This is a genomic window from Phenylobacterium sp., from assembly GCF_036563285.1.
Classification (GTDB): Bacteria; Pseudomonadota; Alphaproteobacteria; order Caulobacterales; family Caulobacteraceae; genus Phenylobacterium.
The window spans coordinates 1-54,846 of record NZ_DATCMR010000001.1; the positions used below are offsets into that span (position 1 = coordinate 1).

Here is a 54,846-nt window from a genome sequence, read left to right on the forward strand (position 1 = left end):
GTGCTTCTTCATCAGGAAGGCCACGCCGGAGGAGAGCTGGGCGGCCACCTTGCGCGAGCGTTGGACGACGGCGGCGAAGTCGAAGCCGCGCTTCTCCACCATCAGGCCGTAGTCCTTCAGGTGGTCGAGCTGTTCGTAGACGTCCCCGGACTTCAGCAGGGCCTTGGTGGGGATGCAGCCCCAGTTCAGGCAGATGCCGCCCAGGGCGTCGCGCTCGACGATGGCGGTCTTCATGCCGAGCTGGGAGGCGCGGATGGCGGTCACATAGCCGCCGGGGCCGGCGCCGATCACCACCACATCGAAATCCGTGGCCATTCCTTACTTCCGCTCCTTCCCGCGAAGGCGGGAATCCATGCCGAGGCTCCGCTTGGGTCCCCGCCTTCGCGGGGATGAGCGGGGGGTCAGACGATCATCGTGATCGGGTCTTCGATCAGGGCCTTGAAGGCCGCCAGCCAGCGCGACCCGACGGCGCCGTCCACTACGCGGTGATCGCAGGTGAGCGTCACCGACATGACCGTGGCGATGGCGAGCTGGTCGCCGCGGACCACGGGCCGCTTCTCGCCCGTCCCGACCGAGAGGATGCAGCCCTGCGGCTCGTTGATGATCGAGGCGAAGGTCCTGATGCCGAACATACCGAGGTTGGACACCGAGAAGGTGCCGCCCTGGAATTCCTCGGGCTTCAGCTTCTTGTTGCGGGCCCGTTCCGCCAGGTCCTTGGCCTCGCGGGCGATCTCGGCCAGGCCCTTGGTCTCGGCCTGGCGGATGATCGGCGTGATCAGGCCGCCGGGCACCGCCACGGCCATCGCAATGTCGGCGTGGTGGTGCATGGCGATGCCTTCGGGCGCGTAGGAGGCGTTGGCCTCGGGCACGCGCTTCAGGGCGATGGCGGCGGCCTTCAGGACGAAATCGTTGACGCTGACCTTGAGCCCTTCCTTCTCCAGCAGCGCGTTGACCTTGGTCCGGGCGGCCAGCAGGCCGTCGATCTCCAGGTCGATGGTCAGCGGGAAGTGGGGCACGTCGCGGAAGCTGTCCGTCATCCGCCGCGCCACGGTCTTGCGCATGCCGTCCAGCGGGATGAGGTCGTAGCTGCCGGCGGGGATGCCCATCTGCTCCAGGCTCTGGACCTGGCGCGGCTCGGCGGCCGGACGCGCGGCGGGCGCCGGCGCGCCGGGCTGAGCCGCGGCCGGGGCGCTGGCCTGGCCGGGCTGGGCGGCTTCCACGTCGGCCTTGACGATGCGGCCGTGCGGGCCGGAGCCCTTCACCGCGGAAAGGTCCAGGCCCTTCTGCTCGGCGATGCGCCGGGCGAGCGGCGATGCGAAGATCCGCGGGCCGGGCGAGGCCTGGAAGGCGGCGGCCTTGACCGGCTCCGGCTGAGGCGGCGCGGCAGCGGGCTTCGGGGCCTCGGCTTTCGGGGCCCCCGCCTTCGCGGGCTCGGACTTGGCGGGCTCGGCCTTGGGCGCCTCCGCATTCGGGCCGGAGGCCTCGCCCTCGCCGGAGAGGCGGGCGATGACCGTGTTGACCTTCACGCCTTCCGTGCCCTCGGCGACGAGGATCTCCTCGACGGCGCCCTCGTCGACCGCCTCGACCTCCATGGTCGCCTTGTCGGTCTCGATCTCGGCGATCACGTCGCCGGAGCGGACGGAGTCGCCCTTCTTCACGTGCCACTTGGCGAGCGTGCCCTCCTCCATGGTGGGCGACAGCGCTGGCATGAGGATGTCGATGGGCATGGTCAGATGCTCGGCTGGGCTTCGACGAGGGCCACGGGCATCCAGCGGTCCTGGCGTCGCGCCAGGCGCTGGTCGGGCGTCTCCTCGTCATAGATCATGGGATCGGGATCGCGGCCTTCGAACCCGGCCAGGTCGACGCCGCGGACGTTGAGCACGCCCATCAGCGCGCCCTCGATCTCCGAGACGGCGGCGACGTAGGCGCCGCATTCGGCGCACAGCAGGAAGTCGGTGACCCGCAGGCCGAAGCGGTAGCGGTTCACGCTGCCGGGGGCAGCCTCGATGTGCAGATGGCCCTCCGGGTCGCTGGTGGTGAGCGCGCCGCGCGTGCGGCAGAACGAGCACTGGCAGGCGCGCAGCGGGAGGTCGGCGGCTGCCCGCGGCGTGTCCAGGATCGCTCGGACGGCGCCGCAATGGCAGTGGCCGGCGAGCTGATGGCTCATGCCGGCTCCTTCGACAGGTGCGAGAGGCCGTGCGCGTTGGCCTCCCAGTTCTGTCCGTCGAAGAGCTCGATCTTCAGGTCGAGGCCGTCGGTGGTGTCCAGGCAGCGGGCGTTGACGCTCCAGCCGTCGGGGTTGGAGCGCGGCCGGTAGAAGCCCTTGATGCCGCATTCGGAGCAGAACAGGTGCTTCGCCACGCGGGTGTTGAAGGTGTACTCGCTGAGCCGTTCCGCACCCTTGGTGATCCGGAAGCGGCTCTCCGGCACGATGATGTGGATGAAGCCCGTCTTAGCGCACATGGAGCAGTTGCAGGCCTGGGCCTCCACCTCCGCCGGAAGGCAGACCTCGAAGCGCACGCCGCCGCAGTGGCAGCCGCCGCCGCGCCAGCTGAAGCCGTCGTCCGTCACTTGTAGCTCACCTGCTTGGCGGCCTTGACGATGTCCTCCACCGAGGGGAGCGACAGGGCCTCCAGGTTGGCGGCGTAGGGCAGCGGGACGTCCTTCTGGCAGACCCGCGCGGGCGGGGCGTCCAGGAAGTCGAACGCCTCCTCCACCACGCGCGCGGCGACATAGGCGCCGACGCCCATCGGGCCCCAGCCCTCCTCGACGGTGACGAGGCGGTTGGTCTTCTTCACGCTCTCCACGACGGTTGGGATGTCCATCGGACGGATGGTGCGCAGGTCGATGACCTCGGCGTCGATGCCGTCGGCGGCCAGCTCTTCGGCGGCCTTGAGCGACAGGCCGACCATACGGGAGTAGGCGACGATGGTGACGCCGGAGCCTTCGCGTCGGACCTTGGCCTTGCCGATCGGCACCACCCAGTCGATGCCCTCGGGGACGTCGAACTCCTGGCCGTAGAGCATCTCGTGCTCCAGGAAGACGACGGGGTTCGGGTCGCGGATGGCCGCCTTGAGCAGGCCCTTGGCGTCGGCCGCGTCGTAGGGAGCGATGACCTTCAGGCCAGGCACGTGGCCGTACCAGGCGGCGTAGTCCTGGCTGTGCTGGGCGGCCACCCGCGCGGCGGCGCCGTTGGGGCCGCGGAAGACACAGGCGGTGCGCAGCTGGCCGCCGGACATGTAGAGGGTCTTCGCGGCGGAATTGATAATGTGGTCAATGGCCTGCATCGCGAAGTTGAAGGTCATGAATTCGACGATCGGCTTCAGGCCCGCCATGGCCGCGCCGACCCCCAGGCCGGTGAAGCCGTACTCGGTGATCGGGGTGTCGATCACCCGGCGCTCGCCGAACTCGTCCAGAAGGCCGCGGGAGACCTTGTAGGCGCCCTGGTACTGGGCGACTTCCTCGCCCATCAGGAAGACCGTTTCGTCGCGGCGCATCTCCTCGGCCATGGCGTCGCGCAGCGCGTCGCGGACGGTGACCTTTACCAGGTTCACGCCAGCGGGCAGCTCGGGGTCCTTCAGCGGCTCGGCGGGGACGACGGCGGCCGGCCCCTCGCCTTCCGGCTGGCCCTTGGCCTGTTCGGGCGGCTTCTTCTCCGGGTCGCCGGCGGAGGCCTCGGCCTCGCCACGCCCGCCACCGGTGTCATCGGACTTCGGCGCAGCGGCCTGCGACGGCTGCGCCGGAGCGCCCTCCCCGACGAGCCGGGCGATCGGGGTGTTGACCTTCACCTCCTCGGTCCCTTCGGGCACCAGTATGGCTTCGACCACGCCCTCGTCGACCGCCTCGACCTCCATAGTGGCCTTGTCGGTCTCGATCTCGGCGATCACGTCGCCGGAGCGGACGGAGTCGCCCTCCTTCACGTGCCATTTGGCGAGCGTGCCCTCCTCCATGGTGGGCGACAGCGCCGGCATCAGGATCTCGGTCATGCGCGGGCCCCTTCCACGGAGGCCTCGGTGTAGACGTCGGTCCAGAGCTCCGACGGCTCGGGCTCGGGGCTCGTGCGGGCGAACTCCGCGGCGTCGGCGACAATGCGCTTCACCTCGGCGTCGATGGACTTGAGCGTCGCCTCGTCGGCCCAGCCCTGCTTCTCGAGGATCTCCTCCACATGGTCGATGGGGTCGCGGGTCTTGCGGATCTCGTCGACCTCCTCGCGGGTCCGGTACTTGGCCGGGTCGCTCATGGAATGGCCGCGGTAGCGGTAGGTCTTCATCTCCAGGATGTAGGGGCCGTTGCCGGAGCGGGCGTGCTCGGCCGCCTTCTCGGCGGCGGCCTTGACGGCCAGCACGTCCATGCCGTCGACCTCCTCGCCGGGGATCTGGAAGGAGACGCCGCGCTTGTGCAGGCGGGTCTCGGAGGACGACCGCTCGATGGAGGTGCCCATGGCGTACTGGTTGTTCTCGATGATGTAGACGACCGGCAGCTTCCAGACCTGAGCCATGTTGAAGCTCTCGTAGACCTGGCCCTGGTTGGCGGCCCCGTCGCCGAAGTAGGTGAAGCTGACCTTGCCGTTGTCGCGGTACTTGTTGGCGAGCGCCAGGCCGGTGCCCAGCGCCACCTGCGCGCCCACGATCCCGTGGCCGCCGTAGAAGTCCGCCTCGGTCGAGAACATGTGCATCGACCCGCCCTTGCCCTTGGACGAGCCGCCGGCCCGGCCGGTGAGCTCGGCCATGACCTCGCGCGGGTCCATGCCGCAGGCCAGCATGTGGCCGTGGTCGCGGTAGCCGGTGATCACCTGGTCGCCGGGCTGCTTGATCGCCTGCACGCCCACCGCCACGGCCTCCTGGCCGATGTAGAGGTGGCAGAAGCCGCCGATCAGGCCCATGCCGTAGAGCTGGCCCGCGCGCTCCTCGAAGCGGCGGATCAGCAGCATGTCCCGGTAGTAGCCTAGAAGCTCGTCCTTGCCGGCGTCCGCCTTGTGGTCAGAGCCGTTGGCTTTCCGCCGACCGGGCTCGCCGGTCTGCCCACGCGCCATGCGTCACTCCGTGATCCAGAACTGGATGTCCCTTGGGATAACCGCCAAGGCGGCTCAAGGGGTCAGGCGGATCACATAGTCCCTTGGATCGGCGAAGCCTAGCAGGGAGCGCGCCCTTTCCTCGAGCAGGTCGGCGGAAAGGCTGGTGTCGCGCAGGAGCTGGGCGCGGAGCTCCAGGTCCTGCCTCTGGGCGCGCAGGCGCTGCAATTCCTTGGTCTTGGCGATCAGGGTGGCGTCGCGCTGGCCCGACCGCAGCAGGCCGCCCTCGCCGGTGAAGGCGTGCACCGAGAAGTAGAAGATCAGGAACGCAAGCGCGACGGTGGGCAGGTAGGTACGAAGGCGGTCGAACACGGCGAATCCTTCTGGATCACCGCGAAGGATTTGGGCCGGTGTGGTTAAGGGTGCGCTAACCCCGCAGCCGTTCGAGCACGACCGACACCTCGGCCTGGCGAGCCGGGATGCGCCAGTAGCGCTTCAGGAGCTGCTGGGCGCGTTCGCCGGGCGCGAGAGCGAAGCCGTGCGCTTCGTAGAAGCCGATTGCCCAGGTGGCGGCGGCCCAGGTGCCGATCAGGAGCTTCGGCTTCGACAGCGCCTTGAAGTGCTCCAGCAGGCGCCCGCCTAACCCCTGCCCCTGCGCGGACGGCCGCACATAGGCGTGGCGGATGAGGTCGGCGTCGTCTACCGCCTGCAGGCCCATGACGCCCACCACCTCGCCGTCGCGTTCGACGACGGAGAAGACCACGCCCCGCGCCATCTGCTCGCCCAGGTCCCCGGCGGACATGTAGGGCTCGTGCCAGCAGTCGTCCGGGATCGCGCCCTTGTACCGCTGGGCGGCGGCGTTGATGATCTCGAGGATCGTGTCGGCTTCGTCCGGGCGCGCGGGGCGGATTGTCTCGTCCATGTGGACGATCATGGCGGAGCTTTCGCTGCCCCGCCATGGCGCTGGGCTACAGTCAGCTGGCCCGGCGTATCAGGCCCGCTGCTTCAGGGCCGAGCGGCCGAGGTAGAGGGCCTGGTCGCCCAGCTCCTCCTCGATGCGCAGGAGCTGGTTGTACTTGGCGGTGCGGTCCGAGCGCGAGAGCGAGCCCGTTTTGATCTGACCGCAGTTGGTGGCGACCGCCAGGTCGGCGATGGTGGAGTCCTCGGTCTCGCCCGAGCGGTGGCTCATCACGGCCGTGTAGGCGGCGCGGTGGGCCATGTCGACGGCGTCGAGCGTCTCGGACAGGGTGCCGATCTGGTTGACCTTCACCAGGATGGAGTTGGCGAGGCCCTTGTCGATGCCCTGGCTGAGGCGCGCCGGGTTGGTGACAAAGAGGTCGTCGCCCACCAGCTGGACCTTGCCGCCCAGGCGGTCGGTGAGCTGCTTCCAGCCGTCGAAGTCGTCCTCCGCGCAGCCGTCCTCGATGGTGACGATCGGGAACTTGCCGACCAGGTTCTCGAGGTAGTCGACCATTCCGCCCGGATCGAGGGTCTTGCCCTCGCCTTCCATGACGTACTTGCCCTTCTTGAAGAACTCGGTGGAGGCCACGTCGAGGCCGAGCACGAAGTCGTCGCCGGCCTTGTAGCCCGCGGCCTGGCCCGCCTTCATGATGAAGGCCAGCGCCTCTTCGGAGCTCGAGAGGTTGGGGGCGAAGCCGCCTTCGTCGCCGACGTTGGTGTTGTGGCTGGCGTCATGCAGCGCCTTCTTCAGCGCCTGGAAGATCTCCGCGCCCATCCGCAGGCCTTCGGCGAAGGTGTCGGCGCCGGTGGGCAAGATCATGAACTCCTGCACGTCGATCGGATTGTCGGCATGCGCGCCGCCGTTGATGATGTTCATCATCGGCACCGGCAGGACGCGGGCCGAGACCCCGCCCACGTACTTGTAGAGCGGCAGGGCGGCGGAACTCGCCGCCGCCTTCGCGGTCGCGAGGCTGACGCCCAGGATGGCGTTGGCGCCGAGCCGGTTCTTGTTCGGCGTGCCGTCGAGCTCGATGAGCATCCGGTCGATGCGCCGCTGGTCCTCGGCGTCGGAGCCGGCCAGGGCGTCGTAGATCTCGCCGTTGACCGCATCCACGGCCTGGGAGACGCCCTTGCCGCCGTAGCGCTTCTTGTTGCCGTCGCGCTTCTCGACGGCCTCGTGGGCGCCGGTGGAGGCGCCGGAGGGGACGGCGGCGCGGCCCATGGAGCCGTCCTCCAGGATCACGTCGACCTCGACCGTGGGATTGCCGCGGCTGTCCAGGATCTCGCGGGCGGTGATGTCGACGATCTCGGTCATGGGGTCCTTCCGGCTGTTCGGGAGCGGCCGGAGGCTTAGCCCATGGGTCGTGGCCGGGGCAACGCCCGGCGATCACACCTGGAACTTCGGGGGCGGCAGGGCGAGCCCCGTGTCGGGGACCCGCTCGCCGCGGAAGAAGCGGACCAGCATCGCCTGCACCTCCGGATGGGCCTCGAACACGTTGTGGCCGGCGTTCTCGACCAGGACCTGGGACTTGTTGCGGAACTGCGCGGCGACCTCAGCCTGCTCCGCCAGGACGGTGCGTCCGTCGAGGGAGCCGGCCACCAGCAGCGCCGGATGGGCGATGTGGATCGGACGGCGGAAGTCCTCCCCCAGGTCTGCGCCCGGGATCGCCCCCAGGAGGTGCGGCATCGGGAAGTTGAGCGCGTCGCCGATCACGGACGTCCTGGCCTCGCGCTCCACCATGGCCAGCTTGCGGGGCGAGATGCCGGAGGCGAGGTCCATGGCCTCTGGCATGCCCTCGATCCCGAGGACGCCGCCCATCTGGCCGGCGAAGGCCGAGAACATCTCCGTCTTGCCTGCGTCGAGCATGCTGTAGAGCCGCGGCAGCATGGCGAGCGTGTCCGGATTGGCTGCCAACGATCCCGCCGCCATCTGCACGGGGAAGCCGCCGACCCGGACATCGACCGGAGCCGGTCCGCCGAACCGCAGCGACATCGGGACGGGGTCGGCCTCCATCCGGGTGTGCACGCGGCGCATCAGGTCTGGCAGGCCAGGCGCGCCGGCGAGGGCCGCGACCTGTTCGATGTAGCCGTCCCAGCGGGCGGGCCGCTTCACCGTCTGGTCCTGGCCCTCCAGGCTGGCCAGCGCCACTCGGTCCACGTGCCTGCCGTGCCGCTTGAGCACCGCGAGGCCGAGGTGGGAGCCGTAGCTGATGCCCCACAGGCTGATCTTATCCGCGGCGAGATGCTGGCGCAGATCCTCGATGTCATCGGCGCTCTCGTTGGTGTTGTAGCCCCGCATGGCGACGCCCTTCGCCGTCCAGTCGGCCCATGCGCGCTGCAGTTCGGTGCGCATGTGGGCCGTCAGCCCGGCGCGCGTAAACAGTGGCACAGGCCCGGAGGGACGCGGGCGTCGCGGGATGTGGTTGGACAGGCCCGTGCCGCGCTGGTCGAAGGCGATGACGTCGCAGACCTCGCGCAGCGCCAGCAGGATCGGGAAGCGCGGGCCGGTGAACGTCCCCGTCGCGGTGCCGCCCGGCCCTCCGGCTAGGTAGACAATGGGCGGGCCAGGCCGCGGATTGGTGGAGGCAAAGCGCACGTAGTGCAGCCGGATGCGGCGGGACCTGGGATCGCGGCGATCCTCGGGCGCCTCGAAGAAGCCGCGCTCGGCGTCGGTCTCCTGGCCCTTCCAGCCCTTGAAGCGGAACGGCCCTGCTTGGGCTTGTGGCTGGGCAATGGCCGCGGCCGGCAGGGCGAGACCTGCGGCGGCGAGGACGGCTCGGCGATGGATCTGAAGGCTCATGGCGCCAGCAGACCGCACGTCGCGAGCTCCGGGCGCGCGCATCGGCCAACGGCGCCGGCGGATCGGCGAACAGCCGCGCGCCTCCGCGAACGGCGCCATAGACTGGCGGAATGTGGCGCAGCCTCCTGATCGCGGGCTTCCTCGCCCTGCTCGCCGGTGCGGCGCGGGCGGACGTGGGGCCGTGGGAGGTATGCCGCGGCGCGGCGAGCGCCGACGGTCGTGGGCCGGTGCTCACAGACTGCCGCCCGCTCGTCGGCCGCATCGACCCGCAGGGGCGCGAGATCTGGCTGCGCGCGCCGGTGACGCCGCGCCGGGGCGAGGGCCCGAAGGCGGTCTTCGTCTACGCCGCCGCCTCCACCGAAGCCTGGTTCAACGGCGTCAGACTCGGCGCGAACGGCCAGCCCGGCCCCACGGCCTCAGCCGAGCGGCCCGGCCGTTACGAGACCGCCCTCCCCATCCCGGACGCGCTCTGGCGAGCCGAGGGCAACGAGCTGGTGGTCCGCATGTCCGCCTTCCACGTGGGCATGCGCTTCGCGGCGCCGGTGGGCGGCGTCGGCATCGGCCGCTATCCGCAGCCCTCGCGCCTGCCGTTGCTGGCGGTGACCTTCGTGGCCGCAGGCGCCTTGGCGGCGGCGGCCTTCGGCTTCGGCGCGATCCACGCGATGCGCAGGACGGGCTCGAGCCTGCTGCTGGCGGCGCTGGCCGGCGTGGCCGCCACCCAGGCCCTGGTGGAGAACCTGCGGCACCTATGGCGGTACGACTATCCCGTCCACGCCTGGCGGATGGTGGCCATCTGGCTGCTGGCGGTGGCGTTCTCGCTGCTGCTCGTCGCCTGGTCGGGCTCCCGCTTCATGCCGAGGCGGCGGAAGCTCCTGCTCGCCATCGCCGCCTTAGCGGTGCCGGCGAGCTACGCGGTCCAGGGATTCGACGTGAAGTCCAGCCTGGCTCTCACCGTCGGTGCAGGCTTGGCGGCGATCGCCGCCCTGGTCGGCGTCCGCAACCGCGTCCCCGGCGCGCGGCCGACCTGCGGGTGGTTCGCGCTGTTCCTGGCCGCCGCGGTGCTGGCGCCCTTCTCCCTGCTGGACATCTCGTACTTCGTGCTGGCCGCCGCCCTGACCCTGCCCCTGCTGGTCGCCGAGGTGCTGCGGCTTGGCCGCGACGACCGAGACCGGGAAGCCGCCCTCACCCGCGCCGCCAGCCGGCCCGACCGGCTCACGGTGGCGAGCGCCCGCGGGGTCGAGCTTGTCCCGATGAAGGATATCGTCGCTGTGCTAGGAGCCGACGACTATGCCGAGCTGCGTGTCGCAGGCGGCCGCAGCCTGCTGCACGCCGTGCGGCTGGAGCGCCTGGAAGCCCAGCTGCCGGCCTCCTTCCTCCGGGTGCACCGCTCCGCCATCGCGAACCTGGCGCATGTGCAGCGGCTGGACCGGGACGGCCACCGCTGGCGGCTGGTCATGGACGACGGCGTGGTCCTGCCCGTCAGCCGATCGAGGCTGCCGGCGGTACGCGAGGCCCTGGACCCGCCGCCGCTGGCCGCCGCCAGCTAGGGCCGGGCACAAAAGCAAACGCCGGCCCACGGGACCGGCGTTCGGAAATACGGCGAAGACGCGCGTCAGGAGGCGCTTAGTCTTCCTTCGGCGTCAGGACCTGGCGGCCCTTGTACATGCCGGTCTTCAGATCGACGTGGTGCGGACGCTTCAGCTCGCCCGTCTCCTTGTCCTCGACGAAGGAGTTGCGGCCCAGGGCGTGGTGCGAACGCCGCATGTTGCGCCGCGAGGGCGAGGTTTTGCGCTTGGGAACGGCCATCGGAATCTCGAAATGACTGCGGCGGCCCGAACGAGGCCGCCGACGTGAGCGCGGGTGTATGCCTCAAAGCCCGCGCGCGATCAAGGGACCAGCCCGGCTAGGTGATCCAGGCCGGATCGAAGGTGGAAAGCGCCACCCCGTCGAGGGTCACCGACCCCGCCGTGAAGAGGATCACCGTGTCGCCCGCCGCCTCGGTGAGCGCCCAGCCCGTCCCCGGCTCCAGAAGGATGCGGTCGCCGGCCGCGCCGTCGAAATCCGCCACCACGTCGTTGTCGGCGGCCCAGAAGAAGTAGAAGCGGTCCGCCCCCTCTCCGCCCGAAAGCGTGTCGGTCCCGCGGTCCCCGGCGATGAAGTCGTTCCCCTTGCCGCCGCCGATCAGGTCGGCGCCCTGCCCGCCGTAGAGCGAATCCGCACCCCAGCCGCCGGCCAGGGTGTCGGCGCCCAGGTTGCCCTGGCCGAAGTCGTCGCCGTCGTCCAGGCTGATGCGGTCGTCCTGCTGGCCGCCGTAGACCACGTCGGCCCCGGAGCCGGCGTAGAGGGTGTCCGCCCCGGTGTTGCCGTGGAACCAGTCCGCGCCGGCGCCGCCGTAGAGCAGGTCGTCGCCGCCTTGCGCGGCCACGCTGTCGGCCCCCGTGGATCCGATGTAGCGGTCATTCCCAGCCGTGCCGAAGGCCACCTGCAGCGGGGTGTCGTCGTAGAGCGAATAGAAGCTGAAGCCAGAGTCGATCTGGGCCTGGCCGGTCAGGTGGAGGTTGTCGCCCTGCTTGAGGAACTCGTCGGTGTTGAAGCCCGGGCCCTGGGCCTGCTGCACCGTGGCGTTGGCTCCGTAGTCCGTGTCGATGCGACCCATCAGGAAGCGGCTGGCGCCCCATTCCTGGGCGGCCGCGGCCTGCAGCTCGGCGAGGTTGGCGGCGTAGGCGTCGGCCCAGGCAGGGCTCGAGGCGTCCTGCTCACCCTGGAACCAGAGCACCGTGGTGGATACCGCCCCCCCCAGCGCCGCACGGGCGGCGGCGACCTTGGCCGTCGTGGCGTCGAACAGCGAGCCGTCGCTGCGCGGCGACCAGTCCTCGCCGGGAGCGTCGGCCAGAGGGGTCGAGCCCTTGACGCTCTTGACGATGTAGAGGGTCTCGCCGGGATGCTCCTGCACCCAGGCGTGGGCGAAGGCGACCTCCGGGCCCCAGGCATTGGGGTTAGCCGGCGTGCCGGTGTTGACGCCGGGCGTGAGGGTGCGCCAACCGGCGTCGGTCCAGATCTGCACCTGTGCTGTGGGCTGGTACCAGGCCGGCAACTCGGACGGCGAGACCTGGTAGCCGAGCGCGTTGGATTGGCCGGCGACGACGACGAGTTCGGTCAAATTGCCCCCTTCAAGGCCCCCGACGGGCCCTGGCAGACGCCAGATCGACGACGCTGAGACTGACGTGGCGCGGTTAATCCGCGGCTCATTCGGATGTTAGGTGGCCGAGACGCGTCGCAATCGGTAGTGGGGCACGCCGTCGCAGGCCACAAGCTGTAGCTTGGCGGCGGGGTGAGGACGCAGACCCCCTCTGCAGGATTGGGCGATTGCGCGCGGCTGACGGCGTTCTAGCTTACACTGTCAATCAGCTGGAGGCGCACATGCCGCAGGACCTGATCTTCGCGCCGATGGGGGCGCTGGCGCTGCTCACTTTCACCGTCCTGGGACTGATCCCGGCGCGCCGCTTCCGGGCCGCGTTCGCCGGCCAGGTGGCGGCCGACGACTTCAAGTTCGGCGAGTCCGGCCGGGTGCCCGGCGCGGTGTCGATCCCGAACCGTAACTACATGAACCTGCTGGAGATCCCGCTGCTCTTCTACGTGGCTGGGGTCATGTACTACGTCGCTGGCAAGGTGGACGGGATGGTCGTGGCCGTCGCCTGGACCTACGTGGCCCTACGGGCGCTCCACTCGCTGATCCACCTGACCTACAACAACGTCTTCCACCGGCTGACGGTGTTCGCACTATCGAACTTTGTGCTGATGGCCTTCTGGCTGCTGTTCTTCGTTCGCTAGGCGGTCTCGGTCCCGGTGACCGTCTCGCGGATGTAGCGAGCCAGGAAGTCGGTGAAGGCGCGCACGTGCGGGCGGCCCTTCAGTTCCTCGCGCACGATCAGCCACATCTCCGAGTCCAGCTCAGCCGGCGGCGGGAAGCAGCGGACCAGCTCGGGCTCGGAGTCGCCGACAATGGTGGGCAGCGCGCCCAGGCCAAGGCCCGCCTTCAGGTTGGACGCCAGATTGATCAGGCTGTTGCTGCGGAAGCGGATCACCGCCTCTGGGGCCGATGCGGCCAGCCAGGCGATGCCGGGGAGCTGCGCCATGCGCCCGTCCATTCCGACGATCTCGTGGCCGGGGATCTCCTCACGGCTCCTCGGCGCGCCGTGCTCGGCTGCGTAGGCGCGGCTGCAGTAGACCGTCCACTGCGCGTCCGGCAGGCGGCGCGCCACGATCCCCGCGCCTTCCGGCCGGGAGCCTGCGCGAAGCGCCACGTCGGCCTCGCCGCGCGCCACGTCCAGGCGCGCATCGTCGGTGATCAGCTCGATGGTGATGTCGGGATGCAGGCTGCGGAACGCCCGCAGGCAAGGCGTCACAAGCCGGTTGGCCAGGGTGTCGCTGGTGGTGACCCGCACCGAGCCTGAGAGGGTGCGGTCGCGCGCCGCGAGCGCCGCCTTCAGCGCCTCGGCCTCCCGCTCCATCCGCTCGGCGGTATCGGCGACCAGCTGGCCGGTCTCGGTCAGGGCCTGCCCGCCCCGGCTGCGCTCGAACAACGCCGAGCCCAGGTCGCACTCCAGGGCGTCCAGCCGGCGCAGAACGGTGGTCTGGTTGACGCCCAGCAGGCGTCCTGCCCGGAGCGCCGAGCCTTCCCGCGCGACGGCGAGCACGTAGCGGAGGTCGTCCCAATCCACGCCCGTCATACTGCGCGGGCGCAGCACAGCTGTGCAAGATCGCAGATTGGCGAACACGGTTCGGCGGTGATATCCGCCCCGCCACCTCGCTCTACAGCAGAGCTCTCACCCAGCCCCCGCCGGAAGCGCCCGCTTCCGGCGGCGCCGTCTTGCACCTGACTCCTTGGGGGAATTTCCGATGAGAACCGCCACCACGATCCTGCTCGCCCTGACCGCCGCCGCGTGCAGCGCCGCGACCGCGGCGCCGCCGAAGCCCGCGGCCGGTGAGCCCACCCTGGCCGAGGTCCGCAAGGCGACGGAGCGCTTCCAGGACGTCAACGTGGCGCTGGCGGAAGGCTATATCCGCGACCCGTTCGACCTGTGCGACACCGCCGAGATGATGGGCAAGCCGGCGCACCTTGGCGCCATGGGCGTGCACTACTTCCGGCCCGACCTGATCGGTGTCTCGGCGCCGCCGAACCCGCGGGTGGACGGCGAGGGCCTGCACACCGACTTCCGAAAGCCGTCGATCCTGATCTACGAGCCGCAGGCCGACGGCTCGATGGAGCTGGTGGCGGTGGAGAACCTGGTCTTCATCAAGGCCTGGGAAGCCGCCGGCCACAAGACGCCGCCGAGCTTCCACGGCGTGACCTGGGACAGGATGGCCGACGACCCCAAGACCGCCATCGACGAGGCGCACATGTTCCAGCCGCACTACGACCGCCACGTCTGGATCTATCGGGACAACCCGAACGGGGTTTTCACCCCCTTCAACCCGAACGTCTCGTGCAAGCACCACAAGGGCGCCAAGTCCCACCCGGGCCACACGACCCAGGCCGACCACTAGGCCTTCAGGAGCCTCTTCGGCGCGACGTTGGCCCACGCCAGCCGCATGAGCCCGGGCAGCCGTCCGGGCTCTAGCTTCCCGTACCAGACGAAGGTCGCCCCGCCCCTCCCCCAGTACCCCGGGACCGGCTCGATGACCTCGCCGTCGGAGAGGTTGTGCTGATCCTCCGGGTCGAGCTTCAGCATGATCCGCGGCTCCTTCAGGTGGATCGTGCAGAAGATCTTCTTCGCGACCCGGAAGGACGGGATGTCGAAGTGCAGCTCCTCGTAGGCCTCGGGGAGCGCCAGGGCGGCCCGCCGGATGTCGTCGGGCGTCAGGGCCATCAGACCAGGCGGCTCCGCTCCTTGGCCGCGCCGATGAAGCTGGCGAACAGGGGGTGCGGGTCGAAGGGCCGGCTCTTCAGCTCCGGGTGGTACTGCACCCCGATGAACCAGGGGTGGTCGATGCGCTCGCAGATCTCCGGCAGCACTCCGTCGGGGGACAGGCCGGTGAACTTCAGCCCTGTGGCCTCGATCCGCTCGCGGTAGCTGATGTTGACCTCGTAGCGGTGCCGGTGTCGCTCGGCGATGGTGGGCGAGCCGTAGATCTCGGCCACCTTCGAGCCGGGCACAAGGATCGCATCGTAGGCCCCGCAGCGCATGGTGCCGCCGAGCTCGCCGCCCTCGGAGCGGACCTCCTTCTCGTTGCCGCGCACCCACTCGGTCATCAGGCCGACGATCGGCTCGGAGGTGGGGCCGAACTCGGTGGACGACGCCTGCTTGATGCCGGCCAGGTTCCGGGCCGCCTCGATCATGGCCATCTGCATGCCGAAACAGATGCCGAAATAGGGGATGTCGTGTTCGCGGGCGAATTGCACGGCGCGGATCATGCCCTCCGAGCCGCGCTCCCCGAAGGCGCCCGGCACTAGCACGCCGTGCACGCCGGTGAGGCGCTCGCGGATCTGGCTTTCGTCGCGCTCGAAGGCCTCGCCCTCGATCCAGTCGAAGCGCACGCGCACGGTATTGGCCACGCCGCCGTGGATCAGCGCCTCGATCAGCGATTTGTAGGCGTCCGTGAGCGCCGTGTACTTGCCGACGATGGCGATGTTCACCTCGCCGTCGGGGTGGGTGAGGGTGTGGACGATCTGCTGCCAGCGCGACAGGTCCGGCGCCGGGGCGGTGTCGCGCATGCCGAATACGTCCAGCACTTCGCGGTCGAGGCCCTGCACATGGTAGTCCAGCGGCACGGCATAGATGTTGGCGCTGTCCATGGCCTGGATGACCGCGCTGGGGCGCACGTTGCAGAACTGCGCGATCTTCTTGCGCTCGCCCTCCGGGATCGGCTGCTCGCAGCGGCAGAGCAGGATGTCCGGCTGGATGCCGATCGACCGCAGCTCCTTGACCGAGTGCTGGGTGGGCTTGGTCTTCATCTCGCCCGCGGTCTTGATGAACGGCAGCAGGGTCAGGTGGATGTAGCAGGCGTGGCCGCGCGGCAGCTCCTGGCCGAGCTGCCGGATCGCCTCGAAGAACGGCAGGCCCTCGATGTCGCCCACCGTGCCGCCCACCTCGACCAGCACGAAGTCGACGCCCTCGCCGGGATCGGCGAGCACGAAGTCCTGGATCTCGCCGGTGACGTGCGGGATCACCTGGACGGTGGCGCCGAGGTAGTCCCCGCGCCGCTCCTTCTCGATGATCTTCTTGTAGATCTGACCCGTGGTGATGTTGTCGCCGCGGGTGGCGTTCACCCCGGTGAACCGCTCGTAGTGGCCGAGGTCGAGGTCGGTCTCGGCCCCGTCGTCGGTCACGAAGACCTCGCCGTGCTGATAGGGGCTCATCGTCCCCGGGTCGACGTTCAGGTAGGGGTCGAGCTTCCTCAGGCGGACCTTGTAGCCGCGGGCCTGAAGGAGCGCGCCAAGGGCGGCGGACGCGAGACCTTTTCCCAATGAGGAGACCACGCCGCCGGTGATGAAAATGTACCGGGCCATGGGCGTTCAGATTAGCCGTGATTCGGAGCCGAAGGCTGCCCCGGACTGAAAACCATCCACCGCTACGGTTGCGACGGCGCGGGAGCCGGCGCGGTGGGCGCCGGGGCGGGCAGCGTCGTGGCCGGAGGGGCCTCGCCGGTGAAGGGGTTGCGGACGGTAGGGGCCGGGGCGGTCAGCGGGCCGGGCGCGCCGGGGACCGGGACGGGAGCGCCCGGCTGGGCCGGAGCCGGCGTGGCCGGCGGACGGTTCAGGGTGTTCGGATCGACGGCGTCGACGTTCAGCCGGTCGACCAGCGACGAGGCGCCGCGCTCCCGGCCGGCCAGCAGGGTCAAGCCCAGCGCCAGCACGAAGAAGGTGATGCCCAGGATCCAGGTGGTGCGGGTCATCAGGTCGCCCGCGCCCCGCGCCGTCATGAAGCCCGAGGGGCCGCCGCCCTGCCCCAGCACGCCACCCTCGGAGCGCTGCAGCAGCACCACGCCGATCAGGCCGAGGCTGACGAGGATCTCGAGGACGAGCAGCAGGTTCAGCAGCATGAGCGATCCAGTGCGTTCGGGCGGCCACAGACGCCGCCCGAAATTGAAGCGGGCGCTCTATCACCGTGTGTGCGCCATTGCCATACCTAGGTCGTCGCAGTCTCCTGACAAGCGATGATTCTCGAATTGAAGCGCCTGCCCATCCTGGAGACCGAGCGTCTCCGGCTCGAGCCGCTCACGGCCGAGGACGCCGCGCACATCTTCCCGATCATGGATGACCCGGAGGTGATGGCCTACTGGGACTGGCCCGAGATCGACGACCCCGACGTGGTGGCCGAGATCGTGCGCGGCCAGGTGGAGGCGATGGGCGCCGGCAAGGCGATCCACTGGGCGATCCGCACCCTCGAGACAGGTGAGTTCATCGGCGCGTGCGAACTGTCGTCGATCGACCGCCGGCACCGACGGGCCGAGATGAACTTCATGCTGAGCCGCGACGCCTGGGGCCACGGCTACGGCCTGGAGGTCATGCGCAACGTCACCGCCTACGCGGCCGTCAGCGGCCTGCGGAAGCTCACCGCCCGCACCCATCTGGGCAACCGACGCTCCGAAAACCTGCTGCAGAAGCTGGGCTTCAAGGAGGAAGGCCTGCTGCGCGGCCACATCCTGAAAGACGGCGAGCGGCGCGACTGCCGCATCTTCGGCCTTCTCCTCTAGCTGCGCCGTGACTGTCTGGGGGTCATGAGCTCGCCCATCCAGGTCGCCGGTTTCGACCACATCGTCCTGCGGGTGCGGGACAAGGAGCGCATGCTCGCCTTCTACTGCGGCGTCCTGGGCCTCGCCGTGGACCGCGACCGGCCGGAGCTCGGCCTGACCCACGTCCGGGCGGGGCCGCAGATGATCGACCTCGTCACCGTCGACGGCCCCCTCGGCAAGCTTGGCGGCAAGGGGCCGGAGCCGGAGGGCCGCAACCTGGACCACTTCGCCCTGCAGGTGCGCCCCTTCGAGGTCACCGCCATCCGCGCCCACCTGGCGGCGCATGCCGTCGAGGTGGTGGAGGAAGGTCCCCGCTACGGCGCCGACGGGACGGGCTATTCGCTCTACGTCCGTGACCCGGAGGGCAACACCGTGGAGCTGAAGGGGCCGCCGACCCCGGTCAGACCAGGAAAGGAATCAGCCGGCTCCTGACGCGGCGGGCGTAGTCCTCGTAGCCGGTCAGGTTATCCCGCAGCCAGCGCTCCTCGATGAAGGTCCGGGCCAGGGTGGCGACGAACATCGCGCTCACGCCGATGACCGCCGCATAGCTCCCCAGCCACAGCGCCATGCCGATGAACATGAGGAGGTTGCCCGTATAGATCGGGTGCCGGACCACGGCGTAGACACCGGTATCGACCACGCGTTGGTTCTCGGCGCTCTGGTCGTGGATGGTCGGCGCCGCGAACTGGTTCTCCGCCACGGCGAGCTGTCCGAGCGCAATGCCGAGCAGGGTCATCACCACCCCGGCCGTGACCGCGATCGGCCCCGGCGGCGGCAGGAGCTGCAGATAGAAGACGTCGGCCGGGATGAAGGCCAGCCACGCCAGGACGTAGGCGAGGTAGATCGGCACCCCGATCCTGTCGACCAGCGGCTGCTTCTTTTCCCTCTCGGCGACGACCGGCTTCTGCCGCACGGCGAAGCTGGCCGGACGCCAGATCGCGATGGCGACCGTGCTCGCGAGCACCAAGGCGCCGGCAACCGCGATGAAGATCCAGGCGCGCGGCCACTGCCATGTTCCGCCTGGCACGAGCCCCGCCGGCACGAGCAGCAGGATGGCCAGCCCGATCACCAGCGACATCGCCGCCCGCAGGGCTGCGAGAATCTGCATCGGCGCCTCCCCCGAGGAACGGCGGAGTGAACGCCGGTCTCGTGGGGCGCGCAAGCAGCTCTAGAGCGCGCGGATGATCCCGAGGAAGTCGGCCGCCTTGAGCGAGGCTCCGCCCACCAGAGCGCCGCCGACCTCGGCTGCATGCAGGATCTCGGTCGCGTTGGAGGGCTTCACCGAGCCGCCGTAGAGGATCGGGACGCCGCGCGCGGCCTCGCCGAACATCTCGACCAGGGTCGCGCGGATGGCGCGGTGGACTTCCTCGATGTCCGGCGTGGTGGGCGTGCGCCCTGTACCGATGGCCCAGACGGGCTCGTAGGCGATGGAGAAGGTCTTGCCGGCCAGCTCCTGCGGCAGGGAGCCCCTCACCTGCCCCGTCACGACCTGAAGGGCCTTACCGGCGTCGCGTTCTTCCAGGGTCTCGCCGACGCAGACGACCGGCTCCAGGCCGGCGCGCAGGGCGGCCTTCACCTTGTTGGCCACCATCTCGTCGGTCTCGCGCCAGCCGGCGCGGCGTTCCGAGTGGCCGAGGATCACCAGCTTCGCGCCCGCGTCGGCCAGCATCTCGGCCGAGATGTCGCCCGTGAAGGCGCCCGCGTCGTCCCAATGGGCGTCCTGGCCGCCGACCAGCACCTTTGATCCGTCCAGCGCCTGGCTCATGCGGTGCGTGAGAGTGGCGGGGGGGCAGATCGCGACCCGCGCCGGGCAGTCGCCCACGCCGTCGGCGATGGCCTTCGCCTCGGCCAGGGCGGCGGAGGCGCCGTTCATCTTCCAGTTCCCGGCGATCAGCGGCGTCGGAGCGGTCATTTGGCCTCACTTTCGTCAGATGTGGCGCGCGGTTAAGCCAAGCTGCGGCCGCTGTCACCTGCTTGCGGGGATTGGACGGCCTCCACTATACCGGCCCGCACGCCGCACCCCGGAAAGGGAATAGATGTTCGCTGCTCTGCGCGCCTTCGCGAAGTCCTGGGTCGCCGCGATCCTGATTGGTCTCCTGATCGTCAGCTTCGCCGTCTTCGGCATCAACGACATCTTCACCGGCGGCGCCGCGGGCGACGCCGTGGTCAGCGCCGGCGACGCCAAGGTCACCTCGGTGGAGTTCCGCTCCGAGTTCGACCGCATGAAGAGCCGGCTCGAGCAGCAGGCCGGCCAGCCGATCAGCCTGGAGATGGTCGACCAGAACGGCTTCGATCGGCGCATGGTCGACGGCCTCGCCGCGCGCGTGGCCGTCTCCGAGATGATGAAGAAGCTGGGGATCCGCCCGTCGTACGAGCTGATCAGCCGCGAGTTCCAGAAGATCCCCGCCTTCTTCGACCCCGTGTCCGGCCGCTTCGACAAGCGCCAGTTCGAGAAGGTCGCGGCCGAGAACAACATGACGCCGGAGAAGATCATCGAGGACATCGGCAATGAGTTGGCCGAGCGCCACCTCGACGCCGGCCTGGTCGCGGGGATGCGGATGCCGCGGGCCTATGCCGCCATGGCCGCGGTCTACATGACCGAGGCGCGGGACGTGGCCTTCTTCACGATCCAGCCGAACATGGTGCCGCCGCCCGGCGCACCCACCGACGCCCAGTTGACCGCCTTCATGCGTGAGAACGCCGCCCAGCTTACCCGGCCGGAGTACCGGGTGCTGAGCCTCGTGCGCTTCTCGCCGGAGGCCGTCGCCGGCAGCATCGCCATCGATCCGGCCGAGCTTCAGAAGCGCTACGAGTTTCGCAGGGACACGCTGTCGACGCCCGAGACCCGCACCCTCGTGCAGATCCCGGCCAAGGATCAGGCCACTGCCCAGCGGATGGTCCAGCAGCTGACCGCCGGCCAGACCCCCGCCGCCGTCGCCAAGGCCGCCGCCGTCGAGCCGATCCTCTACGACAACAAGCCGCGCACCGCCGTGGCCGACCGCAAGGTGGGCGAGGCCGCCTTCCGCCTGCAGGCCAACCAGGTTGCCGCCGTTCAAGGCGACCTGGGCATCGCCGTGGTGAAGGTGCTGGCGATCACCCCCGGTCGCACCGTCAGCCTGGAGGAAGCCCGCCCGGCCCTCGAGCAGGAGCTGCGCCGCGACGCGGCCATGGAGAAGGTCTACGCCCAGAGCCAGGCCTATGACGACGCCCACCAGGCCGGGTCCAGCCTCGCCGAGGCCGCCCAGAAGGCGGGAGTCGGATCGATGACGCTGGGTCCGGTCGCCAAGACGGGCATCGACCAGCAGGGCAAGCCTGTGCCGGGCCTCACCCAGAAGATCGTGGAGACCGCCTTCGGCTTGCCGGCCGGCGGGGAGAGCGAGCTCGTCGAGGCCGGCAACGGCGAGTACTTCGCCGTGCGCGTCGAGCGGATCATCCCCTCGGCCCTGCCGCCGCTGGCCGAGGTGAAGGACCAGCTCACCCGCGTCTGGACCATGCGCGAGATCGGCCGGCGGATGGAAGCCCGCGCCGAGGAGTTCGCCGGCCGCATCCGCAAGGGCGAGACCCTGGAGGCGGTGGCCGCCTCCGCCGGCGCGCCGGTGAACCGGATGGAGCGTCTGGACCGCGCCACCGCCGGCCGCAACGCCGCGGCGCTTGGCGGTGAGCTGCTCTCCCAAGTGTTCATCGCCCGCCCGGGCGAGGTCTTCACCGCCCGCAACACCCAGTCCGGCGTGGTGGTCGGCCGCCTCCTTGCGGTCCGTCCCGGCGGCGGCCCGATGCTGGCGCGCATGGCCGAGGATGCCCGCGGCCAGATGAATGGCCAGATGTTCGAGGAGCTGCAGCAGGCCTCGCGCCTGGCCGCCCGCAACGAGATGAAGGTGAAGGTCGACTACAACCGCGCCCGCGTCGCGATCGGCCTGGAGCCGGTCGAGGCCCCCGCGGCCAAGGGCGGCAAGGCGAAGAAGTGACCGTGGAGCCCGACTTTTCGGCCTTTGAACAGGCCTTTCGGGCGGGCGCTGCGCAGGTCGTCTGGACCCGGTTGATCGACGACCTGGAGACGCCGGTCTCAGCCTACCTGAAGATTGGCCATGGCCGGCCGTACGCCTTCCTGTTCGAAAGCGTCGAGGGCGGCGCCTTCCGCGCCCGCTACTCGATCATCACGCTGAACCCCGACCTCGTCTGGCGCTGCCGCGGCGACCAGGCCGAGGTCGCGGAGGGCGCCGACATCGCGGCGGGCCGCTTCACGTCCCAGCCCGGCGGCGCCCTGGACTCCCTGAAGGACCTGGTCGCCACGTCGCGTATCGAGCTGCCGCCCGGCCTGCCGCCCATGGCCGCCGGCGTGTTCGGCGCGATCGGCTACGACATGATCCGCCTCGTCGAGCGGCTGCCCGACGTCAACCCGGACCCGCTCGACCTGCCCGACGGGGTGCTCACCCGGCCCTCGATCGTCGCGATCTTCGACGCCATCGCCCAAGAGATCCTGCTGGTCACGCCCGTGCGACCCGACGGGACCTCGGCCAAGGACGCCTACGCGGCCGCCCAGCAGCGGCTGCACGAGGTCGCGGCCGACTTCAAGCGCCCAACGCCGGCGCTGGTGGGCAACGGCGAACCGGAGCCCGACCGCTTCACCACGCCGGTGAGCCGCGAGGACTATCGGGAGATCGTGGCCAGGGCGAAGGACTACATCCGCGCCGGCGACATCTTCCAGGTGGTGCCCAGCCACCGCTTCCGCGCGCCGTTCGAGCGCGATCCCTTCGCGCTGTACCGCTCGCTGCGCCGGACAAATCCCTCGCCCTTCCTGTTCTACCTGAACTTCGGCGACTTCCAGTTGGCGGGCTCGTCCCCTGAAATCCTGGTCCGGCTGCGCGACGGCAAGATCACCATCCGCCCGCTCGCCGGCACCCGGCCTCGGGGCGCCACCCCGGCCGAGGACCTGGCCCTGGAGCAGGAGTTGATCGCCGACCCCAAGGAGCGGGCCGAGCACCTGATGCTTCTCGACCTTGGGCGCAACGACGTGGGCCGGGTGGCGATGCTCAACGAGGCCGGCTCAAACGCCCCGCCGCAGTCCGGCCTGAGGCCGCCGCGCGTGCGGGTGACCGCCAGCTTCTTCGTCGAGCGCTACAGCCACGTGATGCACCTGGTCTCCAACGTCGAAGGCGACGCGCCCGACGGCCTAGACCCGGTGGACGTCATCATGGCCGCCTTGCCCGCCGGCACCCTGTCCGGCGCGCCCAAGGTGCGGGCCATGGAGATCATCGACGAGCTGGAGATCGAGAAGCGCGGGATCGGCTATGCGGGGGCCGTCGGTTATATCGGCTCCGACAACTCGGTGGACACCTGCATCGTGCTACGGACCGCGCTCTTCAAGGACGGCATGATGTACGTCCAGGCCGGCGGCGGCGTGGTGGCCGACAGCGACCCCGACGCCGAGTACGACGAGACCTTGCAAAAGGCCAAGGCGCTCCGGCAGGCGGCCGAGGAAAGCTGGCGCTTCGTCTAGTCCACGCCCTTGGCCATATGTTCGGTGACGAGCGGCGGGGCGAGGATCATGGCGGTGGCGAAGGAGAGCGCGGCGGCGGCGGCCAGCGCCGCGGCGGCCAGCACCGGCCACATCCGCTCCTTGGGCTTCGGCGGGGAGACGAGCGCGCGGGCGCGGGCGATCGCCTCGTGGTCCAGGGCTGTGTCGGTCGCGGCCATAGGTTGCAAGGATCGCCGGAGTCGGCCGCTTCGCCAATCGGCGGCGCTTGGCGCGGGAGCCCTCAGACCGTACAGAGGGCGGCATGATCCTGGTGATCGATAACTACGACAGCTTCACCTACAACCTCGTCCACTACCTGAACGAGCTGGGGGCGGAGACGCATGTGCGCCGCAACGACCAGATCTCGGTCGCCGAGGCGCTGGGCCTAAAGCCGGACGGCGTGCTGCTGTCGCCGGGGCCCTGCACGCCCAACGAGGCCGGCATCTGCCTCGACCTGCTCAGTCAGGCCGACCCGGCCCTGCCGATCTTCGGCGTCTGCCTGGGCCACCAGGCCATCGGCCAGGCTTTCGGCGGCGAGGTGATCCGCGCCAAGGCGGTGATGCACGGCAAGACCAGCCAGATCCATCACAACGGCAAGGGCGTGTTCAAGGACCTGAAGAACCCCTTCACCGCCACCCGCTATCACAGCTTGTCCGTCCGCAAGGAAGACCTCCCGCCGGACCTCGAGGTCACCGCCTGGACCGAGGACGGCGAGATCATGGGCGTGCAGCACAAGAGCCGGCCCGTGCACGGCGTGCAGTTCCACCCGGAGAGCATCGCCACCGAGTGCGGCCACGAGCTCCTGGGCAACTTCCTCGACATCGCCGGCGTGAGGCGGCTGGCGGCCGTCTAGGCGATGTCAGACGCCTTCAAGCCGCTGCTGGCGCGCCTCGCCGACGGCGCGACCCTCTCCGAGGACGACGCGGGCGACTTCTTTGCCGCGTGCCTGCGCGGGGAGCCGACGCCGGCCCAGGCGGGCGCAGCGCTGACCGCCATGCGGATGCGCGGCGAGACCATCGGCGAGATCACCGCCTGCGCGCGGGCCATGCGGCGGGCGGCGATCAACCTCGAGACCCCCTTCCCTACCATCGATGTCTGCGGCACCGGCGGCGACGGGCTGCACACCCTCAACATCTCCACCGCGGTCGGCTTCGTGGCCGCGGGCGGGGGACTGAAGGTGGCCAAGCACGGCAACCGGGCGCTGTCGTCCAAATCGGGCGCTGCCGACGTGCTGACCGAGCTCGGCGTCGACATCACCGCGGGCGCAGAGCGCCAGCTGAAGGCGTTGGATGAGGCCGGCATCTGCTTCATGTTCGCCCCGGCCCACCACGGCGCCATGCGCCACGTCTCACCGATCCGTGCGGAGCTGGGCTTCCGGACGATCTTCAACCTGCTCGGGCCGATGACCAATCCGGCCGGGGCGAGGCGTCAGCTGATGGGCGTGTTCGCCGACCGCTGGGTGGCGCCGCTCGCCGAGGTGCTCGGCGCCCTCGGGGCCGAGAAGGCCTGGGTGGTGCACGGCGGCGGGATGGATGAGATGACCACCACGGGCGAGACCAGCGTGGCCGAGTACCGGGAGGGCAAGGTGCGGCTGTTCACCGTCACGCCCGAGGCCGTGGGGCTGCCGCGCGCCGCCCTGGCCGACCTGACCGGCGGCTCGCCGAAGGAGAACGCGGCCGCCCTGCGCGACCTGCTCGACGGCGCCAGGGGTCCGTACCGCGATATCGTCCTGCTCAACACCGCCGCCGCCTTCCTGGTGGGCGACAGGGTCGAGACGCTGCGCGAGGGCGTGGAGCTCGCCACCGCGGTGATCGACGACGGCCGCGCCAGGGCTGCATTGGACCGCATGGCCGCCATCACCCGGGGCGAGGCGTGAGCGACATCCTGGCGAAGATCGCCGCCTACAAGCGCGAGGACGTCGTCCAGCGGAAAGCTGCGCGCAGCCAGGCCGACGTCGAGGCCGCCGCCATGGCCGCCGACAAGCCGCGCGGCTTCAGGGCGGCGCTGGAACGCGAGCACGGACCGGGGCGCCTGGCCCTGATCGCCGAGATCAAGAAGGCCTCGCCGTCGAAGGGCCTGATCCGCGCCGACTTCGACCCTCCGGCCCTGGCCCGCGCCTACGAGGCCGGCGGCGCGGCCTGCCTCTCGGTGCTCACCGACGGACCCAGCTTCCAGGGGGCTGACGCCTACCTGACCGCGGCGCGCGAATCGAGCGGCCTGCCCGCCCTGCGCAAGGAGTTCCTAGTCGATCCGTGGCAGGTGGCCGAGAGCCGCGCGCTCGGCGCCGACGCCATCCTGGTGATCCTCGCCATGGTCGACGATGGACTGGCTGCGGAGCTCATGGCGGCGGCGCAGGCGCTGGGCATGGACGTGCTCGTCGAGGTGCACGACGAGACCGAGATGGCCCGCGCCGCGGCGCTGGACGCCGACCTCGTGGGCGTCAACAACCGCGACCTGCGGACCTTCCAGGTGGACCTGGCGATCACCGAGCGGCTGGCGGCGGACGCGCCGGCGGGCGCCCTGCTGGTCACCGAGAGCGGCATCTTCACCCCGGCCGACGCCGCCCGCCTGGAGGCCGTCGGCGCGAAGGCGATGCTGGTCGGCGAGAGCCTGATGCGGCAGGCTGACGTCCCCGCCGCGACGCGGGCCCTGCTCGGAGAGACCCCATGACGCGGAGCCTCGCCTGCGCCATCGCCATAGCTATCGCCCTGCCCTCGGCGGCGCTGGCCGACGCCGGCGCCCGCGACGTCGAAGCGGTCATGACCGAGTACGTCCGGCTCTGGAACGCGGGCGATTCCGCGGCGATCTCGTCGCGCATCTACCGCCTGCGCGCCGACAACCCGATGTCGACCCAGGCCGGTCTGCAGGCCGAGTTCGACCGGCTCAAGGCGCAGGGCTACCACCATTCCGTCACCCATTCAGTCGAGGGCTGCCACCTGACGCCGACCCAGGCGATCGCCCAGCTGCGCTTCACCCGGCTGAAGACCGACGGCCAGCCCATGCCGCCCAAGGAACGGGCGACGCTCTACGTGCTGCGCAAGTTCCCCGAAGGCTGGCGGATCACCGACCTTATCGGCATGAGCGCCAGCGCCAGGCTTTCGTGCGCCTCCTACAGCGACTGATCGGAGATCTCGATGGACCTGCCCCCGGCCGGCTGATCGGCCCATCCAAGCGAGGCGGCGCAGCGCGGCATCGGTGACGGTCACCTCTGAGTCGTCGCGCCGGCCGCGGAAATTCCTCAAGCCTCTCCGCGCCTTGGGTGGTAACTTGACATTAAGGCAGAACGCCTAGAGAACATCGATAACGTTCGCGCTTTGTTTCTAAGCGCGCATCAATCGAGGTTCCGCGATGCTCACCAAGAAGCAGCACGAGTTGCTCATGTTCATCCATGAGCGGATCAAGGAGAGCGGCGTCTCTCCCTCCTTCGACGAGATGAAGGAGGCGCTGGACCTGGCGTCGAAGTCGGGCATCCACCGGCTGATCACCGCGCTGGAGGAGCGCGGCTTCCTGCGCCGCCTGCCGCACAGGGCCAGGGCGCTGGAGGTGGTGAAGCTGCCGCAGCAGGCTACGACCGCCGCCCCGCCCAAGGGCCGCACGCCCTTCAAGCCCACGCTGGTGGACCCCGGCCCCGGCTCGCCGGTGGCGGCGAACGACGTCCGCGAGCTGCCGATCCTCGGCAAGATCGCCGCCGGCACGCCCATCGAGGCGATCCAGCAGGAACGCGACCGCATCCAGGTGCCGGAAAGCATCCTGGGCGCCGGCGAGCACTTCGTCCTGGAGATCCAGGGCGACTCCATGGTGGGCGCGGGCATCCTCGACGGCGACTTCGTGGTCATCCGCCGCACCGATGCGGCCAACTCCGGCGACATCGTCGTGGCGCTGGTGAAGGGCGAGGAAGCCACCCTGAAGCGCCTGCGCCGCAAGGGCGCCTCGATCGCCCTGGAAGCGGCCAACCCGGCCTACGAGACCCGCATCTTCGGGCCGGACCAGGTTGCGGTGCAGGGCAAGCTGGTGGGGCTGATCCGCCGCTACCACTGACGGGGGCGTGTTACACGCCGCGGCAGAGCTATTTGCACGACTCAGCGCGACAACTCTCGCTGGCGGCTAAGTGGCTGATACACATTGAGAAAGAACCTCTCGTAAGTGTATCGCGGACGCCGCGTGGGGCCAAAGAATAGCGGTTCGGAAATTCAAGCTGGGCTTGAACCTGGGCCCTGAACCGGGCGTTCTAAGGTGGGGTCCGGGGGAAGCTCATTTGCGACTCCGCTCGGCCGTCTTGAGGGTCCGCACGTACGTGGGCCGCAACAGGGATAGACCGTACATGCGCATCATCACCCTTGCAGCGATCGCCGCGCTCAGCCTCGCCGCCGCCGCCTGCTCGAACAACGAGGCGAAGGACGCCCAGGCCGACGCCACGACCGCGGCCCAGGAAGCTTCCAACGCCACGGCCGCCGCCGCCGACTCCGCCGCCAGCGCGGCGGCTGCGGGCGCATCGGCCACGACCCAGGCCGCCCAGGACGCCGCCGCCGCGGCCGGGGCCGCTGCGGAAAAGGCCGGCGAGCACGCGGAGAAGGCCGGCGAGGCCGCCCAGGAAGCCGGCGAAGAGGCCGCCGAGCACTAGGGCCCGCGGTACTCGAACTCCACCAGGTAGACGTTTTCGCCGGGGCCGTGCTTGGCCACCTTCAGGAGGTCCACGACCCCGGCGAACCCCGAGCGTCGGGCGAGCTCCGGCGTCACGTCCTGCAGCGTGATCTGCCGGATCGAGGTCACCTCGATATGGCCGGGGCCCAGAGGATAGCGGCCGCCCACCTTTACGCGCGGCTGCTGCCAGATGCGGACGCTGCAGGTGACCTCGCCGCGCATCACCGGCTCCCTGAGGCGCTTGGTGAACTGCATCAGCGCAGGTCCAAGCCCCAGGTCCACGGCCGGCGCCCCCGCAGGTCCTGCGCCCAGACCACCCGCCAGCCGCCGCGCTCCCGGTAGAGCTCGGCCGAGCCGCCGCGGGCGAAGTCCGCGCCGGTGAGCAGCAGGGGCGCCGGACAGGCGCCCCGCTGGACGGCGTTGCGCAGTACGACAACCTCCGCCCCCGTGCAGATCGCCTCGAGGCGGCCGTCCTTGAGCGGCCGCTTCACGTTCCAGGCTGCGGCGAGGCGTACCGGCGCGCCGGGCTTGGCGAGGCAGCTCCAGGCGTCGCAGTCGAAGGCGGCGTCGCGCGCCTGCGCCCCCTGCGGCTCCAGCCCGCGCCGCCGCGACCAGAGCTCGGCGCCGAACAGCTTCACGTCGGGCCGCAGCAGCACGGAGTGCTTCTCCGCGCGGACGGCCACGGCGGCGCCGTCCGCGGCCACCCAGACGTCCGGCGCCGGCGGCCGGGGGACCAGCAGGACCGCAAAGGCGAAGGGAGCGCCGAGGAGCCGCAGCGGTCCTTTCCAGACGCAGAGCCAGATCAGGCCGACGAAGGCCGCCGGGAGCGTCCAGGCGGGCGCGCTCGGCACCACGAGCTGGGCGTGCGGGGCGGTCGCCGCCGTGTGCGCGATGCGGTTCATCAGCTCGATGCCGAAGCCGGCCGCCGCCAGCGGCGCCTCGCCGAGGCCGAACGGCGTGAGCGCCGCGCCGATCGCCAGCGCAGGCATCATCAGGAACGACGAGATGGGCGCCGTCAGCAGGTTCGAGACCAGGCCCCAGGTCGCCACACGGTTGAAGTGCTGCATGGCGAACGGACCGGTGGCGAGACCCGCCACGAAGCTCGCCGCCAGGCTGACGCCGGTCCAAACGACGGCGGCCTGGACGATGCGGATGGGCCAGGGCGTGTTGATCTCCTTCACCGGCCTTGGCAGGGCGTCGGCCAGCGCCACCAGGGCGGCGGTGGCGGCGAAGGACATCTGGAAGCCCGGCTCGGTGACCGCCTCGGGATGCAGCAGCATCACGGCCATGGCGGCCAGCGCCAGGGCGTGCAGGCTGATCGCCTGGCGGTCGACCAGGATCGCGCCGAACGCCACGGCCGCGGTGATGGCGGCGCGCTCGGCGGGGGGCGGCGCGCCCGAGAGGACGAGATAGCCGCCGACCGCCGCAAGGCCCACGACCGCCGCGAGCTTCTTGCCCGGGACCCGCAGCGCCAGCCATGGCCAGGCGGCGATCGACAGCCGCGCGAAGGCGAAGGCGAAGCCGCCGACGATGGCCATGTGCAGGCCCGAAATGGAGATGATGTGGGCGAGGCCGGCGGCGCGCAGGTCGTCCACCTGGCTCTGCGGGATGAAGGCCTCGTGGCCCGTGGTCATGGCCGCCGCCAGGCCGCCGCTCGCAGGGCCCAGCTGGTCGACGATCCGCCGCGAGAGCTCCCACCGGATCGCGTTGATGCGCATCTGCAGGCGCAGCCGCCAGGGCGCGCGGTCGAAGGTGTCCCAGGTGGTGGGCGGGGTCAGCGCGAAGCCGACGCCGCCGACGCTCTCGAAGAAGGCGTCGCGGGCGAAGTCGTAGGCGCCGGGGCTGGCGGGCGGACGCGGGGCGTTGACGATGGCGAGCAGGCTGATCGGCTCGCCCGGCGACGGCACCGGAGCGCCGGGCCGCAGCGTCACCCGCACGCGGATCGGGGTCGCCTCAGGGAGCCAGTCACCGATGCGGGCCGGCGCGATCAGCAGGCGCTGGCCGCCCTCGCCCGGGCTTGCCACGTCGACCACCCAGCCCTGGAGGCGCTGGGGGCGGCTCTCCTCGGGGGCGATGGGCGCCTTCACCGCCTCGGTGCGGACCTTGGCCATGGAGAAGCCGCCGGCGAGGCAGGCGGCGAGCACGAGCGCGACGGTGACGGGGCGCGAGGCGCTCCAACGGGCGGCGGCGGTCACCAGGACGGCGGTAACGGCGAGCCCGGCCCAGGCCACCCAGGCCTGCGGCTCGCGCAGCAGGGTGAAGTAGAACGCGGCGCCCAGGCCGAACGCCACCGGCGTCCACAGCGTCCAGCGGTCGGCCTGCCGTCCAACCTGGGCTGCCAGCCATGTCACGGCCACGCCTAGGCTAGGAGGCTTGCGAAGGCGCATGCTAAGAGGCGCCGCGCCCGCCGAGGGCTGCGCTTCCCCAGAGCCTTCGAGTTCGATGCCCGACCGTCCCGTCGTCACCCGGATCGCCCCCTCCCCTACGGGCATGATGCACATTGGCACGGCCCGCACCGCGCTTTTCAACTGGCTTTACGCGCGGCACACCGGCGGCAAGTTCCTGATCCGCGTCGAGGACACCGACCGCGAGCGCTCCACGGCGGAGGCGGTGCAGGTGATCTTCGACGGCATGAAGTGGCTGGGCCTGGAGCCGGACGAGGAGCCGGTCTTCCAGTTCGCCCGCGCCGACCGCCACCGCGAGGTGGTCCAGACGATGCTGGAGCGCGGCGCGGCCTATAGGGACTTCATGACGCCCGAGGAGCTGGAGGCCGAACGCGAGGCCGCCCGGGCCGAGGGCCGCGTGGTCCGCTCGCCCTGGCGCGACAGCTCGCCCAACGACGCGCCGGACCGGCCGTTCGCCGTGCGCCTGAAGGCTCCGCAGACCGGCGAGACGGTCGTGGACGACCAGGTGAAGGGCCGCGTGGTGTTCCAGAACGAGCACCTGGACGACCTCATCCTGCTGCGGACGGACGGCAACCCGACTTACAACCTAGCCGTGGTGGTGGACGACCACGACATGGGGGTGACCCATGTGATCCGCGGCGACGACCACCTGAACAACGCCGCGCGCCAGACGCACATCTACCAGGCCATGGACTGGGAGGTCCCGGTCTGGGCGCACCTGCCGATGATCCACGGGCCGGACGGCAAGAAGCTGTCGAAGCGCCACGGGGCGCAGGCGGTCTCCGAGTTCGACGACATGGGCTACCTGCCCGAGGCCATGCGCAATTACCTGGCCAAGCTGGGCTGGGGCCACGGCGACGACGAGATCTTCTCGGACGAGCAGGCGATCGGCTGGTTCGACATCAAGGACGTGGTGAGCGCGCCCGCCCGGCTGGACTGGGACAAGCTGAATCACGTCAACAACCACTACATCCGCCAGGCCGAGGTGGACCGGTTGGCCGCTCTGGTGGAGGGCGTGCACGCCGGCCGCGGGCTGAAGGTCCGCGCGGCCCTGCGCCCGGTGCTGGCCCGGACCATCCCGCTGGTGCGGGACGGGGCCAAGACCCTGCTGGAGCTCGCCGATGCCACGGTGTTCGTGCTGCGCGAGCGGCCGCTGGAGCTGCCCGAGAAGCAGCAGGGGCTGCTCACGGACGAGAGCAGGGGCCGCCTGGCCCGCCTGCGCGACCGCCTCGCCGATCAGGCCGCGTGGGAGGTCCCCGCCCTGGAGGCCCTGATCCGCGGCTTTGCGGAATCGGAGGGCGTCGGCATCGGCAAGTTCGGGCCGGCTCTGCGGGCCGTGCTGTCGGGCGGATCGCCCGCCCCGGACCTCGCCGGCGCGCTGGTAGCCCTCGGAAAAGATGAAAGTCTTGCGCGCCTCAACGACGCGCTTCCGAACGCGGCGTAAACCGCTATAAGCGCGGCAAACGGGCGTTTCATTCTACGTATTTCTAGAGGGGTTCGCATGGGCGACACGGCGAAGGTCGGCATCGGCGGGAAGACCTACGAGGTCCCGGTCCTGAAGGGCACCGAGGGCCCGGACGTGGTCGACATCCGCAAGCTGTACGCCGAAGCCGACGTGTTCACCTACGACCCCGGCTTCACCTCCACGGCGTCCTGCGAAAGCAAGATCACCTTCATCGACGGCGACAAGGGCATCCTGCTGCACCGCGGCTACCCGATCGACCAGCTGGCCGAGCAGTCGAGCTTCCTGGAAGTCTGCTACCTGCTGCTGCACGGCGAGCTGCCGACGGCGGACGCCTATACCGAGTTCGAGCACAACATCACCTACCACACGATGTTGCACGACCAGTTCGACCGGTTCTTCATGGGCTTCCGGCGCGACGCGCACCCCATGGCGATCATGGTCGGCGCGGTGGGCGCGCTCTCCGCCTTCTACCACGACAGCACCAACATCGACGATCCGCAGCAGCGGATGATCGCCACGCACCGCCTGATCGCGAAGATGCCGACCATCGCGGCGCGCGCCTTCAAGTACTTCCGCGGCCAGCCCTTCGTGCATCCGCGCAACGAGCTCTCCTACGCGGAGAACTTCCTGCGCATGTGCTTCTCGGTCCCGGCCGAGGACTGGAAGCCCAATCCGGTGCTGACGCGGGCGATGGACCGCATCTTCATCCTGCACGCCGACCACGAGCAGAACGCGTCCACCTCGACGGTCCGCTCGGCCGGCTCGTCGGGCGCCAACCCGTTCGCCTGCATCGCCGCCGGCATCGCCTGCCTCTGGGGCCCCGCGCACGGCGGGGCGAACGAGGAGGCGCTGAACATGCTGAAGGAGATCGGCACGGTCGACCGCATCCCCGAGTACGTCCAGGGGGTGAAGGACCGCCGCTATCGGCTGATGGGCTTCGGCCACCGGGTCTACAAGAACTACGACCCGCGGGCGAAGGTCATGCAGAAGACCTGCCACGAGGTGCTGGCCGAGGTCGGCAACCCGAATGACCCGCTCCTGAAGGTGGCCATGGAGCTGGAGAAGATCGCGCTCAACGACGAGTACTTCGTCGAGCGCAAGCTCTACCCGAACGTCGACTTCTACTCCGGCATCACCCTGCGCGCCCTGGGCTTCCCGGCCGAGATGTTCACGGTGCTGTTCGCGGTCGCCCGCACCGTGGGCTGGATCGCCCAGTGGAAGGAGATGATCGAGGACCCGGCGCAGAAGATCAGCCGTCCGCGGCAGCTCTACACGGGGGCCTCGCAGCGCGACTACGTGGCGGTGGAGAAGCGGGGCTAGGCGCCCCGCGCGTCCAGGATCTCCAGCACCGCCTCGGCGGCCGCCTCGTTGGGGTCGGGTCCGCCGCGGCCCATCCTGTCGAGGGCGGCGTACTGCGCCGCCCTTTGCGTTTCGCGCAGGGCGGCATCGTCCAGCCTCAGCGCGATCTCGCGGGCGAGGTCGGGACCATTGCAGGCGTCCTGCACCAGCTCCGGGGCGACGAAGTCCTGGGCGGCGATGTTGAAGAGCGTGATGTACTTCGTGCGGATCAGGCGCTTCAGGAGCGCATAGGTCACCGGGCCGAGGCGGTAGCCGACCACCATGGGCACGCCGGCGAGCGCTAGCTCGGTCGTCACCGTGCCCGAGCAGGCCAGCGCCACGGTCGCAGCCTTCATGGCGTCGTGCTTGGCCTCCTCGCCTTCCAGCACATGTGCCCGGTGCGGCCAGCCGGCGACGCGCGCCTTCACGGTCTCGGCCACCGTCGGCGCCGCGGGGATGACGACGTGCAGCTGGGGCCGCTGCGCCTTCAGCCGGCTGACCGCATCCTCGAACGGCGGCAGCACGCGGTGGATCTCGCCCGGCCGGCTGCCCGGCAGGACCAGCAGGACCGTATCGTCGGCGGCGGCTCCGATGCGCTGGCGCAGGCGGGCCGGGTCCGCGCCGGAAAAGTCGATGTTGAGCGCGGCGTTGCCGACGAAGGTCACCGGCAGGCCGGCCGCCTCGAAGTAGGGCGCGTCAAACGCGTGGATGGAGAGCAGGTGGTCGACGGCGCCGGCGAGCGTCTTGGCCCGCCCGGGCCGGCTGGCCCAGACCTGCGGGCCCACGTACTTGACGATCGGCACGCCGGGCAGCTGCTTCCGGAGCTGCTGCGCCACGCGCAGGGTGAAGCCCCAGGAGTCGATCAGGACCGCGACGTCCGGCCGCTCCCGCACCGCCAGCGCCACCGTCTCGCGGAGGCGGCGCACCACCTTGCCGTAGGCGAGCAGGCCCTCGAGCAGTCCCAGGATGGAGAGCTCGGCGATGTCGAACGGGCTTTCCAGCCCCTCCGCGCGCAGCTTCTCGCCGCCCACGCCCACGAACCGCACCCCCTCGCCGAGCCGGCGCCTCAGCGCACGCGCCAGGCCGGCGCCGCGGTCGTCGCCAGAGGCCTCCGCCGCCACCAGCATGACGGTGAGCGGCCGCGGTCTCATGGGGCCTGCGGCTCCACGCCGAGGATGAAGACGCCCAACTCGTCGGCCGCCGCGATGACCGCCTCGCGGTCGAGCACCAGCAGCCGTCCCGCCTCCCCGACGATCCCGGCCAGCCCGGCGCGGGCGACGGCCTGGACGGTGGCCAGGCCGATGGTGGGCAGGTCCACGCGGGTCTCCTGGATGGGTTTGGGCGCCTTGGCCAGCACGCCTGCCCCGGCCCCGGGTTTGCCCTTCAGGTGGGCCGGCAGGTCGGCGACGCGGGCCAGCATGGCGTCGGTGCCCTCCTGGGCCTCGACCGCCAGAACCAGGCCGTGGGCGACCACGGCGGCCTGCCCCACGTCGAGGCGGCCGATGGCGCGGGCGACCTCCAGGGCGCGCTCGGCGTCGCCGTGGTCCGCCTCGGAGGGGACGTGGCGGCCCAGCGGCCCGGCGGGCAGGCCGAGGTCGTCCATCACCTCGTGCGCGCCCTCGACGGCGAAGCCTTCCTTCTCGAACTCGCCGACCAGCAGCCGAAGCAGCGCGTCGTCCCCCCTGCGGGCCGCGGCGATGGCGCGGGGCAGCACGGCCATCCCGCGCAGGTCCGGCACGAGGGCGCCGAAGTCCGGCCGGCTGACGTTGCCCGCCAGGCAGACGGCCTCGCAGCGGGCCTCCTTCAGGGCCTTGAAGCACTTGCCGAGCTCGGCGATCCCCACCTCGGCGCCGGCGTAGTCGGCGAGGTCGGGCCCGGCGAAGCCCTTCAGGCGGATCACGAAGACCGGCCGTCCGGCGCGCTCGCAATGCTCGGCGATCTCGACGGGGAGGTCCCCGCCGCCGGCGATCAAGCCGAGCTTCTTCATCAGACTTCGCGTTCGGGCAGGCAGAGCGGGCGGCTGGCGTCGGCGCGGATGAAGTCGATGATCTCCATCACCTCCGGACTGTCGGCGTAGGTCTCGGCGGTGTCGGCCAGCCGCTCCTGGAAGGTGCCCTCGTCGGCGAACAGCAGGCGGTAGGCGGCGCGCAGGGTGGTGATGGTCTCGCGGCTGAAGCCCCGGCGCTTCAGGCCGACCAGGTTCAGGCCTTCGAGGTGGGCGTGGTTGCCCCAGACGGAGCCATAGGGGATCACGTCCTTCACGACGGCCGCGAGCCCGCCGATCATCGAGTGCCGCCCGACCCGGGTGAACTGGTGGACGGCGGCGAGGCCGCCGACGATGGCGAACTCGCCGATCTGGCAGTGGCCCCCGAGCGTCGCCTGTTTGGTGAGGATCACATTGTCGCCGACGGTGCAGTCGTGGCCGACGTGGCTCTCGATCATGTAGAGGCCGCGCGAGCCCACCTTGGTCACCCCGCCGCCGTGGACGGTGCCCAGGTTCATGGTGGCGTGCTCGCGGATCAGGTTGTCGTCGCCGACGACCAGCCGGGTGTCCTCGCCCTTGTAGGCGGTGTGCTGCGGCGGCCCGCCAAGGACCGCGAAGGCGTGGATGTCGTTGCGGGCCCCGATCTCGGTGGAGCCCTCGATGACCACGTGGGAGCGGACCTTGGTGTCGGCGCCGATGCGGACCTTCGGCCCGATCACGCAGAAGGGCCCGACCTCGACGCCGTCGGCCAGCTCGGCCCCGCGCTCGACGAGGGCGGTCGGATGGATCGTCACGCTCACTGGGTTTCGACCACCATGGCGGCGAACTCGCACTCCGCGGCGAGCTTGTCGCCCACCAGCGCCCGGCCGCGGAACTTGAAGATGTCGCCGCGGTGCTTGATCACCTCGACCGGCATGCGGATCACGTCACCCGGCCGCACCGGCGAGCGGAAGCGGCAGTTGTCGAGGCTCATGAAGAGGATGGTCTTGCCGGCCACGTCGACTTCCAGCGACTTCGACATCAGCACGGCCCCGGTCTGGGCGATGGCCTCGACGATCAGCACCCCGGGCATCACTGGATAGTCCGGGAAGTGGCCCTGGAAGAAGGGCTCGTTCACGGTCACGCACTTGATTCCGACGATCGATTCCGAGGGCCTGTACTCCTCGCAGCGGTCGACCAGCAGGAAGGGGTAGCGGTGGGGGATGCGCGACAGGATCTCGGTGATGTCGATCTCACCGGAGCCTTCGTTCACCGGCGCCTTGCGGCTCATGGCTTCCGCTCCTCCTTGCGGCTCGCCATGCGCGCGAGCCAGGCCGTCTCCCGGTGCCACTGGCGCATCGGGCGGGCCGGCATGCCGCCCCAGGTCTCCCCGGCGGGCACGTCCTTCATCACTCCGGACGCAGCCCCGATCCGCGCGCCGTCGCCGATGGTGACGTGGTCGGCCACCCCGGCGCGGCCGCCGAACTGGACCCCGTCGCCGATGGTGACGCTCCCGGAGATGCCGGTGTAGGCCGCCATCGCACAGTTCCGTCCGACGCGCACGTTGTGGGCGATATGCACCTGATTGTCGATCTTGGTGTTCTCGCCGATCACCGTGTCCTCGAAGGCGCCGCGGTCAATGCAGCTGTTGGCGCCGATGGTCACGCCATCCTGGATGATCACCCGCCCGAGCTGGGGGATGTCGATCAGCCCCTTCGGACCGGGGGTGGCCCCGAAGCCGGGCTCCCCGATCACCGCGCCGGCGAGGATGCGCACCCGGTCGCCGACCAGGGCGAAGCCGATGGTGACGTTGGCGGAGATCTCGCAGTCGCGCCCGATGGCGACGCCCGGGCCCACCACGCTGTTGGGCCCGATCACCGTCCCGCGCCCGATCTGGGCGCGCGCCCCGACCACGACGCCAGGCGCCAGCGTCACGCCCTCCTCGAGGCGCGCGTCGGGGGCTACGCCCTCACCGCCGCCGGCCCGCCGCGGGCGATGGAGCCGCTCGGCAGCCAGCGCGTAGGCCCCCTGCGGCGTTGGGGTGACCAGGGCCGCACAGCCGGCCGGCAGGAGGGCGGCGTCGTCCGGGCGGACGAAGCAGGCGCCGGCGCGCGCGGTCTCCAACGCGGCGGCGAGCTTGCGGTCGGAGAAGAAGGCGACGGTGTCGGCCTGGGCGTGGGCCAGGATGGCCACGCCGTGAACTGGCCGCGCGGCGGCGGCCGGGTCGGCCAGCTCGGCCCCGGTCAGCCCGGCGAGCTCGCCGAGCGTCACCGGGCCCAGGTCTTCGAAGAAGCGCGGGTCGGGCATGGCCCTTCTTAGCCGGACTCGACCCGCGGTCTAGACCTAGCGGCGAGTGGTGGCCGGCGGCGTGGCCGCCGCGGGACGCGCCGCCGGAGCGGCCGCGGCCGCCTGGTCGAGGCGCTCGCGGTCGAAGGCGAACTGGGTGATCTTGGCGTTGAGGCCCGCCACCACGGCCGGGGTGATGTCCATGGCCGGATTGGCGATGACGACCGCCTGGCGGTTGACCAGCAGCGAGCAGCCGCGCTGCTGATAGACCTGGCGGATCACCGGCTCCATTTCGTTGCCGACGCGGGAGATGGCCTTCTGCTCGGTGGCCTGGACCTCGCGGTCGCGGAGCTGGGCCTTGCGCTGCAGGGCGTTGACCCGGACCTGCAGGGCCGAGGCGCGCTGCTCCAGCGTCGTGCGGTCGAGCGTGGCCTTTTGGGTGTCGAGGGTCTTGCCCTCGTTCTCGATGGCCGTCCGCTCGCCGTTCAGCTCGGCGTTCACCTGGCCGACGATCTGCTGCATGCGGGTGTCGATGTACTTGCCCACGGTGGAGCCGCCGACGGCGCCCTCCACCGACAGGACGCACACGCCGCCGACGGCCGGGCCGTGGGTGACGGCGGCGGCGGCCGGAGCCGCTGCGGGCGGGGTCGCCGGACGTTGCTGCGCGAACGCGACGGAGCCCGAGCTGAGGGCGACAGCAGCGCAGGCAGCCACGGCGAGAGGTTTGAAGGTCATTGGATGTCAGAACCTGGTTGAGGTGGAGAACCGGAAGGTTTCGGTCTTGTCGTAGTCTTCTTTGGCCAAAATCTGGCTGAAGTCGAAACGGATCGGACCCATGGGCGATCGCCAGAAGATGCTCAAGCCGACCGATGCGCGCAGCGACAGATCGTCCTTCACGCAGGACTTCCGCTGGCCGGGGGCGCCGGGGTTGATGATGCTCTTGGTCGGATCGGCCGGATCCGGGATGATGGGGTTGAGGCAATCCGGTTCGCCGGGCTGGTAGACCAGGTCACGGTCGTCCAGCAGGCCGAGGGTGCCGACGTCGCCGAACACGGCGGCCTTGATGCCGTACTGCTCGGGCAGGAAGGTCGGAATCGACAGCTCGACCGAGCCGATCGCGTAGGCCTTGCCGCCCAGGGCGTCGCCGCGCTGACTGGAGATCTCGCGCGGGCCGATGCCCGCGGCCTCGAAGCCGCGGAAGTTGTTGCCGCCCTTGTAGAAGCGGTCGTTGATCCGCACCGAGTCGCCGGCCCAGCCGCCGACGAAGCCCGCCGAGGCCGTGACGCTGAGGATGAAGTCGCGATTGAAGCCGTGGTACCAGCCCGCCTCGCCTTCACTGCGCAGGTAGTTCACGTCGCCGCCCAGGCCCGCGAGGTCCTGGCTGGCCTGGACGTAGAAGCCGCGCGTGGGGCGCAGCGGGTCGTTCCGGCGGTCGAGGCGCACGTCGTAGCCGATCAGCGAGGTGACAAACGCGCCGCGCTGCTCGCACAGCGTCGAGGAGATCAGGAAGCTGTTGCAGAGCGAGTCGTCGATATCGACCTTGTCCTGGCGCAGCGTGTAGCGCAGGCCGGCGCGCGAGTTCAGGCTGAGCGGGAAGCCCAGGCGAAGGCCGCCGCCCAGCGTCTCGGTCTTGTAGGCCGAGTAATCCGTCAGGTCGTACTTGTAGTAGTAGGCGTCCGCGCCGGCGGCGAGGTCACGGCCCAGGAAGCGCGGCTCGGTGAACGAGAAGTCCACCGTCTGGCGGATCGAGCCCAGGGAGACCCGGGCCCGAACGTTCTGGCCGCGGCCCCGGAAGTTCCGCTGGGCGATGCCGAGGTCGATGATCAGCTGGTCGACGGAGGAGTAGCCGGCGCTGAACGACAGCTCGCCGGTGGGCTGCTCCTCGACCTGCACCCGCAGGCCGGTCCGGTCGGGCGCGGAGCCCGGCGTCTCGGTGATCTCGACCTCCTTGAAGAAGCCGAGCGCCCGGATCTGGTTGCGAGAGCGGTCCACCAGCGCGCGGTTGTAGGCGTCGCCTTCGGTGAGGTTCAGCTCCCGGCGGACCACGTAATCCAGGGTCTGGGTGTTGCCGACCACGTCGATGCGGTCGACGTAGACGCGGGGGCCCTCGTTGATCTGGAACACCACGTCGACGGTCTTGGTCTGGCGGTTGGGCGTGTAGCGGGGCCGGACGTCCACGAAGGCGAAGCCGGCCGCGCCGGCCGCGAAGGTCAGGGCGTCGGTCGCCTGCTCGATCTTCTCGTCCTCGTAGAGTTCGCCCGTGCGCAGCGGCACCAGGGTCTGGAGGACCTCGGTGTTGAGCTTCTGCAGCTCGCTCTGGACCTTGATCTGGCCGAACTTGTACTCGGGGCCCTCGTCCAGGGTGTAGGTGACGACGAAGCCGTTCTTGTCGGGCGCCAGCTCGGCGATCGCGGAGGCCACCCGGAAGTCGTAGTAGCCGCGGTTGCGGTAGTGCTTGCGCAGCTGCTCCTTGTCGTACTCGAGCCGGTCGGGGTCGTAGTTCGCGTTGGTCGAGAAGAACTTGTACCAGGTGGTCTGCTCGGTCACGACCACGTCGCGCAGGTCGTTGTCCGAGAAGGCGGTGTTGCCCAGGAAGTTGACCCGGAGGATGCCGCTCTTCGGGCCCTCGTCGATCTTGAAGATCAGGTCGACCCGCTTCTGCGGCAGCTCGACGATCTGCGGCGTCACATTTGCCGAGATTCGGCCTGAGCGGCGGTAGAGCTCCACGATCCGCTGGATGTCGGACTGCACCCGGGCGCGGGTGAAGATGCCGCGCGGCCGGACGGACACCTCGTCCCTGATCTTGTCTTCCTTGAGCCCTGAATTCCCTTCGAAAATCACCCGGTTGATGATCGGGTTCTCGACCACGTTGATGATCAGGTCGCCGTCCTGGAAGTCGATCCGGACGTCGGAGAACAGGTCCGTGCGGAAGAGGGTCTTCAGCGCCACGTCTATCCGGGCCGGGTCCACCGTCTCGCCCGGCTGGATCGGCAGGTAGGAGATGACGGTGGTGGGCTCGATCCGCTCGTTGCCGCGCACGATGATGCGCTGCACGACGCCGCTCTGCGGCGCAGGCGCAGGGGCTGGGGTCGCGGGGGCAGGCGCGGTCGCCTGCGGCTGCTGGGCGAGCGCCGCCCCGGGGGCGACGAGCGCGGAGGTGCCCAGAAGCAGGGCAACGCCGGAGGCTAGCGCAGCGCCTTGGGCGCGGTGTCTGTACATCGAATCAGCCGTTTTGGAAGGGTCGGTGGCTAGGAGAATAGCCCGCCGAAGAAGTTGAACACACGCAGGCGCTGCAGATCGTTCCAGGTGGCGAACAACATCAAACCGAGCACCAGTGCAAGGCCCACCCTGTACCCTGCCGCCTGAACCTTGGCAGCAAGAGGGCGCCGGGCGACCGCTTCGTAGGCATAGAAGAGCAGGTGTCCCCCGTCGAGCACAGGGACCGGCAGGAGGTTGAGGAAGCCGATGCCCACGGAGATGTGCGCCATGAGGCTCACCAGGGTGAGCAGGCTGCCCGCCACCAGGCTCTGGAAGTCGGGCGCGTGCTGGACGTTCTGCTTGGTGAGCCCGCCGGCGATGTGCGCCATGCCCAGCGGTCCGGAGATCTGGTCGGCCTTCTCGCGGCCCGAGATCATGCGGCCGAGATAGAAGACGGTCGTGCTGATCACGTCCTGGCAGCGCTGGACGCCGCCGACTATCGCCGACAGCGGGCCGCGCCGCTCCATCACCGTCGGATGGTCCTCGAACGCCAGGCCGACGCGCCCGAGGCGCTGGGTGCCGCCCATGACGTCGCGCACGTCGCCCCGCTCGGGGGTGCCCACCAGCGTCACCTCGCTGCCGCTGCGCTCGACGAGGAACTCGGTCACGCTGCCGGTGCGGAGGGCGATCACCTGCTGGACATCGCTGTAGTGGCGTACGGTCCGACCCTGGGCCTCCAGGATGCGGTCGCCCGGGCGGAAGCCGGCCGCCTGCGCCGGGCTGCCCGCTTCGACAGCCCGAACCACCACGTCGGCGCGGGGCTCGCCGACCGTCATCAGCAGGCCCGCGAAGATCACCGTCGCCAGCACGAAGTTCGCGAACGGCCCGGCCGCCACGATGATCGCCCGCTGCCACAGCGGCTTGAAATGGAAGTAGCGGGACAGGGCCCCTGCCCCCTCCTTGGCCACGATCTCGGACTTCAGGGTGTCGAGCTCAGCCTGGTCGGGCAGGCTGGCGGCGTTCTCGTCGCCGGCGAAGCGGACGTAGCCGCCCAGCGGCAGCCAGCCGATCCGCCATTCCACGCCGTGCCTGTCCGTCCAGTGGGCGATCGCCTTGCCGAAGCCGATGGAGAAGCGGTCGACGGCAGTGCCCAGCCAGCGCGCCGCCAGGAAGTGGCCGAGCTCGTGGACCGTCACCACCACGCCGATGATCAGCAGGAAGGGGATGATCCAGTAGGCGGCGGTCTGCAGGAAGCCGATCATGTCTGAAGCTTCTCCAGTCTCAGGCCCGAGCCATAAGGCCGTCCACGACCTCGCCCGCCACGCGGCGCGCCGTCGCATCCACGGCCCGGGCGGCCGCCAGGGCGTCGTCGTCGGAGGCCGACGAGAGGTCCTCGCCGGCCGTTTTGTCGAGAGTCTCGGCCACCACACGGGCGATGTCGAGGAAGCCGATCCGCCGCTCCAGGAAGGCGGCCACGGCCACTTCGTCGGCGGCGTTCATCACCGCGGGCGCAGCGCCGCCGGCCGCCAGCGCGTCCTTGGCGAGCTTGAGGGCCGGGAAGCGGGCGAGGTCCGGCTCCTCGAAGGTGAGCTGGCCGGCGCGCGCCAGGTCCAGCCGCTGGGCCGGCCACGGGAGCCGGTCGGGCCAGGCGTAGGCGCAGGCGATCGGCGCGCGCATGTCGGGCGGGCCGAGCTGGGCGAGCGTCGAGCCGTCGGCGTATTCGACCAGGCTGTGCACGATGGACTGCGGGTGGATGAGGACCTCGACGCGTTCGGCGGGCATGGAGAACAGGTAGGCGGCCTCGATCACCTCCAGGCCCTTGTTCATCATGGTGGCTGAATCGACCGAAATCTTGGCGCCCATGTTCCAATTCGGATGGGCGAGCGCCTGTTCGGGCGTGGCGTGGGCCATCTGCTCGCGGCTCCAGCCGCGGAACGGGCCGCCGGACGCGGTCAGGATCAGGCGCGCGACGTTGTGGGCGTTGGCCGGGTCGAACACCTGGAAGATGGCCGAGTGCTCGGAATCCACCGGGATGACCACCCCGCCGGCGAGCTTGGCCTGGCGCAGCAGCGAGGGGCCGGCGCAGATCAGGCTCTCCTTGTTGGCCAGGGCGACGACGGCCCCGGCGCGGGCTGCCGCGAGCGTAGGCGCCAGGCCGGCGAAGCCGACGATGGCCGACATCACCCACTGGGCGTCGGCGGCGGCGGCGTCGGCGACGGCCGTGGCGCCGGCGGCGGCCTCGATTCCCGTGCCGGCCAAGCGCTCGCGCAGCTCCGGCAGCTTGGTCTCATCTTCGATGACCGCCAGCCTCGGCCGCCAGGTGCGCGCCTGCTCCGCCAGCTTGGCCACGTTGCGGCCCGCGGCCAGCGCGGTGACCTCGACCTCCACCCCCGCCTTCTCGAACAGATCAAGCGTCGAGACCCCGATGGAGCCGGTGGAGCCCAGGACGCTCACCTTGCGGGGCAGGCTCAATGTCCCCATCCCCAGTGGTTGGCAAGCCGGGCGATGGACATCACCACGACGGCGAACATCAGCCCGTCGACGCGGTCCAGAAGCCCGCCGTGGCCAGGGATCAGGTCGCCCGAATCCTTCACGCCGAAGCGGCGCTTGATAGCCGATTCCCAGAGGTCCCCGGCCATGGTGGCCAGCCCCACCACCAGCCCGATGAAGCCGGCGGCCACCAGGTTGAGCCGGAACACCGACAGCGCCGACATCAGCGTGCCGACCAGGGCCGCGGCCAGCAGCCCGCCGACGAAACCCGACCAGGTCTTGTTGGGCGAGAACCGGGGCCAGAGCTTGGGGCCCTTCAGGGTGCTGCCGACCGCGAAGGCGCCGATGTCGGCCGCCCAGGTGACCGCGAACAGCATCATCACCCACCAGTGGCCCTGCTCCGACATGCTGTGGTTGGCGTCGCGCAGCCAGACGATGCACATGCAGGCGGGCGCGATGTAGATGACGCCATAGGCCGCGTCCGCCGGACGCTCGGCCACACCGCGCGCCACCAGGGCCGCGGCCGCCGCGCCGAGGACCACGGCGCCCCATGCCAGCCAGTAGTGCTCGAAATGGACGAGGAACACGGCGCAGAGCACCGCCGTCGTGACGGCGGCCGAGATCCGCACCGGCGCCTGCGGGGCGCTCATGCCGCCCCACTCGATCGACAGCAGCGCCACGGCCATGGCGATCACCACCAGGAAGAACCAGCCGCCGAACCAGGCGGCGGCCAGGGCGGCCGGGACCAGCACGCCGGCCGAGGCGACTCGCAGACCCAGGTTGGTCCAGTCGAAGCGTCTAGCCTGCGGCAAGGACGTCATCGGCCACGACAGCCCCATAGCGGCGGTCGCGGGCTGCGAACGCCTGGAGGGCCGCCTTCAGGTGCTCCTCGCCATAGTCGGGCCAGAGCACGTCCTGGAAGACCAGTTCGGCGTAAGCGGCCTCCCAGAGCAGGAAATTGGAAAGCCGCTGCTCGCCCGAGGGCCGGATGATCAGATCGGGTGGCGGGGAGTCGGCGGTGGCCAGGTAGCCCTGGAAACGCGCCTCCGTGAGGTCGGAAGGCTCGGCGCGGCCGGCGGCCACGTCCTCGGCGAAGCGCCGCGCGGCGTCGGCGATGTCGGCCTGGCCGCCGTAGTTGAACGCGACGTTGAGGAAGAACCGGTCGTTGTGCGCGGTGCGGGCCTGGGCGTCGTCGATGATCTTCACCAGCTCCTTCGAGAGCCCCTGGCGGCGGCCGATGACCCGGACCCGCACCCCTTCCCGCTCGAGCCGGACGATGTCGCTTTCGAAGTACCGCTTGGGCAGGGCCATCAGTTCGGCCACCTCCGTGGCCGGACGGCTCCAGTTCTCGGTGGAGAAGCCGAAGACGGTCAGCCAGCGGATGTTCAGCTTGGGCGCGGCCTCGACGGTGCGCTTCAGGGCCTCGACGCCGGCGCGGTGGCCCAGGGACCGCGGCAGGCCCCGCTGCTTCGCCCAGCGGCCGTTGCCATCCATGACCACGGCGACGTGCAGGGGCGCGGGCGCCTCGGCGCCTTTCTGCGGCGCGCCCGCGGACGGATGCTTCTCTTGGGCGGCCATGACGTGGGTGATCCTAGGGACGCGGCGTGCAGCGCGCATCAAGCGCCTGTGCGCTAGACGTGCATGATCTCTTGTTCCTTGGCTTTCAAGGCTTCGTCGATGCGCTTGATCGCCTCGTCCGTCAGCTTCTGGACCTCGCCCTCGAGCTTCTTGTGCTCGTCCTGGTTGATCACGTGGTCCTTCTCGGCCTTCTTCAGGTCGTCGTTGGCGTCGCGGCGGATGTTGCGCACCGCCACCCGCTGCTGCTCGGCGTACTTGGCCGCGATCTTGGCGAGCTCCTTGCGTCGCTCCTCGGTCAGCGGCGGGATTGGGATGCGCAGGTTCTGGCCGTCGACGACCGGGTTCAGCCCCAGACCCGAAGAGCGGATCGCCTTCTCCACGGAGACCACGAGGCCGCGGTCCCAGACGTTGACGGTGATCATGCGCGGCTCGGGCACGCTGATGGCGCCCACCTGATTGATCGGCATGGAGCTGCCGTAGGCGTCGACGTTGATCTGGTCGAGGAGGCTCGCCGAGGCGCGGCCCGTCCGCAGGCTGCCGAACTCTTCCTTCAGCGCGCCGACCGCCTTGTCCATGCGGTCCCTGTACTTGGAAAGCACCGGCTTCTCGGTCGTGGCCATGGCCCCTCTCTCCCTTGTCTCGTACGAACTCGTAGCGCTCACGCGATGGTCGTATAGACCCCTTCGCCCTTGAGCACCTTCAGGAAATTGCCGCGTTCCTTGATGGAGAACACCACGATCGGCACCTGGCTGTCGCGCATCAGGGAGACCGCCGAGGAGTCCATCACCCGCAGGTCCTTGGCCAGGACCTCCTGGTAGCTGAGGGTCTCGTAGCGCTCGGCCGAGGCGTCCTTCTTCGGGTCGGCGGTGTAGACGCCGTCGACGCTGGTGCCCTTGAACAAGGCGTCGCAGCCCATCTCGGCGGCGCGCAGCGCGGCTCCGCTGTCGGTGGTGAAGAACGGCGCGCCGACGCCGGCGGCGAAGATCACCACGCGGCCCTTCTCGAGGTGGCGCAGGGCCCGCCTGCGGATATAGGGCTCGCAGACCGCCTCCATGGGGATCGCCGACTGGACGCGGGTGTAGACGCCGATCTTCTCCAGCGCGCCCTGCATGGCCAGCGCGTTCATGACGGTGGCCAGCATGCCCATGTAGTCGGCCTGGGCGCGCTCCATGCCCCGGCCGGCCAGCGAGACGCCGCGGAAGATGTTGCCGCCGCCGATGACCAGGCAGAGCTCGACGCCCGCCTTCACCACCTCGGCGATGTCCTCGGCGGTGCGCTCCAGGACGGCGGTGTCGATGCCGAACGCCTGGTCGCCCATCAGGGCCTCGCCCGAAACCTTGAGCAGGACACGTTTGTGGCGCGGCGGGGCGTCGGGCATCGGCAGGTCCGGGTGTTGCGGCGAACGGTAGTTATAACAAGGGCGCGGCGCGCGTGAACGCGCCGCGCCCCCATTTTTTGGAGCGGGCTTGGGCCTTAGGCCCGGCCGGCCATCTGCGCCACTTCCGTGGCGAGGTCCGGACCCGCGGGGCCCTTGTCCACGCCTTCACCGAGCGCGAAGCGGACGAACGCTTTCACGGCCACCGGCCCGCCGGCTTCCTTGGCCGTCTCGGCGATCAGCTGCTCGATCGTCTGGTCGGGGTTCATCACGAACGGCTGCTTGAGGAGGACGACCTCCTCCTGCCACTTGCGGATGCGGCCCTCGACCATCTTCTCGGCGATCTCGCGCGGCTTGCCCGATTCCATCGCCGTCTGGGTCTGGATCTCGCGCTCCTTGGCCACGACCGCGGGGTCGAGCTCGTCGGAGGTGAGCGCCAGCGGCGGGGTCGGGGTGCCGGCCACGTGCATGGCGATCTTGCGGCCCACGTCCTTCAGCTTCGCCTGGTCGCCGGCGCCCTCGAGGGCCACCAGCACACCGAGGCGGCCGACGCCTTCGCCCTGCGCATTGTGCAGGTAGAGGGCCACGGCGCCCTCGCCCACCGTGAGGCGAGCCGAGCGGCGCAGGCGCATGTTCTCGCCGATGGTGGCGATGAGGTTCGTCACCATGTCCTGCACGCTATCGCCCGAACCGAGCTTGGCCGCGGAGATGGCTTCGACGCCATCGACGTCCAGGGCGACCTTGGCGATGTCGCGGGCCGCCTGCTGGAACTTGTCGTTCTTGGCGACGAAGTCGGTCTCAGCGTTCAGCTCGATGAGCACGCCGGTCTTGCCGTCGCCGGAGATCAGGCCCGCAACCAGGCCCTCGGCCGCGGCGCGGTCCGACTTCTTCGCGGCCTTGGAGAGGCCCTTGGTGCGCAGCCAGTCCATGGCCGCCTCGACGTCGCCATTGGTCTCCTGCAAGGCCTTCTTGCAGTCCATCATGCCCGCGTCGGACTTTTCGCGCAGTTCCTTGACCAGCGCAGCGGTGATCTCCGCCATGGTCAGCTCCTTCATGGGTCTAGAGGCGGCGGACCGGCAGCCGGCCCGCCGTAGAGGGTCCTGTGGTCAGCGAAAGCCCGAAGGGGCTCAGCTGGCCTGTTCTTCGCTCGGCTGCTCGGCCGCAGCCTCGGCCCCGGCGTCCGCCGCCGGAGCGGGGGTATCAGGGGTCAGGTCACGGGCGAGCGCCGGCTCCACCGGGGCTTCCGAGGCGCCGATGTCGACGCCCGAGGCCACCTGGCCGGCGGCCAGGCCGTCGAGGATGGCGTCGGCCAGCAGGTCGCAGTAGAGCTGGATGGCGCGCGCGGCGTCGTCGTTGCCGGGGATCGGATAGGTAATGCCGTCCGGATTGCAGTTGGTGTCCAGGATCGCGATCACCGGGATGTTCAGCTTGCGCGCTTCCTGGATGGCGATGGCTTCCTTGTTCGTGTCGATCACGAACATCAGGTCCGGGATGCCGCCCATGTCCTTGATGCCGCCCAGGGAGAGCTCGAGCTTGTCGCGCTCACGGGTGAGCTGCAGCAGCTCCTTCTTGGTGCGGCCGCTGTCGCCTTCCAGCAGGCCTTCCAGCTCGCGCAGGCGGGCGATCGAGCCCGACACGGTGCGCCAGTTGGTGAGCGTGCCGCCCAGCCAGCGGTGGTTGACGTAGTACTGGGCGCAGCGCTTGGCGGCCGTCGCGATCGGCTCGGAAGCCTGGCGCTTGGTGCCGACGAACAGGATGCGGCCGCCGCCGGCGGCGACTTCGCGCGCCTTCACCAGGGCCTGGTGCAGCAGCGGGATCGACTGCGACAGGTCGATGATGTGGATGTTGGAGCGGCTGCCGAAGATGAACTTTTCCATCTTCGGGTTCCACCGGTGGGTCTGGTGGCCGAAGTGCGCGCCGGCCTCGAGCAGCTGGCGCATAGAGAATTCAGGCAGAGCCATAGTCTGTGTCTCGTCTTTCTTCCGGTTGAACCGCCGCAGGCAAACCCTCCGAAGAGGACCGGAACGGACCTGGTCGGGATGTCTCCCCGGCCGGGCCGAACGCCTGCGTGTGGATTGGAGCGGCGGAAATAGGGGCTGAAGCCCCAAAAATCAAGCCCGCAGAGATGCTTGGCCTTAGAGGTCCTCGACCAGGACCACGCCGGGGGCGGTCTTCACCGCGCCGCGCACGGCTGGATTGAGAGTGAAGCGCTCCGGGAGCTTCACCTCGATCTCGCGCCCGCCGCCGAGCGGGGCGACCAGGACGACCTCCGCCCCCCGGCCGCTGGGCACGCCGAGGCGCGCCTTCAGCGCGTCGATCGCCAGCGTCTCCGGCGAGACGTAGACGCGCAGGCCGGAGACCACGTTCTCGATCGCCTTCTCCACCGGCTGGGCGCTGTCCCCGAAGAACCGGACCTCGCCTTCGGACGCCTTGGCGCGGACCATGATCGAGACCGCCTTGCCGGGCTCGAGCGCGTCACGACAGCGGCGCAGGGCCTCTGGGGGGAATAGCACCTCGTACTCGCCCGTGGGGTCGGAGAGAGTCACGAAGGCGAACTTCTCGCCGGTGCGGCCGGGCTTCTCCTGCTTTCGCCGTACGATGCCGGCCATGCGCAGGGCCTCGGCGCCGGACAGCGCCTTGGCGACGGCGTCGGCGTAGAGGTCGGTCCGCTTGCGCCGCAGCGCCTCCACCATGTCCTCCAGCGGGTGCCCGGAGAGGTAGAAGCCGATCGCCGCCAGCTCCTCGTCGAGCCGCTCCGTGGGGGTCCACGGGTCGCGCTTCGGCATCTTGCGCTTCTGCGCCTCGGCCAGGTGGTCGGTGGAGTCGCCGAAGAGCGCGGCCTGGTCGGAGGCGCGCTGGCTGGCGACCGCCTGGGAGAAGCCGACCAGCAGGTCGGCGGCCTCCACCAGCTGGGCTCGGTTTGGGTGGATGGAATCGAAGGCGCCGGCGCGGGCCAGGGTCTCGAAGGTGCGCTTGTTGATCTGCTTGGGGTCCACCCGCTCGACGAAGTCGAAGATGTCCCGGAAAGGCCCACCTTCCTTGCGAACCTGGACCACGTGCTCCATCGCCTGCAGGCCGACGTTGCGGATGGCGCCCAGGGCGTAGAGCACCTCGCCGTTCTCCACCTCGAAGTCGGCGGCCGAGCGGTTGATGTCCGGCGGCTGGATCTTCACTCCGAAGCGCTTGGCGTCCTGGTAGAAGACGCTGAGCTTGTCGGTGTTGGCCATGTCGAGGCTCATCGAGGCCGCGAAGAACTCGACGGGCGCGTTGGCCTTCAGCCAGGCGGTCTGGTAGCTGACGACCGCGTAGGCCGCGGCGTGGGACTTGTTGAAGCCGTAGCCGGCGAACTTGTCCACGAGGTCGAAGATGGCTCCGGCCTGCTGGCCCGAGATGCCGTTCTTCTCGGCGCCGGAGACGAACCGGGCGCGCTGGGCGTCCATCTCCTCCTTCTTCTTCTTGCCCATGGCGCGGCGCAGAAGGTCGGCTTCGCCCAGGCTGTAGCCCGCCAGGATCTGGGCGATCTGCATCACCTGCTCCTGGTAGACGATGATGCCGTAGGTCTCGTTGAGCACGGGAGCCAGGGTCGGGTGCAGGGTGTCGATCGGCTTGCGGCCGAACTTGCAGTCCACGAAGGCCGGGATGTTGTCCATCGGGCCGGGGCGATAGAGGGCGCCGATGGCGGTGACGTCCTCGATCGAGCCTGGGCGGAGCTGGCGCAGGGTGTCACGCATGCCCTGCCCTTCCAGCTGGAAGACCCCGACCGTCTGGGCGTTGCTCATCAGCTCGTAGGTCTTGGGATCGTCCAGCGGCAGGGCGGCGATGTCCACCGAGGCGCCGCGCTTCTCCAGGTACTTCACGGCCCGGTCGATGACGGTGAGCGTCTTCAGGCCCAGGAAGTCGAACTTCACCAGGCCGGCTGACTCCACCCACTTCATGTTGAACTGTGTGGCGGGCAGGTCCGAGCGCGGGTCGCGGTAGAGCGGCGTCAGCTCGGTGAGCGGGCGGTCGCCAATGACCACGCCGGCGGCGTGGGTCGAGGCGTTGCGGTAGAGGCCTTCCAGCTGCAGGGCCGTGTCGAGCAGGCGGGCCACCGCCTCGTCGTTGTCGCGCTCGTGCTTCAGGCGCGGCTCGATGTCGATGGCCTGGGCGAGCGTCACCGGGTTGGCGGGGTTGGCCGGCACCATCTTGGCCAGACGGTCGACCTGACCCAGCGGGAGTTGCAGCACACGACCGACATCGCGCAGGACGGCACGCGCCTGCAGGGTGCCGAAGGTGATGATCTGGGCCACCCGGTCGCGGCCGTAGCGCTGCTGGACGTAGGAGATCACCTCCTCGCGCCGCTCCTGGCAGAAGTCGATGTCGAAGTCGGGCATCGACACCCGCTCCGGATTCAGGAAGCGCTCGAACAGCAGGCCGTACTGCAGCGGGTCGAGGTCGGTGATGGTCAGCGAATAGGCGACCAGCGAGCCCGCGCCGGAGCCCCGGCCGGGGCCGACCGGGATGCCCCTCGCCTTCGCCCACTTGATGAAGTCAGACACGATCAGGAAGTAGCCGGGGAACCCCATCTGGGTGATGACCCCGATCTCCCGCTCGAGCCGCTGTTCGTACTCCTCCACAGGGCGGGCGTTGGCGCGGCCGGCGGCCATGCGCAGCTTCAGGCCTTCGCGGGCCTGGTGCGCCATCTCCTCGGCTTCCGTACGGCCGCCCTCGGTGGGGAAGCGCGGCAGGATCGGATCGCGCTTGTGCACCATGAAGGCGCAGCGCCGGGCGACGTCGAGGGTATTGTCGCAGGCCTCCGGCAGGTCCTGGAACAGGGCGCGCATCTCGGCGGCGGGCTTGAACCAGTGCTCGGTGGTGACGCGCCGCCGCTCCTCCTGGCCGATGAAGCTGCCATCGGCGATGCAGAGCAGTGCGTCGTGCGCCTCGTACATGCCCGCCTTGGCGAAGTAGGCGTCGTTGGTGGCGACGAGCGGGATGTCGTGGTCGTAGGCGAAGGCCACCAGCTCCGGCTCGGCGGCCGCCTCACGGGGCATGCCGTGCCGCTGAAGCTCAATGTAGAAGCGGTCGCCGAACACCCGCTGCATCTCTTGGAGGGCGCGGCGGCCCTCCTCGGCCTTCTTCGCGCCGGCGGCCAAGAGGTGGTCCACCGGACCGTCCGGTCCGCCGGAGAGCAGGATAAGTCCCTCGGCCCGCGCAACGACCTTCTCCCAGGCCACGTGCGGCTCGTCGGCGGCGTCGCATTCCACGTAGGCGATTGAGGAGAGTTCGCAGAGGTTGAGGTAGCCGCGCTCGTTCTGGGCGATCAGCACGACGGTCGGCGTCTTGGCCCACCGCTCCGGCGGCTTCTCGCCGATGCCGGAGACCGGGAGCGCGCAGCCGATGATCGGCTGGACGCCGTCGCCCTTGGTGGCGACGGAGAACTCCAGCGCCCCGAAGAGGTTGGCGCGGTCCGCGATGCCGACGGCCGGCATGTGGGCCGCCTGGGCCAGCTTGCCGATCTTGTCGGCCTTGATCGCGCCTTCCAGCAGGGAGTAGGCCGAGCGGACCCGCAGGTGAACGAAGCCAAGCTCGCTCTCGCTCACGATCGCCCTCTCCCCCATACGCATGGCGGAGATCAGCCCAGGTGAGCCGCCACCGCGCACATCATCCAGACAAAGCTGGCCACCGAGGCAAAGGCCAGTGATTCCCGAGCCAGACGAACCATGTGCGACGTTCCTGCTGTGGATGTTCGTTGAATGTTCTTATTTCTGGTTTTGTTCTCGCAGTCAAGCCGGTGGGTTGCGACATCGGGCGGCCGCTTTGCCCTCGCTACGCGACATCCTCTGCAGCCATCCTAGTCCGCTTGCGCGGCAGCGCCGCCGGCTTCGGCTTCACGCCGAACAGGAAGCGCATCGGCCCGATCGGGCGGATCGCCAGGTGGTAGATGGCGAGGGCCGGTCCGGCCGTGATCAGCACCAGCAGCGCGCCCTCCAGGGGCAGCGGCAGGCGGACCGGAAACAGCAGATAGGCTGAGATCAGCAGGATCGGCTGGTGCAGTACATAGATCGGCAGCACCGCTTCGTTCAGGTAACTCAGCACCGCCGACGGCCTGTTCAGGTAGCGGGCGCCGTAGCCGAACACGGCGAGCACCGTGGCCCAGCCGTAGAGCCCGTCGCTGACCCAGTAGGCGAGGGAACCGGCGCCGTGCGGCGGCTGGCTCATCGCCCAGGCTCGGCAGGCGAGGTTCACGGCGAGCAGCGCCACGGCTGCCAGCGCAAGGCCGCGCCGGCGGGCCTCGACGAGGCGCCAGAAGTCCCCTCGCCCGGCCGCCAGCACCCCCGCGGAAAATGCCGCGATCCAGATCAGGTGCGCCCCCCAATCGTTGACGAAGGACCAGGTCTGCGGGGCCCACCGGTCGATGACGACATGGCCGGCTGCGAGCATGATCGGCGGAACCAGCAGGAACCCGGCCAGAGGAAGGCGCGCCTCGAAGCGTGCCCACTGCTCACGGCCGACAGCGCCGAACAGGGCTGACAGGACCATTGCGTATGCGAACAGATAGACCAGGAACCACAGGTGGTCCCAGGTGGGCACGGTCTTGCCGAGGGGCGCCACCAGGCTCTGGTCAGCGCGCAGGTACGAGCCCAGCCAGAAGTCGAGGTAGCCCTGCTGGGTCACGCCCTTGTCGACCAACTCGATCCAGGTCTGCGGCGGGATCACCACGAACATGCCGAACAGGATCACAGGCTGCAGCCGAAGGAGGCGGTTCCAGGCGAAGCCGCCGGCGCCCAGCTTGCCCAGGAGGAAGCGGCTGGCGACGCCGGAGATGACGAAGATCATCACCATCCGCCACGCGCCCAGGGCCGACATCGGCCACTCGAGCCAAGGGACGAGCCGGGGACTCTTCAGGTTGTAGGCCCAGGTCACGTAGAGCAGGCCGGTGTGAAAGAGGATCAGCAGGGCGAAGGCGAGCACGCGCAGCCAGTCCAGGTGGTGCTTGCGGTCGGTCATCAGCGGGCTCCAGGGACCTGTGGTCAGGCCCGCATGGTTCCCGCCGCCGGCCCACGGGTCTCCCCATCCGCTGCAAGGCCGCCGGATTGAAGGAAATGGCGCTGCTTTTCAGGTTCCGGTGAGCGGCAGCTCGGCCGGTGGGTCCGTCGCGGCCCGGTATTCGGAGGGGCTGACGCCCATCACGTGGCGGAAACCCCGGTTGAAGGTGTTGACCGAGGCGTAGCCGACCGTCAGAGCGATCGTCAGGATCGGGGTGCGCCGCAGGGCCGGGTCGCGAAGCTGCCGGCACGCTTCGGCGATACGGTAGTGGTGCAGGAAGGCGTTGAAGTTCCGGAAGCCCAGCTCCTGGTGGATCAGCCTCCGCAGCCGGTACTCCGGCAGGCCGACCCGACCGGCGAGGGCCTTCAGAGACAGTCCGGCCTCCGCATAGGCGCCCGCCTGCATCAGCCGCTCCAGCTCCGCGAGCGCCTGGACGTCCCTGCCCTCCGCAGGCAGGACCGCCCGGGCGCGTGGACCGGCGGGGAGCAGGCGATCCAGGGCGTCCGGGCGCAGGAACACGAAGGCGAGCGCCGCGAGGGTGGCGAGGTTGAGCACGCCCAGCGCGGCGTGAGCCTGGTAGTTCGCGACGGTGTCGGGCGGGATGACTACCCGCAGTAGCACGCTGGTGGCGACCGCGTTCAGACCCAGGATCACCGCCAGCACGAGCCGGGCGCGGCGGCGCGCCTCCACGAGGTCGTGACGCCAGCTCTCGACGATCCAGAACACGGCCAGCCCGGCGAACAGCGCCTGCAGGACGGTCGGGGTGATCTCGCCCACGAGCCGGGGCAGCTCGGCGCCGGCCGGCAGGAAGGCCTGGACCGGCTCCTCCAGGAAGAGCTGCAGCGCGAACAGCGCCAGCAGGACGCCGGGGAAGCGCCGACGGTCAGTGAACAGGCGGTGCGCCAGCAGCATGAAGAGCCCGGGCCCGGCGTTCCGCATCACGTTGAGGAAGGGCCGCCAGGCGCCGACGTCGATGCGGTAGGCAGGCGCCATCCAGGGGCCGTACTCGTGCCGGCCGAGGATCACGTGCGCGATGATCGCGAGGCCGATCAGTCCCGCCAGTTGCCCGCTCGCCTCGCGCGGGTGGGCCACGACGAGGCGCAGTCCGATGAGCGCCGCCAGGGTGACGGTCGCCGTATCGACGGCGAAGAAGATGAGCTCCACGGGCAACCGACCGCCTCCCCGGGGACAGCTTAGCCCAGGTTCGCCCCCGACGAAGAGCGGCCGCCTAGGCCCTCACCTGCGCCTCGAGGTGGCCGTCCCTGAGCGCCCAGACCCGGTCCATGTGGCGGGCGAGCTCGAGGTTGTGGGTGGCGATGAGGCACGCGACGCCGGTCTTGCGCGCGAGGGCATAGAGGCTGTCGAAGACAGCGCCGGAGGTGGTCGGGTCGAGGTTGCCCGTGGGCTCGTCGGCCAGCAGCAGGCGGGGCGAATTGGCCAGGGCGCGGGCAATGGCCACCCGCTGCTGCTCGCCGCCCGAGAGCTGGGCCGGCTGGTGGTCGGTGCGCTCTCCGAGGCCCAGCTCGGTGAGCAGGGCCCTCGCGCGGTCCTGGGCAACCTTGCGCGGCCGCCCGGCGATCATCAGTGGCAAGGCCACGTTGTCGAGGGCGGAGAACTCCGGCAGCAGGTGGTGGAACTGGTAGACGAAGCCGATGGTGGAGAGCCGGATCCGCGAGCGCTCCCGGTCGTCCAGCGCCGAGCACTCCACGCCCAGCACCGTGATCTGGCCCGCGTTCGGCCGCTCCAGCAGGCCCGCCGCGTGGAGCAGGGACGACTTGCCCGAGCCGGAGGGGCCGATCAGGCCCACGATCTCGCCGGGGGCGACGTCCAGATCGGCGCCGCGCAGCACGGTCAGCCCGCCGGCCGCGGTCTCATAGGTGCGCTCCAGGCGGCGGATGGAAAGGACGGGCTCACTCATAGCGAAGCGCCTCCACCGGATCGAGGCGCGACGCCCGCCAGGCGGGCGGCAGGGTGCAGAGGAAGGAGATCAGCAGCGAGAAGGCGACGATGCCCGCGACCTCTGTCCAGTCGATCTTCGCCGGCAACCGGCTGAGGA

General features: G+C 70.1%; 57 protein-coding genes (1 of these 57 only partly in view). 15 read left to right on the forward strand and 42 right to left on the reverse strand.

The features are described from left to right. The 10 genes from VIL76_RS00005 to VIL76_RS00050 form a co-directional block, all read right to left on the reverse strand. On the reverse strand, nt 1-315 hold a 315-nt coding region (locus VIL76_RS00005), incomplete at its 3' end, for an FAD-dependent oxidoreductase (protein ID WP_332042919.1). A gap of 86 nt (nt 316-401) precedes the next feature. After that, nucleotides 402-1,727, reverse strand: a complete 1,326-nt coding sequence (locus tag VIL76_RS00010) for a pyruvate dehydrogenase complex dihydrolipoamide acetyltransferase (RefSeq protein WP_332042920.1) — start codon at nt 1,725-1,727, stop codon at nt 402-404. Between the two features lie 2 nt (nt 1,728-1,729). Then, nucleotides 1,730-2,167 (reverse strand): aldehyde-activating protein, encoded by a 438-nt coding sequence (locus tag VIL76_RS00015; RefSeq protein ID WP_332042921.1) that lies wholly within the window; start codon nt 2,165-2,167, stop codon nt 1,730-1,732. Next, the gene (locus VIL76_RS00020; protein WP_332042922.1) at nt 2,164-2,571 is read right to left on the reverse strand and encodes a GFA family protein; all 408 of its coding nucleotides are present in this window, start codon (nt 2,569-2,571) and stop codon (nt 2,164-2,166) included. Before VIL76_RS00020 ends, VIL76_RS00015 begins: the two co-directional genes overlap by 4 nt. Next, the gene (locus VIL76_RS00025) at nt 2,568-3,986 is read right to left on the reverse strand and encodes a pyruvate dehydrogenase complex E1 component subunit beta (protein WP_332042923.1); all 1,419 of its coding nucleotides are present in this window, start codon (nt 3,984-3,986) and stop codon (nt 2,568-2,570) included. The genes VIL76_RS00020 and VIL76_RS00025 overlap by 4 nt, the downstream gene beginning before the upstream one ends. Beyond that, complete coding sequence (gene pdhA / locus VIL76_RS00030) at nt 3,983-5,032, reverse strand: pyruvate dehydrogenase (acetyl-transferring) E1 component subunit alpha (protein ID WP_332042924.1); 1,050 nt, start codon at nt 5,030-5,032, stop codon at nt 3,983-3,985. Before pdhA ends, VIL76_RS00025 begins: the two co-directional genes overlap by 4 nt. A 54-nt stretch (nt 5,033-5,086) precedes the next feature. After that, nucleotides 5,087-5,383 carry an FtsB family cell division protein gene (locus tag VIL76_RS00035; RefSeq protein WP_332042925.1) on the reverse strand — a complete coding sequence of 99 codons (297 nt, stop codon included), beginning with the start codon at nt 5,381-5,383 and terminating at the stop codon, nt 5,087-5,089. 55 nt (nt 5,384-5,438) lie between these two features. Then, nucleotides 5,439-5,945, reverse strand: coding sequence for a GNAT family N-acetyltransferase (locus tag VIL76_RS00040; protein ID WP_332042926.1), 507 nt, complete (start codon nt 5,943-5,945; stop codon nt 5,439-5,441). Nucleotides 5,946-6,002: 57 nt separating this feature from the next. Continuing rightward, on the reverse strand, nt 6,003-7,286 hold the full coding sequence (gene eno / locus VIL76_RS00045) for a phosphopyruvate hydratase (protein ID WP_332042927.1): 1,284 nt from the start codon (nt 7,284-7,286) through the stop codon (nt 6,003-6,005). Nucleotides 7,287-7,358: 72 nt separating this feature from the next. Continuing rightward, nucleotides 7,359-8,771: an alpha/beta hydrolase gene (locus VIL76_RS00050; RefSeq protein ID WP_332042928.1), complete on the reverse strand. Its 1,413-nt coding sequence runs from the start codon at nt 8,769-8,771 to the stop codon at nt 7,359-7,361. 110 nt (nt 8,772-8,881) lie between these two features. On the opposite strand from VIL76_RS00050, the gene VIL76_RS00055 reads away from it, so the two are divergent. Then, complete coding sequence (locus tag VIL76_RS00055) at nt 8,882-10,318, forward strand: LytTR family DNA-binding domain-containing protein (protein WP_332042929.1); 1,437 nt, start codon at nt 8,882-8,884, stop codon at nt 10,316-10,318. A 76-nt stretch (nt 10,319-10,394) separates the two neighbouring features. On the opposite strand, the gene rpmF is transcribed toward VIL76_RS00055, so the two are convergent. Continuing rightward, nucleotides 10,395-10,577, reverse strand: a complete 183-nt coding sequence (gene rpmF / locus VIL76_RS00060; RefSeq protein WP_332042930.1) for a 50S ribosomal protein L32 — start codon at nt 10,575-10,577, stop codon at nt 10,395-10,397. Between the two features lie 97 nt (nt 10,578-10,674). Beyond that, nucleotides 10,675-11,931, reverse strand: coding sequence for a sialate O-acetylesterase (locus VIL76_RS00065; protein ID WP_332042931.1), 1,257 nt, complete (start codon nt 11,929-11,931; stop codon nt 10,675-10,677). A 260-nt stretch (nt 11,932-12,191) separates the two neighbouring features. Between VIL76_RS00065 and VIL76_RS00070 the strand changes: the two genes are divergently transcribed. After that, nucleotides 12,192-12,602 carry an MAPEG family protein gene (locus VIL76_RS00070; protein ID WP_332042932.1) on the forward strand — a complete coding sequence of 137 codons (411 nt, stop codon included), beginning with the start codon at nt 12,192-12,194 and terminating at the stop codon, nt 12,600-12,602. Here VIL76_RS00070 and VIL76_RS00075 read toward each other — a convergent pair. Further along, nucleotides 12,599-13,492: a LysR family transcriptional regulator gene (locus VIL76_RS00075; RefSeq protein ID WP_332042933.1), complete on the reverse strand. Its 894-nt coding sequence runs from the start codon at nt 13,490-13,492 to the stop codon at nt 12,599-12,601. The genes VIL76_RS00070 and VIL76_RS00075 overlap by 4 nt on opposite strands. 178 nt (nt 13,493-13,670) lie before the next feature. On the opposite strand from VIL76_RS00075, the gene VIL76_RS00080 reads away from it, so the two are divergent. Then, nucleotides 13,671-14,318 (forward strand): hypothetical protein, encoded by a 648-nt coding sequence (locus VIL76_RS00080; protein WP_332042934.1) that lies wholly within the window; start codon nt 13,671-13,673, stop codon nt 14,316-14,318. On the opposite strand, the gene VIL76_RS00085 is transcribed toward VIL76_RS00080, so the two are convergent. The 3 genes from VIL76_RS00085 to secG all read right to left on the reverse strand — a co-directional run bounded on the left by VIL76_RS00085 (nt 14,315) and on the right by secG (nt 16,814). Then, entirely contained in the window at nt 14,315-14,641 is a 327-nt protein-coding gene (locus tag VIL76_RS00085) for an MmcQ/YjbR family DNA-binding protein (protein WP_332042935.1), read from the reverse strand. The genes VIL76_RS00080 and VIL76_RS00085 overlap by 4 nt on opposite strands. Continuing rightward, nucleotides 14,641-16,281: a CTP synthase gene (locus tag VIL76_RS00090; RefSeq protein WP_332042936.1), complete on the reverse strand. Its 1,641-nt coding sequence runs from the start codon at nt 16,279-16,281 to the stop codon at nt 14,641-14,643. Before VIL76_RS00090 ends, VIL76_RS00085 begins: the two co-directional genes overlap by 1 nt. Nucleotides 16,282-16,343: 62 nt before the next feature. Then, nucleotides 16,344-16,814 carry a preprotein translocase subunit SecG gene (secG, locus tag VIL76_RS00095; protein WP_332042937.1) on the reverse strand — a complete coding sequence of 157 codons (471 nt, stop codon included), beginning with the start codon at nt 16,812-16,814 and terminating at the stop codon, nt 16,344-16,346. Between the two features lie 126 nt (nt 16,815-16,940). Here secG and VIL76_RS00100 point away from each other — a divergent pair, with 126 nt between their 5' ends. Further along, nucleotides 16,941-17,468, forward strand: a complete 528-nt coding sequence (locus VIL76_RS00100) for a GNAT family protein (protein ID WP_332042938.1) — start codon at nt 16,941-16,943, stop codon at nt 17,466-17,468. Between the two features lie 24 nt (nt 17,469-17,492). Beyond that, a complete protein-coding gene (locus tag VIL76_RS00105; protein WP_332042939.1) occupies nt 17,493-17,939 on the forward strand; it encodes a VOC family protein in 447 nt (148 codons plus the stop codon). On the opposite strand, the gene VIL76_RS00110 is transcribed toward VIL76_RS00105, so the two are convergent. Further along, nucleotides 17,908-18,615 (reverse strand): isoprenylcysteine carboxylmethyltransferase family protein, encoded by a 708-nt coding sequence (locus VIL76_RS00110; RefSeq protein ID WP_332042940.1) that lies wholly within the window; start codon nt 18,613-18,615, stop codon nt 17,908-17,910. The two genes, VIL76_RS00105 and VIL76_RS00110, sit on opposite strands and share 32 nt — an antisense overlap. A gap of 60 nt (nt 18,616-18,675) precedes the next feature. After that, nucleotides 18,676-19,419: a triose-phosphate isomerase gene (gene tpiA / locus VIL76_RS00115; RefSeq protein WP_332042941.1), complete on the reverse strand. Its 744-nt coding sequence runs from the start codon at nt 19,417-19,419 to the stop codon at nt 18,676-18,678. 124 nt (nt 19,420-19,543) lie between these two features. On the opposite strand from tpiA, the gene VIL76_RS00120 reads away from it, so the two are divergent. Then, on the forward strand, nt 19,544-21,472 hold the full coding sequence (locus VIL76_RS00120) for a peptidylprolyl isomerase (protein ID WP_332042942.1): 1,929 nt from the start codon (nt 19,544-19,546) through the stop codon (nt 21,470-21,472). Then, the gene (gene trpE / locus VIL76_RS00125; RefSeq protein WP_332042943.1) at nt 21,469-23,004 is read left to right on the forward strand and encodes an anthranilate synthase component I; all 1,536 of its coding nucleotides are present in this window, start codon (nt 21,469-21,471) and stop codon (nt 23,002-23,004) included. Before VIL76_RS00120 ends, trpE begins: the two co-directional genes overlap by 4 nt. On the opposite strand, the gene VIL76_RS00130 is transcribed toward trpE, so the two are convergent. After that, nucleotides 23,001-23,201, reverse strand: a complete 201-nt coding sequence (locus VIL76_RS00130; protein ID WP_332042944.1) for a hypothetical protein — start codon at nt 23,199-23,201, stop codon at nt 23,001-23,003. The genes trpE and VIL76_RS00130 overlap by 4 nt on opposite strands. Before the next feature lie 83 nt (nt 23,202-23,284). Between VIL76_RS00130 and VIL76_RS00135 the strand changes: the two genes are divergently transcribed. The 6 genes from VIL76_RS00135 to VIL76_RS00160 all read left to right on the forward strand — a co-directional run bounded on the left by VIL76_RS00135 (nt 23,285) and on the right by VIL76_RS00160 (nt 27,643). Further along, complete coding sequence (locus tag VIL76_RS00135; protein ID WP_332042945.1) at nt 23,285-23,875, forward strand: aminodeoxychorismate/anthranilate synthase component II; 591 nt, start codon at nt 23,285-23,287, stop codon at nt 23,873-23,875. Between the two features lie 3 nt (nt 23,876-23,878). Further along, nucleotides 23,879-24,898: an anthranilate phosphoribosyltransferase gene (gene trpD / locus VIL76_RS00140; RefSeq protein ID WP_332042946.1), complete on the forward strand. Its 1,020-nt coding sequence runs from the start codon at nt 23,879-23,881 to the stop codon at nt 24,896-24,898. Continuing rightward, nucleotides 24,895-25,692, forward strand: a complete 798-nt coding sequence (gene trpC, locus VIL76_RS00145; RefSeq protein WP_332042947.1) for an indole-3-glycerol phosphate synthase TrpC — start codon at nt 24,895-24,897, stop codon at nt 25,690-25,692. Before trpD ends, trpC begins: the two co-directional genes overlap by 4 nt. Continuing rightward, nucleotides 25,689-26,144 (forward strand): nuclear transport factor 2 family protein, encoded by a 456-nt coding sequence (locus VIL76_RS00150; RefSeq protein ID WP_332042948.1) that lies wholly within the window; start codon nt 25,689-25,691, stop codon nt 26,142-26,144. Before trpC ends, VIL76_RS00150 begins: the two co-directional genes overlap by 4 nt. 226 nt (nt 26,145-26,370) lie before the next feature. Beyond that, nucleotides 26,371-27,060: a transcriptional repressor LexA gene (lexA, locus tag VIL76_RS00155; RefSeq protein WP_332042949.1), complete on the forward strand. Its 690-nt coding sequence runs from the start codon at nt 26,371-26,373 to the stop codon at nt 27,058-27,060. Nucleotides 27,061-27,343: 283 nt separating this feature from the next. Further along, the gene (locus tag VIL76_RS00160) at nt 27,344-27,643 is read left to right on the forward strand and encodes a hypothetical protein (protein ID WP_332042950.1); all 300 of its coding nucleotides are present in this window, start codon (nt 27,344-27,346) and stop codon (nt 27,641-27,643) included. Here the strand turns inward: VIL76_RS00160 and VIL76_RS00165 are convergent. After that, nucleotides 27,640-27,918 (reverse strand): hypothetical protein, encoded by a 279-nt coding sequence (locus VIL76_RS00165; RefSeq protein ID WP_332042951.1) that lies wholly within the window; start codon nt 27,916-27,918, stop codon nt 27,640-27,642. The genes VIL76_RS00160 and VIL76_RS00165 overlap by 4 nt on opposite strands. Further along, nucleotides 27,918-30,014 carry a ComEC/Rec2 family competence protein gene (locus VIL76_RS00170; protein ID WP_332042952.1) on the reverse strand — a complete coding sequence of 699 codons (2,097 nt, stop codon included), beginning with the start codon at nt 30,012-30,014 and terminating at the stop codon, nt 27,918-27,920. The genes VIL76_RS00165 and VIL76_RS00170 overlap by 1 nt, the downstream gene beginning before the upstream one ends. A 91-nt stretch (nt 30,015-30,105) precedes the next feature. Between VIL76_RS00170 and gltX the strand changes: the two genes are divergently transcribed. Both gltX and gltA read left to right on the forward strand, forming a co-directional pair. After that, the gene (gene gltX, locus VIL76_RS00175; RefSeq protein ID WP_332042953.1) at nt 30,106-31,512 is read left to right on the forward strand and encodes a glutamate--tRNA ligase; all 1,407 of its coding nucleotides are present in this window, start codon (nt 30,106-30,108) and stop codon (nt 31,510-31,512) included. A 57-nt stretch (nt 31,513-31,569) separates the two neighbouring features. Continuing rightward, on the forward strand, nt 31,570-32,853 hold the full coding sequence (gene gltA, locus VIL76_RS00180) for a citrate synthase (protein WP_332042954.1): 1,284 nt from the start codon (nt 31,570-31,572) through the stop codon (nt 32,851-32,853). Here the strand turns inward: gltA and lpxB are convergent. From lpxB to VIL76_RS00285, 21 genes are all read right to left on the reverse strand, one after another. After that, nucleotides 32,850-34,022, reverse strand: a complete 1,173-nt coding sequence (gene lpxB, locus VIL76_RS00185) for a lipid-A-disaccharide synthase (protein WP_332042955.1) — start codon at nt 34,020-34,022, stop codon at nt 32,850-32,852. The genes gltA and lpxB overlap by 4 nt on opposite strands. Continuing rightward, nucleotides 34,019-34,858 (reverse strand): UDP-2,3-diacylglucosamine diphosphatase, encoded by an 840-nt coding sequence (lpxI, locus tag VIL76_RS00190; RefSeq protein ID WP_332042956.1) that lies wholly within the window; start codon nt 34,856-34,858, stop codon nt 34,019-34,021. The genes lpxB and lpxI overlap by 4 nt, the downstream gene beginning before the upstream one ends. Next, entirely contained in the window at nt 34,858-35,649 is a 792-nt protein-coding gene (gene lpxA / locus VIL76_RS00195) for an acyl-ACP--UDP-N-acetylglucosamine O-acyltransferase (protein ID WP_332042985.1), read from the reverse strand. The genes lpxI and lpxA overlap by 1 nt, the downstream gene beginning before the upstream one ends. A gap of 2 nt (nt 35,650-35,651) precedes the next feature. Next, nucleotides 35,652-36,125, reverse strand: a complete 474-nt coding sequence (fabZ, locus tag VIL76_RS00200) for a 3-hydroxyacyl-ACP dehydratase FabZ (protein WP_332042957.1) — start codon at nt 36,123-36,125, stop codon at nt 35,652-35,654. Continuing rightward, nucleotides 36,122-37,141: a UDP-3-O-(3-hydroxymyristoyl)glucosamine N-acyltransferase gene (lpxD, locus tag VIL76_RS00205; RefSeq protein WP_332042958.1), complete on the reverse strand. Its 1,020-nt coding sequence runs from the start codon at nt 37,139-37,141 to the stop codon at nt 36,122-36,124. The genes fabZ and lpxD overlap by 4 nt, the downstream gene beginning before the upstream one ends. A 36-nt stretch (nt 37,142-37,177) precedes the next feature. After that, nucleotides 37,178-37,855: an OmpH family outer membrane protein gene (locus VIL76_RS00210; RefSeq protein WP_332042959.1), complete on the reverse strand. Its 678-nt coding sequence runs from the start codon at nt 37,853-37,855 to the stop codon at nt 37,178-37,180. A gap of 6 nt (nt 37,856-37,861) precedes the next feature. Continuing rightward, entirely contained in the window at nt 37,862-40,339 is a 2,478-nt protein-coding gene (gene bamA, locus VIL76_RS00215) for an outer membrane protein assembly factor BamA (RefSeq protein WP_332042960.1), read from the reverse strand. A 29-nt stretch (nt 40,340-40,368) separates the two neighbouring features. Further along, complete coding sequence (locus VIL76_RS00220; RefSeq protein ID WP_332042961.1) at nt 40,369-41,580, reverse strand: RIP metalloprotease; 1,212 nt, start codon at nt 41,578-41,580, stop codon at nt 40,369-40,371. Between the two features lie 19 nt (nt 41,581-41,599). Beyond that, on the reverse strand, nt 41,600-42,799 hold the full coding sequence (locus VIL76_RS00225; RefSeq protein WP_332042962.1) for a 1-deoxy-D-xylulose-5-phosphate reductoisomerase: 1,200 nt from the start codon (nt 42,797-42,799) through the stop codon (nt 41,600-41,602). Next, nucleotides 42,787-43,629, reverse strand: a complete 843-nt coding sequence (locus tag VIL76_RS00230; protein WP_332042963.1) for a phosphatidate cytidylyltransferase — start codon at nt 43,627-43,629, stop codon at nt 42,787-42,789. The genes VIL76_RS00225 and VIL76_RS00230 overlap by 13 nt, the downstream gene beginning before the upstream one ends. Then, a complete protein-coding gene (gene uppS / locus VIL76_RS00235) occupies nt 43,607-44,386 on the reverse strand; it encodes a polyprenyl diphosphate synthase (RefSeq protein ID WP_414695402.1) in 780 nt (259 codons plus the stop codon). Before uppS ends, VIL76_RS00230 begins: the two co-directional genes overlap by 23 nt. Nucleotides 44,387-44,439: 53 nt before the next feature. Beyond that, nucleotides 44,440-45,006: a ribosome recycling factor gene (gene frr / locus VIL76_RS00240; protein WP_332042964.1), complete on the reverse strand. Its 567-nt coding sequence runs from the start codon at nt 45,004-45,006 to the stop codon at nt 44,440-44,442. 38 nt (nt 45,007-45,044) lie between these two features. After that, on the reverse strand, nt 45,045-45,764 hold the full coding sequence (gene pyrH / locus VIL76_RS00245) for a UMP kinase (protein WP_332042965.1): 720 nt from the start codon (nt 45,762-45,764) through the stop codon (nt 45,045-45,047). Between the two features lie 95 nt (nt 45,765-45,859). Next, the gene (gene tsf, locus VIL76_RS00250; RefSeq protein ID WP_332042966.1) at nt 45,860-46,801 is read right to left on the reverse strand and encodes a translation elongation factor Ts; all 942 of its coding nucleotides are present in this window, start codon (nt 46,799-46,801) and stop codon (nt 45,860-45,862) included. A gap of 87 nt (nt 46,802-46,888) precedes the next feature. Next, entirely contained in the window at nt 46,889-47,722 is an 834-nt protein-coding gene (rpsB, locus tag VIL76_RS00255; protein WP_332042967.1) for a 30S ribosomal protein S2, read from the reverse strand. A 174-nt stretch (nt 47,723-47,896) separates the two neighbouring features. Then, nucleotides 47,897-51,343, reverse strand: a complete 3,447-nt coding sequence (gene dnaE / locus VIL76_RS00260) for a DNA polymerase III subunit alpha (protein WP_332042968.1) — start codon at nt 51,341-51,343, stop codon at nt 47,897-47,899. Nucleotides 51,344-51,375: 32 nt separating this feature from the next. Further along, nucleotides 51,376-51,465 (reverse strand): cell division inhibitor SidA, encoded by a 90-nt coding sequence (gene sidA / locus VIL76_RS00265; protein WP_332042969.1) that lies wholly within the window; start codon nt 51,463-51,465, stop codon nt 51,376-51,378. A 104-nt stretch (nt 51,466-51,569) separates the two neighbouring features. Next, on the reverse strand, nt 51,570-52,751 hold the full coding sequence (locus VIL76_RS00270) for an acyltransferase family protein (RefSeq protein ID WP_332042970.1): 1,182 nt from the start codon (nt 52,749-52,751) through the stop codon (nt 51,570-51,572). 108 nt (nt 52,752-52,859) lie between these two features. Further along, the gene (locus VIL76_RS00275) at nt 52,860-53,954 is read right to left on the reverse strand and encodes a helix-turn-helix transcriptional regulator (protein ID WP_332042987.1); all 1,095 of its coding nucleotides are present in this window, start codon (nt 53,952-53,954) and stop codon (nt 52,860-52,862) included. Between the two features lie 64 nt (nt 53,955-54,018). Further along, nucleotides 54,019-54,708 (reverse strand): ABC transporter ATP-binding protein, encoded by a 690-nt coding sequence (locus tag VIL76_RS00280; protein WP_332042971.1) that lies wholly within the window; start codon nt 54,706-54,708, stop codon nt 54,019-54,021. Then, nucleotides 54,701-54,846, reverse strand: partial view of a lipoprotein-releasing ABC transporter permease subunit gene (locus tag VIL76_RS00285; RefSeq protein ID WP_332042988.1) — the 3' portion only. The gene runs 1,090 nt beyond the window's last position; 146 of the gene's 1,236 nt are visible here — the last part of the coding sequence; the start codon falls outside the window, past its right edge; it ends in the stop codon at nt 54,701-54,703. Before VIL76_RS00285 ends, VIL76_RS00280 begins: the two co-directional genes overlap by 8 nt.

Bases quoted from the DNA above. Each gene is read 5' to 3' on its own strand.
- VIL76_RS00150 (WP_332042948.1), top strand. From the start codon at position 25,689: ATGACGCGGAGCCTCGCCTGCGCCATCGCCATAGCTATCGCCCTGCCC.
- gltX (WP_332042953.1), top strand. From the start codon at position 30,106: ATGCCCGACCGTCCCGTCGTCACCCGGATCGCCCCCTCCCCTACGGGC.
- VIL76_RS00160 (WP_332042950.1), top strand. From the start codon at position 27,344: ATGCGCATCATCACCCTTGCAGCGATCGCCGCGCTCAGCCTCGCCGCC.
- VIL76_RS00050 (WP_332042928.1), bottom strand. From the start codon at position 8,771: ATGAGCCTTCAGATCCATCGCCGAGCCGTCCTCGCCGCCGCAGGTCTC.
- uppS (WP_414695402.1), bottom strand. From the start codon at position 44,386: ATGGCCGCCCAAGAGAAGCATCCGTCCGCGGGCGCGCCGCAGAAAGGC.
- VIL76_RS00230 (WP_332042963.1), bottom strand. From the start codon at position 43,629: ATGACGTCCTTGCCGCAGGCTAGACGCTTCGACTGGACCAACCTGGGT.
- frr (WP_332042964.1), bottom strand. From the start codon at position 45,006: ATGGCCACGACCGAGAAGCCGGTGCTTTCCAAGTACAGGGACCGCATG.
- VIL76_RS00135 (WP_332042945.1), top strand. From the start codon at position 23,285: ATGATCCTGGTGATCGATAACTACGACAGCTTCACCTACAACCTCGTC.
- VIL76_RS00225 (WP_332042962.1), bottom strand. From the start codon at position 42,799: ATGGGGACATTGAGCCTGCCCCGCAAGGTGAGCGTCCTGGGCTCCACC.
- VIL76_RS00010 (WP_332042920.1), bottom strand. From the start codon at position 1,727: ATGCCCATCGACATCCTCATGCCAGCGCTGTCGCCCACCATGGAGGAG.
- VIL76_RS00220 (WP_332042961.1), bottom strand. From the start codon at position 41,580: ATGATCGGCTTCCTGCAGACCGCCGCCTACTGGATCATCCCCTTCCTG.
- VIL76_RS00090 (WP_332042936.1), bottom strand. From the start codon at position 16,281: ATGGCCCGGTACATTTTCATCACCGGCGGCGTGGTCTCCTCATTGGGA.
- lpxI (WP_332042956.1), bottom strand. From the start codon at position 34,858: ATGAAGAAGCTCGGCTTGATCGCCGGCGGCGGGGACCTCCCCGTCGAG.
- fabZ (WP_332042957.1), bottom strand. From the start codon at position 36,125: ATGAGCCGCAAGGCGCCGGTGAACGAAGGCTCCGGTGAGATCGACATC.
- VIL76_RS00270 (WP_332042970.1), bottom strand. From the start codon at position 52,751: ATGACCGACCGCAAGCACCACCTGGACTGGCTGCGCGTGCTCGCCTTC.
- VIL76_RS00130 (WP_332042944.1), bottom strand. From the start codon at position 23,201: ATGGCCGCGACCGACACAGCCCTGGACCACGAGGCGATCGCCCGCGCC.
- VIL76_RS00025 (WP_332042923.1), bottom strand. From the start codon at position 3,986: ATGACCGAGATCCTGATGCCGGCGCTGTCGCCCACCATGGAGGAGGGC.
- sidA (WP_332042969.1), bottom strand. From the start codon at position 51,465: ATGGTTCGTCTGGCTCGGGAATCACTGGCCTTTGCCTCGGTGGCCAGC.
- VIL76_RS00280 (WP_332042971.1), bottom strand. From the start codon at position 54,708: ATGAGTGAGCCCGTCCTTTCCATCCGCCGCCTGGAGCGCACCTATGAG.
- tsf (WP_332042966.1), bottom strand. From the start codon at position 46,801: ATGGCGGAGATCACCGCTGCGCTGGTCAAGGAACTGCGCGAAAAGTCC.
- lexA (WP_332042949.1), top strand. From the start codon at position 26,371: ATGCTCACCAAGAAGCAGCACGAGTTGCTCATGTTCATCCATGAGCGG.
- VIL76_RS00070 (WP_332042932.1), top strand. From the start codon at position 12,192: ATGCCGCAGGACCTGATCTTCGCGCCGATGGGGGCGCTGGCGCTGCTC.
- rpmF (WP_332042930.1), bottom strand. From the start codon at position 10,577: ATGGCCGTTCCCAAGCGCAAAACCTCGCCCTCGCGGCGCAACATGCGG.
- eno (WP_332042927.1), bottom strand. From the start codon at position 7,286: ATGACCGAGATCGTCGACATCACCGCCCGCGAGATCCTGGACAGCCGC.
- VIL76_RS00105 (WP_332042939.1), top strand. From the start codon at position 17,493: ATGAGCTCGCCCATCCAGGTCGCCGGTTTCGACCACATCGTCCTGCGG.
- trpD (WP_332042946.1), top strand. From the start codon at position 23,879: ATGTCAGACGCCTTCAAGCCGCTGCTGGCGCGCCTCGCCGACGGCGCG.
- VIL76_RS00055 (WP_332042929.1), top strand. From the start codon at position 8,882: ATGTGGCGCAGCCTCCTGATCGCGGGCTTCCTCGCCCTGCTCGCCGGT.
- pyrH (WP_332042965.1), bottom strand. From the start codon at position 45,764: ATGCCCGACGCCCCGCCGCGCCACAAACGTGTCCTGCTCAAGGTTTCG.
- pdhA (WP_332042924.1), bottom strand. From the start codon at position 5,032: ATGGCGCGTGGGCAGACCGGCGAGCCCGGTCGGCGGAAAGCCAACGGC.
- VIL76_RS00015 (WP_332042921.1), bottom strand. From the start codon at position 2,167: ATGAGCCATCAGCTCGCCGGCCACTGCCATTGCGGCGCCGTCCGAGCG.
- VIL76_RS00085 (WP_332042935.1), bottom strand. From the start codon at position 14,641: ATGGCCCTGACGCCCGACGACATCCGGCGGGCCGCCCTGGCGCTCCCC.
- lpxB (WP_332042955.1), bottom strand. From the start codon at position 34,022: ATGAGACCGCGGCCGCTCACCGTCATGCTGGTGGCGGCGGAGGCCTCT.
- VIL76_RS00120 (WP_332042942.1), top strand. From the start codon at position 19,544: ATGTTCGCTGCTCTGCGCGCCTTCGCGAAGTCCTGGGTCGCCGCGATC.
- VIL76_RS00110 (WP_332042940.1), bottom strand. From the start codon at position 18,615: ATGCAGATTCTCGCAGCCCTGCGGGCGGCGATGTCGCTGGTGATCGGG.
- tpiA (WP_332042941.1), bottom strand. From the start codon at position 19,419: ATGACCGCTCCGACGCCGCTGATCGCCGGGAACTGGAAGATGAACGGC.
- gltA (WP_332042954.1), top strand. From the start codon at position 31,570: ATGGGCGACACGGCGAAGGTCGGCATCGGCGGGAAGACCTACGAGGTC.
- VIL76_RS00210 (WP_332042959.1), bottom strand. From the start codon at position 37,855: ATGACCTTCAAACCTCTCGCCGTGGCTGCCTGCGCTGCTGTCGCCCTC.
- VIL76_RS00040 (WP_332042926.1), bottom strand. From the start codon at position 5,945: ATGATCGTCCACATGGACGAGACAATCCGCCCCGCGCGCCCGGACGAA.
- VIL76_RS00080 (WP_332042934.1), top strand. From the start codon at position 13,671: ATGAGAACCGCCACCACGATCCTGCTCGCCCTGACCGCCGCCGCGTGC.
- VIL76_RS00165 (WP_332042951.1), bottom strand. From the start codon at position 27,918: ATGCAGTTCACCAAGCGCCTCAGGGAGCCGGTGATGCGCGGCGAGGTC.
- lpxD (WP_332042958.1), bottom strand. From the start codon at position 37,141: ATGCCCGACCCGCGCTTCTTCGAAGACCTGGGCCCGGTGACGCTCGGC.
- rpsB (WP_332042967.1), bottom strand. From the start codon at position 47,722: ATGGCTCTGCCTGAATTCTCTATGCGCCAGCTGCTCGAGGCCGGCGCG.
- bamA (WP_332042960.1), bottom strand. From the start codon at position 40,339: ATGTACAGACACCGCGCCCAAGGCGCTGCGCTAGCCTCCGGCGTTGCC.
- secG (WP_332042937.1), bottom strand. From the start codon at position 16,814: ATGCTGCTGAACCTGCTGCTCGTCCTCGAGATCCTCGTCAGCCTCGGC.